Origin of the sequence: Tautonia rosea (assembly GCF_012958305.1) — a bacterium.
Taxonomy (GTDB): domain Bacteria; phylum Planctomycetota; class Planctomycetia; order Isosphaerales; family Isosphaeraceae; genus Tautonia; species Tautonia rosea.
This window is the reverse complement of sequence record NZ_JABBYO010000009.1, coordinates 230687-288357: the sequence shown is the minus strand read 5'-3', so window position 1 is coordinate 288357 and position 57671 is coordinate 230687. Positions and strand designations below refer to the sequence as shown.

41 protein-coding genes (1 of these 41 cut by a window edge) are annotated in these 57671 nt (G+C 63.6%); 16 read left to right on the top strand and 25 right to left on the bottom strand.

Annotated features, from left to right (window positions below; all coding sequences use genetic code 11):
- From HG800_RS17690 to HG800_RS17665, 6 genes are all read right to left on the bottom strand, one after another.
- On the bottom strand, positions 1 to 141 hold the 5' portion of the coding sequence (locus HG800_RS17690) for an acyltransferase family protein (protein WP_235963757.1). It extends 1245 nt beyond the left edge of the window; 141 of the gene's 1386 nt are visible here — the first part of the coding sequence; it begins with the start codon at positions 139 to 141; the stop codon falls past the left edge of the window.
- Positions 142 to 414: 273 nt separating this feature from the next.
- The gene (locus HG800_RS17685) at positions 415 to 771 is read right to left on the bottom strand and encodes a hypothetical protein (RefSeq protein WP_169977961.1); all 357 of its coding nucleotides are present in this window, start codon (positions 769 to 771) and stop codon (positions 415 to 417) included.
- Between the two features lie 132 nt (positions 772 to 903).
- Complete coding sequence (locus HG800_RS17680) at positions 904 to 1644, bottom strand: hypothetical protein (protein ID WP_169977960.1); 741 nt, start codon at positions 1642 to 1644, stop codon at positions 904 to 906.
- Between the two features lie 278 nt (positions 1645 to 1922).
- The gene (locus tag HG800_RS17675) at positions 1923 to 3323 is read right to left on the bottom strand and encodes an ABC transporter permease (RefSeq protein ID WP_169977959.1); all 1401 of its coding nucleotides are present in this window, start codon (positions 3321 to 3323) and stop codon (positions 1923 to 1925) included.
- Positions 3320 to 4396: an ABC transporter ATP-binding protein gene (locus HG800_RS17670; protein WP_169977958.1), complete on the bottom strand. Its 1077-nt coding sequence runs from the start codon at positions 4394 to 4396 to the stop codon at positions 3320 to 3322. The genes HG800_RS17675 and HG800_RS17670 overlap by 4 nt, the downstream gene beginning before the upstream one ends.
- Positions 4397 to 4536: 140 nt before the next feature.
- The gene (locus HG800_RS17665; protein ID WP_169977957.1) at positions 4537 to 5751 is read right to left on the bottom strand and encodes a hypothetical protein; all 1215 of its coding nucleotides are present in this window, start codon (positions 5749 to 5751) and stop codon (positions 4537 to 4539) included.
- Positions 5752 to 6183: 432 nt separating this feature from the next.
- Here HG800_RS17665 and HG800_RS17660 point away from each other — a divergent pair, with 432 nt between their 5' ends.
- Positions 6184 to 8541 (top strand): hypothetical protein, encoded by a 2358-nt coding sequence (locus HG800_RS17660; protein ID WP_169977956.1) that lies wholly within the window; start codon positions 6184 to 6186, stop codon positions 8539 to 8541.
- A complete protein-coding gene (locus tag HG800_RS17655; protein ID WP_169977955.1) occupies positions 8538 to 10052 on the top strand; it encodes a c-type cytochrome domain-containing protein in 1515 nt (504 codons plus the stop codon). The genes HG800_RS17660 and HG800_RS17655 overlap by 4 nt, the downstream gene beginning before the upstream one ends.
- 144 nt (positions 10053 to 10196) lie before the next feature.
- On the opposite strand, the gene HG800_RS17650 is transcribed toward HG800_RS17655, so the two are convergent.
- From HG800_RS17650 to HG800_RS17635, 4 genes are all read right to left on the bottom strand, one after another.
- The gene (locus HG800_RS17650; RefSeq protein ID WP_169977954.1) at positions 10197 to 11528 is read right to left on the bottom strand and encodes an FHA domain-containing protein; all 1332 of its coding nucleotides are present in this window, start codon (positions 11526 to 11528) and stop codon (positions 10197 to 10199) included.
- 276 nt (positions 11529 to 11804) lie between these two features.
- Positions 11805 to 12155: an ArsR/SmtB family transcription factor gene (locus HG800_RS17645; RefSeq protein WP_169977953.1), complete on the bottom strand. Its 351-nt coding sequence runs from the start codon at positions 12153 to 12155 to the stop codon at positions 11805 to 11807.
- Positions 12156 to 12814: 659 nt separating this feature from the next.
- Positions 12815 to 13780 (bottom strand): copper-binding protein, encoded by a 966-nt coding sequence (locus HG800_RS17640; RefSeq protein ID WP_169977952.1) that lies wholly within the window; start codon positions 13778 to 13780, stop codon positions 12815 to 12817.
- Positions 13781 to 14048: 268 nt separating this feature from the next.
- Positions 14049 to 14816 (bottom strand): creatininase family protein, encoded by a 768-nt coding sequence (locus HG800_RS17635; RefSeq protein ID WP_169977951.1) that lies wholly within the window; start codon positions 14814 to 14816, stop codon positions 14049 to 14051.
- A gap of 295 nt (positions 14817 to 15111) precedes the next feature.
- On the opposite strand from HG800_RS17635, the gene HG800_RS17630 reads away from it, so the two are divergent.
- Together HG800_RS17630 and HG800_RS17625 are read left to right on the top strand one after the other, a co-directional pair.
- Complete coding sequence (locus HG800_RS17630) at positions 15112 to 17139, top strand: ATP-dependent helicase (protein ID WP_169977950.1); 2028 nt, start codon at positions 15112 to 15114, stop codon at positions 17137 to 17139.
- Positions 17140 to 17178: 39 nt separating this feature from the next.
- A complete protein-coding gene (locus HG800_RS17625) occupies positions 17179 to 17787 on the top strand; it encodes a metallophosphoesterase family protein (RefSeq protein ID WP_169977949.1) in 609 nt (202 codons plus the stop codon).
- Positions 17788 to 17806: 19 nt separating this feature from the next.
- Here HG800_RS17625 and HG800_RS17620 read toward each other — a convergent pair whose 3' ends face one another.
- On the bottom strand, positions 17807 to 19066 hold the full coding sequence (locus tag HG800_RS17620) for a vWA domain-containing protein (RefSeq protein WP_169977948.1): 1260 nt from the start codon (positions 19064 to 19066) through the stop codon (positions 17807 to 17809).
- Positions 19067 to 19456: 390 nt separating this feature from the next.
- On the opposite strand from HG800_RS17620, the gene HG800_RS17615 reads away from it, so the two are divergent.
- Positions 19457 to 21088: a hypothetical protein gene (locus HG800_RS17615; RefSeq protein WP_169977947.1), complete on the top strand. Its 1632-nt coding sequence runs from the start codon at positions 19457 to 19459 to the stop codon at positions 21086 to 21088.
- Between the two features lie 32 nt (positions 21089 to 21120).
- On the opposite strand, the gene HG800_RS17610 is transcribed toward HG800_RS17615, so the two are convergent.
- Positions 21121 to 21633, bottom strand: a complete 513-nt coding sequence (locus HG800_RS17610; protein ID WP_169977946.1) for a dihydrofolate reductase — start codon at positions 21631 to 21633, stop codon at positions 21121 to 21123.
- Positions 21630 to 22466 carry a thymidylate synthase gene (locus tag HG800_RS17605; protein WP_169977945.1) on the bottom strand — a complete coding sequence of 279 codons (837 nt, stop codon included), beginning with the start codon at positions 22464 to 22466 and terminating at the stop codon, positions 21630 to 21632. The genes HG800_RS17610 and HG800_RS17605 overlap by 4 nt, the downstream gene beginning before the upstream one ends.
- 326 nt (positions 22467 to 22792) lie before the next feature.
- Here HG800_RS17605 and HG800_RS17600 point away from each other — a divergent pair, with 326 nt between their 5' ends.
- The 3 genes from HG800_RS17600 to HG800_RS17590 all read left to right on the top strand — a co-directional run bounded on the left by HG800_RS17600 (position 22793) and on the right by HG800_RS17590 (position 25642).
- Entirely contained in the window at positions 22793 to 23842 is a 1050-nt protein-coding gene (locus HG800_RS17600) for an NAD-dependent epimerase/dehydratase family protein (RefSeq protein ID WP_169977944.1), read from the top strand.
- A gap of 91 nt (positions 23843 to 23933) precedes the next feature.
- Positions 23934 to 25013: a dihydrodipicolinate synthase family protein gene (locus HG800_RS17595; RefSeq protein ID WP_169977943.1), complete on the top strand. Its 1080-nt coding sequence runs from the start codon at positions 23934 to 23936 to the stop codon at positions 25011 to 25013.
- 50 nt (positions 25014 to 25063) lie between these two features.
- Positions 25064 to 25642 (top strand): D-glycero-alpha-D-manno-heptose-1,7-bisphosphate 7-phosphatase, encoded by a 579-nt coding sequence (locus HG800_RS17590; RefSeq protein ID WP_169977942.1) that lies wholly within the window; start codon positions 25064 to 25066, stop codon positions 25640 to 25642.
- On the opposite strand, the gene HG800_RS17585 is transcribed toward HG800_RS17590, so the two are convergent.
- From HG800_RS17585 to HG800_RS17535, 11 genes are all read right to left on the bottom strand, one after another.
- Positions 25626 to 26657 (bottom strand): LIC_10091 family protein, encoded by a 1032-nt coding sequence (locus tag HG800_RS17585; protein WP_169977941.1) that lies wholly within the window; start codon positions 26655 to 26657, stop codon positions 25626 to 25628. The two genes, HG800_RS17590 and HG800_RS17585, sit on opposite strands and share 17 nt — an antisense overlap.
- On the bottom strand, positions 26654 to 27238 hold the full coding sequence (locus HG800_RS17580; RefSeq protein WP_169977940.1) for a hydrogenase maturation protease: 585 nt from the start codon (positions 27236 to 27238) through the stop codon (positions 26654 to 26656). The genes HG800_RS17585 and HG800_RS17580 overlap by 4 nt, the downstream gene beginning before the upstream one ends.
- Positions 27238 to 28662 (bottom strand): Ni/Fe hydrogenase subunit alpha, encoded by a 1425-nt coding sequence (locus HG800_RS17575; protein ID WP_169977939.1) that lies wholly within the window; start codon positions 28660 to 28662, stop codon positions 27238 to 27240. The genes HG800_RS17580 and HG800_RS17575 overlap by 1 nt, the downstream gene beginning before the upstream one ends.
- Before the next feature lie 18 nt (positions 28663 to 28680).
- Positions 28681 to 29289 (bottom strand): NADH-quinone oxidoreductase subunit B family protein, encoded by a 609-nt coding sequence (locus HG800_RS17570; protein WP_169977938.1) that lies wholly within the window; start codon positions 29287 to 29289, stop codon positions 28681 to 28683.
- A complete protein-coding gene (gene hoxU, locus HG800_RS17565; protein WP_169977937.1) occupies positions 29277 to 29987 on the bottom strand; it encodes a bidirectional hydrogenase complex protein HoxU in 711 nt (236 codons plus the stop codon). Before hoxU ends, HG800_RS17570 begins: the two co-directional genes overlap by 13 nt.
- Before the next feature lie 4 nt (positions 29988 to 29991).
- Complete coding sequence (nuoF, locus tag HG800_RS17560) at positions 29992 to 31653, bottom strand: NADH-quinone oxidoreductase subunit NuoF (protein WP_169977936.1); 1662 nt, start codon at positions 31651 to 31653, stop codon at positions 29992 to 29994.
- Complete coding sequence (gene hoxE / locus HG800_RS17555) at positions 31643 to 32173, bottom strand: bidirectional hydrogenase complex protein HoxE (RefSeq protein WP_169977935.1); 531 nt, start codon at positions 32171 to 32173, stop codon at positions 31643 to 31645. Before hoxE ends, nuoF begins: the two co-directional genes overlap by 11 nt.
- 84 nt (positions 32174 to 32257) lie before the next feature.
- The gene (locus tag HG800_RS17550) at positions 32258 to 33271 is read right to left on the bottom strand and encodes a dihydroorotate dehydrogenase-like protein (RefSeq protein WP_169977934.1); all 1014 of its coding nucleotides are present in this window, start codon (positions 33269 to 33271) and stop codon (positions 32258 to 32260) included.
- Complete coding sequence (nifJ, locus tag HG800_RS17545; RefSeq protein ID WP_169977933.1) at positions 33268 to 36843, bottom strand: pyruvate:ferredoxin (flavodoxin) oxidoreductase; 3576 nt, start codon at positions 36841 to 36843, stop codon at positions 33268 to 33270. Before nifJ ends, HG800_RS17550 begins: the two co-directional genes overlap by 4 nt.
- A 400-nt stretch (positions 36844 to 37243) precedes the next feature.
- Positions 37244 to 39682 carry a YbcC family protein gene (locus HG800_RS17540; RefSeq protein ID WP_169977932.1) on the bottom strand — a complete coding sequence of 813 codons (2439 nt, stop codon included), beginning with the start codon at positions 39680 to 39682 and terminating at the stop codon, positions 37244 to 37246.
- Positions 39675 to 41168 (bottom strand): proton-conducting transporter transmembrane domain-containing protein, encoded by a 1494-nt coding sequence (locus tag HG800_RS17535; RefSeq protein WP_169977931.1) that lies wholly within the window; start codon positions 41166 to 41168, stop codon positions 39675 to 39677. Before HG800_RS17535 ends, HG800_RS17540 begins: the two co-directional genes overlap by 8 nt.
- A 186-nt stretch (positions 41169 to 41354) precedes the next feature.
- Here HG800_RS17535 and HG800_RS17530 point away from each other — a divergent pair, with 186 nt between their 5' ends.
- The 4 genes from HG800_RS17530 (at position 41355) to HG800_RS17515 (ending at position 44910) form a co-directional block, all read left to right on the top strand.
- Positions 41355 to 41696, top strand: a complete 342-nt coding sequence (locus tag HG800_RS17530) for a helix-turn-helix transcriptional regulator (RefSeq protein ID WP_169977930.1) — start codon at positions 41355 to 41357, stop codon at positions 41694 to 41696.
- A gap of 106 nt (positions 41697 to 41802) precedes the next feature.
- Positions 41803 to 43050, top strand: coding sequence for an FAD-binding domain-containing protein (locus HG800_RS17525; protein ID WP_169977929.1), 1248 nt, complete (start codon positions 41803 to 41805; stop codon positions 43048 to 43050).
- A gap of 18 nt (positions 43051 to 43068) precedes the next feature.
- Positions 43069 to 44052, top strand: a complete 984-nt coding sequence (locus tag HG800_RS17520) for an NAD(P)/FAD-dependent oxidoreductase (RefSeq protein WP_169977928.1) — start codon at positions 43069 to 43071, stop codon at positions 44050 to 44052.
- A gap of 9 nt (positions 44053 to 44061) precedes the next feature.
- Complete coding sequence (locus HG800_RS17515) at positions 44062 to 44910, top strand: hypothetical protein (RefSeq protein ID WP_169977927.1); 849 nt, start codon at positions 44062 to 44064, stop codon at positions 44908 to 44910.
- A gap of 21 nt (positions 44911 to 44931) precedes the next feature.
- Here HG800_RS17515 and HG800_RS17510 read toward each other — a convergent pair whose 3' ends face one another.
- Positions 44932 to 46317 carry a cytochrome P450 gene (locus tag HG800_RS17510; RefSeq protein WP_169977926.1) on the bottom strand — a complete coding sequence of 462 codons (1386 nt, stop codon included), beginning with the start codon at positions 46315 to 46317 and terminating at the stop codon, positions 44932 to 44934.
- A 249-nt stretch (positions 46318 to 46566) separates the two neighbouring features.
- On the opposite strand from HG800_RS17510, the gene HG800_RS17505 reads away from it, so the two are divergent.
- The 4 genes from HG800_RS17505 to HG800_RS17490 all read left to right on the top strand — a co-directional run bounded on the left by HG800_RS17505 (position 46567) and on the right by HG800_RS17490 (position 57093).
- The gene (locus HG800_RS17505) at positions 46567 to 49155 is read left to right on the top strand and encodes an alkaline phosphatase D family protein (RefSeq protein WP_169977986.1); all 2589 of its coding nucleotides are present in this window, start codon (positions 46567 to 46569) and stop codon (positions 49153 to 49155) included.
- 77 nt (positions 49156 to 49232) lie between these two features.
- Positions 49233 to 50729 carry a sulfatase gene (locus tag HG800_RS17500; protein WP_169977925.1) on the top strand — a complete coding sequence of 499 codons (1497 nt, stop codon included), beginning with the start codon at positions 49233 to 49235 and terminating at the stop codon, positions 50727 to 50729.
- Positions 50730 to 51914: 1185 nt separating this feature from the next.
- Entirely contained in the window at positions 51915 to 56078 is a 4164-nt protein-coding gene (locus HG800_RS28035; RefSeq protein ID WP_169977924.1) for a trypsin-like serine protease, read from the top strand.
- A gap of 460 nt (positions 56079 to 56538) precedes the next feature.
- Positions 56539 to 57093 (top strand): dihydrofolate reductase family protein, encoded by a 555-nt coding sequence (locus HG800_RS17490; protein WP_169977985.1) that lies wholly within the window; start codon positions 56539 to 56541, stop codon positions 57091 to 57093.
- Positions 57094 to 57671 lie beyond the last annotated feature (578 nt).

Sequence of the window (57671 nt, the reverse complement as noted above, 5' to 3'; positions counted from 1 at the left end):
AACCAGAGCGATGGCCACGGCGCGCAAGCCGTCCAGCTCGGGAAAATAGACCCGACGGGCAGCCCAGCCGGCCTCGGACCCGGGAGGGGTGGCCTCCCGAGCCTGAGGCCCCGGGCGGTCGGGGCTCGTCGGCATCGCCATCGCGACTCCTTCCGGCCGGTCCTGGGCGGGGTGGGATCGATGTGCGAGCCTAGCGGATCTGAGGCGTTGGGGGAACGGTCTGTCGGGGGAGACTCCCGGCGACGGGGACGTGCGCGCGGCTCCCCGTCGCCCGATCGGGCCGATTCGCATCGCATCGCAATCGGATCGAAACCGCCCGAAGGTGGGCTGAGTGTGCCGACCGCGGGCCGGCACGTGAGTTCCCCTGGGAATCAGGGGGTGAGGATTGAACGGGATGTGAACATTGGCCAATCGTTACTGGTCGCTCAGCGGATCGGGCACATATCCTTCGGTTTCGGTGTTGGTCGCACCTTCCTTGATCTCAACCTCGCGCTGGATCTGGACCTCTTGTTCGACCGTCACATCGGTGGTGCTGACTTCCTCGCCCACAACCTCGCCGGTTTCGGCATCTCGGATGCGCTTGACTTCCTCGACGGTGTACGTCGTTTCGTCGACATCGGCGGTGCGGGTGGCCGTTCCTTCCTCGACGCCGGCGACATCTTCGACGGCGCGTTCCGCATCAGAACCGCCACAACCAGCGATTGCCAGCGGAATGAGTGCGGCGGTGAAGGCGGCCAGGGTCACGTATTTCGCGTTCGAACGAGTCAACATGCTTGCTCTCCTTGAGAGATGGTCTCGGGCCGCTCGCATCTCGCGGAGCGGCCCGAGCGGGCCAATCAATCGCTGGAGAGAGCAGATGTGCAATTGCTGTGCCGAGTGAGGTTCGGTTCGCGGGTGTCGTGCTCAGAACGGGCCGAGGCCGGAGGCCCCGCCGATGGGAGGGCCGGGGGGCCGGACGGCGCCGGGCTGGGGGGCGACCGGGTTGAGGGGAGACTGCATGCCGAGCAGCTCGGCCCGAGAAATCGGGCGGCCGACCCCCATCGCCGTCTGGACGACCAGGGCGTAATCGTTGGTCATGACCGGGACGGGACGGTTCGATCCGGAGGCCGTTTGGGCCAGGGCAGTCAATCCATCGGTAATGACCGTGATCGCCTCGTCTGAGGCACCGGCCGAGGCGAGCAGCCGGTTGGTGGCGAAGTTCATCGATGTGACCGTTTGCGGGTTGACCGAGCTTTGCGCAATCGCGTTGCGGAGCTGGTCGATGAACCCCTCGGCGATCGGTTCGGCAGGAGGGCTGAGCTGGCCGACGAGGCCGACCAGCTGGACCTGGATCGCGGTCACGGCCTCGGTGGGCAGGGCTCGGTTCGGGTCGAGCATTTGCAGGAACGCGGGAAGGCGTTCGATGCGTTGCAGACGCATCTGAATCACTTCTTCGCGTGCTTCCTGCATGGCCTGTTCCTGAGCCATTGCTTGCGCGGCGGCTCGGGCTCGAAGGCCCTGGGGGCGATTTGCGGCACCCTGGCTCGCCTCGGCGGTCGAGACGATCGGCGCGGCAGCGGCGTTGAGCCCCTCGACCGTGCTGAGCAACTGGCGGCGTTCCAGGCCCTCGGAACCGGGGACGAAGCGGCGTCGGCGGCGGTCCATCGCTCGGGCCTCCTTTGGGGGGCGAGTCGTCGGCAAAGGGCGATCGGGCGTGATCACCTTGGGCCGATTGCGTCGGGAATCGATTGCGACCGGCTCAGCCGCGTTCTCGAAGGGGAACGGCGGTGAGGCCAGAGCGGATCGAGGATCATCCGTCACATCAAATGTCGGCCGAAGGGCAGCCGACGAGCGTCAACAGCGAGATGAAGCAGGATTCCTACCAAAGTCTTTCCGATCCGACTAGGTCGAATTTCCCGTTCTCGACGGTGTGCTCCGAACGATCACGGCTCGTGCCATCGGAAGGCGAGCAGGGCCCATCCGGCAAACCCGAGGCCGAAGAAACCGAGCGCGGAGATCATCGGCATGGTTTCGGCGAACGAGAACCCGCGGGTGAAGACGCCGTCGAAGCCGTCGATCGCCCATCGGGTGGGGATGGCGGGGGTGAACGACTGGATCCACTCGGGGAACAGGAAGCTCGGAATCCAGCAGCCGCCGAGCATGACCATTACCAGCACGCCGAGCAGAGCGACCGATCGCGCCCCTTGAGGCGTTCGGCCGAGCGTGGCGACCGTCAGGCCGAAGGCCGAGGCCATGATCGCAAAGGAGACGGCCAGGCCGACGAAGCCGAGCAGGTCTCCCTCCAGCCGGTAGCCGAACAGAAAGGCTCCGGCGGTGAAGACGACCAGCGTGATGATGAGCGAGACGATGGCACAACTGAGCACCTTGCTCAGCATCAAGGTCGATCGGGAGATGGGGGCGGCCCGCAGGCGTTTCCACATGCCGCGCTGGCGTTCCTGGAGCAGGACGACGCCCCACTCGACAGCCGAAAAGAGAACGAACTGCACGACCATCCCTGCGAAGGCATGCGCGGCCAGGGCGGCCCGTTCGCCGGCGGCGCCGCGGGGGGCGATCGACGTTTCCTCGGTTTTGAAGGGGAGGGTCAGGCCCACTCGTTCCTCGACGACCGGCTCGAAGGCGATCGGCTCGGCGACCGGCTCGGCCTCGAACCAATCGGCCAGGGCGGGGAAGGCGTCGACCAGTTCGAGGCGGGCGGCCTCGGACTCGGGATCGGGCGATCGCCACCAGTCGTCCTGGCCGGGAAAGAGAGAGAGGAACTCGGCCCGTTCGATGGCCTCGTCGGTGGCCGGGGCGTTCGATTCGACGAGTTCGTCGTCCAGAAGGTCGAGCAGGTCGTCGTTGCCGCCGTCGGGCATGGCCTCGGCGGTGACGGCTTCGAGGATGACCCGCGTCAAGAGACCCCGAGCGAGACTGATCTCGGACTGACTCATCGGGTCGTGCAGGAAGATCAGGGCGGGGGGCTCGGCGTCTCCATAGAGGGCGTCGGCCGAGGCCTCGCCGAAGCCTTCGGGGATGACGATCGAGAGGACCGCGTCCCCCTTGCGGACGGCGTCTCGGGAGGCGTCGAGGGAGGCTTCGATCGCGTCGAGGGTCGTCTCTTCCTGGGCGCCCAGGACGATGCGGCGGGAGATGGGAGAGTCGTCCTCGTCGGTCAATCGGATCGAGATTTTGCTCGGTGGCGATGTCCCCACGCCGCCGAAGATCAGCGCCATGAAGCTGGCCAGGGCGATGGGGGCGACGAACGAGAGCGTGAGCGCGTATCGATCGGCCACGAAGACGCGGAGATCCTTCACCACCAGGGCCATGAGCGGTCGAGCGTTCATGAGTCGCGGAGCGCCCTCCCGGTCAGGTTCAGGAAGATGGTCGAGAGGTCGGCCCGATCGCTTTCCAGGTGTGTGACGGCCAGGCCGAGGTCGTCGAGCGCTTGCAGAATCGAGCTCGAAACCTTCAGGTCGTTCACGTCGAGAATCAACTCGTGGTCGACCAGACGAGCCTGAACGACTCCGGGCACGAGGGAGAGGTGATCGAGCCAGCCGCCCGAGCCGGGGTTGCTCAGCTCGATGCGGAGCCGGGCGTGGCGGTCGAGCAGGGCGGAGAGATCCTTGACGCGGCCGTCGGCGATCACCTGGCCGCGATCGACGATGACAATGCGGTCGCAGAGCCGCTCGGCCTCTTCCATGTAGTGCGTCGTGTAAATGAGCGCCTTGCCGAGGGCCTTGAGCCGTTCGAGTCCTTCGAAGATGGCGTTGCGGCTCTGGGGATCGACGCCGACCGTCGGCTCGTCGAGGAGGATGACCTGGGGATCGTGCAGCAGGGCGATGGCGAGATTGAGCCGGCGCTTCATGCCTCCGCTGTAGGTTCGCACGATCGAATCGGCCCGATCGGTCAGGCCGACCAGATCAAGCCCATCGGTCATCGCCTTGCGGAGCCGGGAACCGCCAAGCCCCTGTAATGCTCCGAAGAAGTGGAGGTTCTCCCGAGCCGAAAGTTCCTCGACCAGCGCCAACTCCTGGGGAACGAGGCCGAGGGTGCGTTTGATTGGGTCGGTTTCGCTGCGAATCGGCTGACCGTTGAAGCGGACGCAACCCTCGTCAGGCCGGAGCAGGCCGGAGATCATCGAGATGGTCGTGGTCTTCCCCGCGCCGTTCGGACCGAGCAGGGCCACCGCCTCGCCCTTGCCGACCTGAAAGGAGACGCCGTTGACGGCGGTGATCGCGCCGAATCGCTTGATCAACGCGCAGGCTTCGAGCACCGGCCGGGCCGCTCGGCGAGCGACGTCCGGAGTGCCGCGGTTGGTGTCGGTCGCGGACGGAACCGGCCGAGGCGATCGGTTCTCGGGCCGACGACGGAGGATGTCGCTCAGGTCGAGTGCGGGGCTGGCCGTCGATCCTGCCATCGTTGGGATTCCATTCCTTCTTCGGGCCTGGCCAGGGTTCGTTTCGAACCCCAAGGCACGAGGGCGAGGGACTCCGTTCCCTCGGACGAGGTCTGGTTGACCCCGCCACCCCTTCCGTCCACCGAGATCCGCTCCAGGGGCTACCGGGCCATCGCCCGTCGGGCCTGCGCGAGGTCGGATTGAATCGGGAACCGTGTCCGCAAGTGATTCAGGTAGGAGTCGATGTTCTGATCCAACCGTCCCTCCCGGCGCATCAATTCGCGGGCGAGTGCGCGGGTGGTGTAGGCGGATCGCAGATCATCGAGGCTCTGGCCGTCTTTCCTCAGACGGGCGTCGAAGGCGTCGGCACTGGCGAAGCCCTCGCGTTGAAGGATGCGGGGGAGCTCGGCATCGGACCACGAGCGGGCGATGGTGGCGCGGAGGTCCTCCAGTTCGCTCGGAGAATCGAGGATGACGCGGGCCTGTTGCAGGACGAGCGATTCGAGGATCCGAGCTTCCATCTCGGCCTGAACCATGCTGATGACCAGGCGGCGGGTCGGTCGCTGTCGGCCGGGGAGCCGGGCGATCCGATCCTTGATGGCCTGGGTCAGCTCGGGAAGGGTGATCGCCTGCGGGCCGACGGTGGCGATGACCGTCCCTTGCGGTGGGGCCGGCTCGACGGGTTGGACGAAGTTCCTCGGCGCTTCAGCCTGAGCGATCTGCTCCACCTCTCCGGCGATCTGATCGAACATGGCCAGCTCGCGAGGTTCGGCCGGCTCGACCGGGGTGGTCTGAGAGGCCAGAATCGTGGTCGGCGGCTGGGGAACGGGTTCGGTCGCCTCGGGAATGGACGGCGGTTCGATGGTGGGGGCCGGGGCAAGCGACGCAGCGTCAAGGGGTTCAACAGGGGCTGCAGGCTGGTCGGTCTCACGAGGCTCGACGGGGTCGGGGGGCGTCAGCGATTCGACCGGCTCCGGAACCTGGGGTGGTTCAACCGGCTCGGGAGTCGTGAGCGGTCGGGGCGTGGCGACCGGCCCGGAGGCATCCCTTGGAGCATTGGGTGTCGAAGGCTCGGGGATGCTGGGTGTGGTGGGGGTCGAAGGCTGGGGGACTCTGATTGGACTGAACGTTTGGGGAGGGGCGAGCGGCTCGACCGGTTCGGGGGGGGGCAGGGGCTGGTAAAGCTCGGGAGAGGCATCGATCGGGACGGGAGAATGAGGACGAGTTCCTGTCGGGTCCGAGGCGGCGGGTTCGATGGGAGAAGAGGAGTTCGCGGCAATCCAGGCCAGTTGTTCGTCGTCGAACCCGGACAGATCCAGCCCCGCGCAACCTGTTGCGGTCAGAGTCAGCGCGGCGATCAAGGGCCAAACACGCATGAGTTCGCTCCAGACCTTCGAACGACGCATGCCGCCACAGATTGGGGGCGACCGTGGCCCGGTTCCTCAACCTCGAACCGGTCGGGCTGCGGACGACCTCGGAACCGAGGCCGAGCGTCCCGGGGGCGGAAGACAGGGCACTCTAGCCTTGTTGGGAAAAAGCCACAACACGAGTTCTCGATGGGGCGAAGGACGGTTGCGCGGGTTCGCTCGGATCAAGGTGCGTCCTGCGTTTTCGAGGGTTCACCGGGATGCGTTGCCCAGGGCTCGGGCCGTCTGGACGCTTGACAAGGATTGAACACCGTGCGACGGTGGACAGTTCCAGCGGATCGATCGCCCAAGGCCGACGGAGGCGGCGATCGGGACGCTCCCGCCGATTTGACCCGCCTCTCCTGAACGACTCCCCGCGACGACCCCCCAAGGAGGCCCGCCATGATCCGCCCCTCGATGGCCCTCGTCCCGCCGATTCTGGCGACGCTTGCGATCGGGCTGGTGACATCCCCGGCCTCCGCCGATGCGCCGTCGATTACCGATATTGCTCCTGCGGGGTTGCAACGCGGGGTCGCCACCCTGGTGACGATCACGGGGGGGAACCTGCAAGGAAACCCCCAACTGGTTGCACCGTTCGAGACGGAGGTGGTGGCCGCTCCGGAGGGGCAGGCGTCTGACGCGGCCAACTGGCGGCTTCGGCTGACCGTGCCGGCCGACCTGGCGGTTGGAGCCTACCCGATCCGGGTTCGGACGGACGACGGCATCTCAAACCCGTTCTTGATTTCCGTCGGTCAATTGCCTCAGGTCGCGGAGCAAGAGCCGAACAACGCGGTTGATCAGGCGCAGGCGGTAGCCCTGCCGACGGTTGTGGACGGCAAGGCCGACGGGAACGACGTGGATATTTTCCGGTTCCCCGGTCGCAAGGGAGATCGGATTGTGGTCGACGCCCGCGCCGCCCGGATCGGATCGGGGCTCGACCCGACGGTTCGCTTGACGACCGCCTCGGGCCGCTATGTGGCCTCAGACGACGACTCGCCCGGCCTGCTGACCGATGCCCGCCTGGTGGTCGAACTGCCCGAGGATGGGGATTACCTCGTCGAGCTGTCTGACTCGCAGTACCGAGGGGCGAACCGGCCGTCGTATCGCCTGGTGATTGGCGCGGTGCCGGTGGCCGACGAGCTGTTCCCGCTCGGTGGTCGGCTGGGTGAGACGGTCGGCCTGGAGCTTCGCGGGGGGACCCTGTCGGAGCCCGTGATCACCGCGGTTTCGCTCGATCGGGCGGAAGGAGTCGAGCACTTCCGGCCCCGAATCTCGGCCACAACGGTTGGGCTCGACGGGCCGTTCGACGTCGAGCTGCCGGCCCCGCTGGTGGTCGGTCGCTTGCCCGAGCTGCGCGAGCCGAGCAATCCGGAGGCTGCTCCCATGCGAGTGGCCCCTCCCGTCGCAATCAACGGCCGGCTGGAGTTGGAGGGGGATGAAGACCGATACGTCGCCGTCGTTCGCCCGGGGACCAAGTACCGGGCCAGGGTCGAGGCGGCCTTGCTTGGGTCGGCCATTGACGGCGTGCTCCGAATCCTCGGGCCGGACGGGAATCAGATTGCCCAGGGAGACGACACCAAGATCGAGTTGACCGGCAAGGGGCAGCCGAACGCCCCCTCGATGAACTCGCCCGACCCCTCGGCCGAGTTCGACGTGCCGGAAGGAGTGACCGAGGTCACACTTGTCGTGCGAGACTTGAGCAGCCGAGGGGGAATTGGCCATCCGTATCGGTTGGTTGTCGAGCCGGTCGAGCCGAAGTTCGAGGTCGAGCTGCGCGTCGCCCAGGTGAGTGTTCCCCGAGGAGGAGCGGCCAACGTGCCGGTCAATGTCGTGCGGCAAGGATTCGACGGACCGGTGACGCTGGCGATCTCGAACGTCCCGGAAGGGTTGACCGTGCGATCGGGGACCGTGCCGGCCGGGCAGTCGAATGGAGTGATTTCGCTGTTGGCCGGTGCCGAAGCGGACATCCCGGCCGTTTCGCTGCGGGTGGTCGGCACGGCCGAAGGGCCGAACGGCCCGGTCGAGGTGCCGGCCGACTCGATGGTGACGTTCGCCTCGCTCGGAGGGTTCCCGACCAATGTCCAGCCGCAGCAAGGGCTGGCCGTCGCCCACGCCTTGCCGACGCCGATCACGATTGAATCTCCGACCGATCCGATCGAGATTGCCCGAGGCTTCGGGGCCGAGGTCCCCTTGACCCTCGCCCGCAACGAGGGAGCAAACGCGGCCCTGGAGGTCGAGGCTCTGCCCGGCCCGACCGGGATCACCGCGCCGAAGGCGACGCTGGCCGAGGGGGCGACCTCGGGAACCGTGGCCGTGACCGCCGCTCCTGACGCTCCGATCGGCCCGGCGATGATCACCTTCACCGCCAAGGGGAAGGTGGCCGACGTGGATCGGACCTTTGCCGTCCCGGCCGTGACCGTGACGGTGGTGCCCCCGGGAGACCTGAGCCTGGCCGCGCCGGCCGTCGAGATCAAGGCGGGAGAGTCGGTCGAGGTGACGGGGACCCTGACCCGCAAGGCCCCCTTCACCCAGGAGGTGACCCTCTCGCTGGCCGACCTGCCCGCCGGAGTGACCGCCGAGCCGGTGACCATTGCCGGCGACGCGACCGCGTTTACCCTGAAACTCTCGGCCGCCGCAGACGCGGCCGCCGGCATGGGGAACGCGCGGGCCTCGGCCGCCTTCAAAGTGGGAGACGCGGATGCTCCCCCGTTGACCGCTCCCCTGGCCGTGACCGTGGTGGCGGCGGGAGAGGGGGGGTGAGCATCCTGAGCCGTGGCCGTTTCCTTGCGAACCATTGGACCATCCGCCCGGAGGACGACGCCTTGATGATCCGAGTGTTTATGATCGGCGCACTGGCCCTCGCCTCGGCGATGGTCGGGCTTTCCCCGGCCCGAGCCCAGGACGAGGCCCAGGAGCCTGAGGCTCCCGCCGCCGAGGCGGCCGAGAGTCCCCGCGTCAGCTTCCTGAAGGACGTGGCTCCGATTCTGGTCGAGAGCTGCGTTGGTTGCCACAACCCGAAGAAGGCCGAAAGCCGGTACGATCTGACGACCTTCGCCTCGCTGGCCAAAGGCGGAGCGATGGGTGAAGGGATCATGCTCGAACCAGGGGACCCGGACCTGAGCTACTTCGTCGAGCTGATCCGCCCCGACGGCGTTCCCTTGATGCCGTGGGAAGGAGAGCCGATCGCCGAAGAAAAGCGGATGATCATCGAACGATGGGTCGCCGAAGGGGCCGAGTACGACGGCGAGGACCCGGAGGCCGACTGGGTTGCCCTGGTCAGCAAGGCCCGAGAGGTCGTCATTCCCGACGCCTACCCGTACCCGATGCCGATCACCGCCCTGACGTTCACCCCCGCGGGTGATGCCGTGATGACCTCCGGTTATCACGAACTGAATACCTATGCCATCGCCGATGCCTCGTTGTCCGAACGCAGTCGAGGCGTGGCCGAGCGAGTGTACGATGTCGCTTTCAGCCCCGACGGGAAACACCTGGCCGCTGCTTCGGGAAGCCCCGGGCAGGCGGGTCAGGCGACGCTCTGGACCGTGGGCGACGATGGCACGCTGAGCGATCCGAAGCGGCTGGTCGAGTCGGAGGATGCGGTCTTCTGCGTCGTCTTCAGCCCCGACGGCACACGGGTGGCCTTTGGCGGGGCCGACCGGGCCATCCGGGTCTTCAACGTGGAGTCGGGCGAGCGCCTGGCCGAGGTCGAGGATCATGCCGACTGGGTGCTCGACATCGCCTTCAGTCCCGACGGCAAACGTCTGGCCACCGCCAGCCGAGACAAGACAAGCAAGCTATTCGACGCGGAGGCCTTCGAGTCGCTCGTGACCTTCCCCGGACACGGAGAGCCGGTCTACACGGTAAGCTTCGCGGCGGATGGGAAGATGGTGATGAGCGGCGGTGGCGACAAGCGGATCCGAATGTGGAACCCTGACGAAGATGCCAAACAGGTCCGCGAGTTTGCCGGATTCGGCGGCCCGGTCTTCGACCTGGTTCTGTTTGCCGACGGGCAAAAGCTTGCGGCGTCAGGCTCCGATGCGGTCGTCCGCGTCTTTAACCCCGCGGACGGGGCGGTCTTGCAGACCTTGCAAGGGCACGAGGACTGGGTCTATCGCCTTGCCGTTTCACCCGATGGCGCCTCGCTTGCCTCGGGAAGCTGGGATGGTGAGGTGAAGGTCTGGAACACGGAGGATGGCAGTCTTCGGACGACCATCATCGCCGTTCCCGGCCAGCAAGCGGAGGCGGTCACCGCGCAGGCCGACGCCGACTGACCACCTTGGTCTTGATCTGCCTCACACCCTCGAAACGCCCCGAACTGGACTCGGCAATCGCCGATCGCTCCGGTTCGGGGTGTTGTTCGTTCCTCGGGGTGAGGCGAAAATTGCTCGACGGGGCAGTGTGCGATCAAGATTGACTTAGCGATCCTGCTCCACGCTGCCTGCTCCCAGCCGACCGAGCAGGCGTTGCCAGCGTCCCTGCCGCTCTTGCTGCAACGCGGTCATCCGGGCGATGATGCGGGCCTGAGCCTCCCGATAGTCTTCGGAAGGTCCCGGTGCCTCGGCAGGTCGTCCGGGGTCGATCGGTTTGGAATCGACGGTCTGCTTGATCCCGAGTTGAGCAGGGGTAGCCGTGGCCGCGGCCTTGCGTTGCTGGTCAAGTTCCCGACGCAAGGCGCGTACCTCGCGGGTCAGACGCCGGATCTTCCGCATCTCGCGATCGACGAGCCCTTGCTGTTCGTGATGAAGCCTGGCGAAGACGGCCATCATTTCCATCATGGACTGATGATATTGATCGAACAGATGCTGCTGCATCGCGTTGAACTGGTCGATCAAGGGAGCAATCATCGACTCGGCCAGGCGGGTCAGCTCGGCGTGCTCGGGGCGTTCGACGGAGACGGGAAGCGAGACGTTTGTCGGTACGGGCAGCGCAGGCCGCTCGATCAGAGCGGGAAGCTCGGCCAGAGGCTCAGGGGGATGCGACGGAGGGGACGATCCGTTGGATCGAGGAGGAGTGAACGGCAGGCAACTCGCCTCGGGGATCGGTCGTGAGTTTGAAGAGACGAGGCGAACGGTGAAGCGATCGCGGCCGATGCGGAGCAAGGATGCATCATCCAGCCGCGTCCAGGGGACGGGACGATCGTCGACTTCCACCCCCCCGCGGCCCAGGAGATCAACGACCCAAAGTTCGTGTCCGAGGCGGATCAGGAGACAGTGATAGCGAGAGACGCTCAAATCGCTCAGCCTGAGGTCGCACTCGGGGGCGCGCCCGACGAGGGTAAAGAGGCGATTGATCTCGTAATCGCGTTGTGCTGGCCTGCCCTGACCATTCGGTTCGAGCAGGACGCGCAGATCGGTTGCAAGAGCCGGGCTCGACGTGTCGGACGGGTTGTGAGTCGCGAAGGTGGGGGCGAGCGCGGGCAAGCCGATGCGGTAGGGGCCGATCTCGACGAACTGTCCCGGTTCGATCCATCCCGAACGGCGCGATCGGCCATTCCATGCAAGCGCGGAGCGGCTGCCCAGGTCGAGACAATACGCTCGACTGCCGATGACTTGCACAAAGGCATGTCTGCGACTGATCTGGGGATGATCGAGGATCAGATCGGCCGGGGACGTGCGGCCAATGAGGGCAAACGGGCGGGGCAGACAATGCTCGATCGGTCCGTGCCGGCTCCGATGCCAGACCAGGAGTCGAAGAGGAGGGGCCGAGCCGATTGCGTGCCAGAAGCGATCAAGACCTCGTTGCGTCACGGTGCAGCGCCTCGGATCAACGGACGACCGGAGGAAACCCACACCATTCTCTCATATCGGTCTGGTTTGCGTCTTGAGCAATGGCCCGAGAAACGACGGATTTTCCGAATTGTGAGGCGAAGGAAGGAACGTCGCCTCGATCGAGCAGATCGTGGGTCGAGATGAGATCGGCCGAGACAGGTCAGCAGAGAAGCGAGGAGGGGGCGGGGTCGACTCGAACAGGGTGTCCGGCTCGGAGGCCGCGAGGACCTCCGGCCGGACGAGATCGGAATCAGATCAGATCAGCCCTTTGACGACAGCGGCGAGGGATTCGCCGGTCTCGGTGAGGCTATAGAAGTTGTTCTTTCCCTGGCGACGCGGAGCAATGATGCCGCCGTGGCGAAGCAGGGCGAGGTGGTGGCTGACGGCGGGCTGACTCTGGCTGAGCTGCTCGCAGAGTGCACCGACGTGGCGCTCACCTTCGGAAAGGATCAGAATGACCTGAAGTCGGGTCGGATCGCTAACGTGCTTGAGCAGCACCGATGCGCGGCGGGCCTGCTGCGCCCGCAGATCGGCTTCCTTCTGGCTCTTCTTCGAAGCCGTTGCGGACCGGGATGCGGACCGGGTCGCCGTCTTTGTCGCGGCCATGGTGAGGATCCTCCAGGAGGGGTGGACTCTGCCGTTGCCGGAAAACGCATGCAGAGCCGAGTGATAGTGAAAGGAGAGGCGTTTCTCACGAACGAGGTACGTACATTGACGATTATATCACCGGTTCGTCAAGAAACAACATCAGATCACACTTCGAACAAGTTGTTGGTGATACCTGAAGTCCTGAGAGATGATTTTCTCAGGACTCGTGATGAAATCGGACTACGTCGAAAGTGTGAGAGCAGAGCGTTTTTGGCGGCCATCGCCATGCGCTTCTGGGAGGAGTATATCGACTCGTGCTTGTTTTGCAAGACGTTATCCAAAACGATTTAAGATTTGCGGGTTTGCGACCCCGTCGAGCATGCTCACAGGTCGGCGTCTTCGATTCTCGGGTTCGTCGAACGCTTTATATGTGTTGGGTAATGGAATCAGCGACCCTCAGCGCATTCTGTTCGTTTGTTCGTCAAGGGTACTTCGTCATGTTCCCATTCGCATCCCAAAATCACGAGAGGCCGCACGATGGCGATTCACGAATACTCAGGCAAGAAAAGGCGAGTGTTCGAGCGATTGACGCATGTCTGTTTCGTACCCGGTCGGGGTAGAACGGGTGCTCAGTGGCGTTGATCGGTTGGGAAGGCGACGATGGATGCCCGCCATGCTCACGGGCCGGTGGTGTCAAGCAGTTGTCGGACCTGGCCGTACAGCTCCTCGGGAGTCCAGGTGTTGCCGAGTTCGAGGCGGGCCAGGGTGCCGTCGGGAGCGATGACCGAGGTGCTGAGGCTATGCACGATCTGGTCGGTCATCGGGGCGTACGTCAGCCCAAGAGGCGCGGCCACCTCGCGAAGCGCCTCGTGATCAGCCACGGCGAAAGTCCAGAGAGGGGGTTGAGCACCGACCCGCTGGGCGTGTTCGGCCAGGACTTCGGGCGTATCGTATTCCGGGTCGAAGCTGACGGAAAGCAACCGAACCTGGTCGGCGCGATCGGGGGATCGGGCGATTCGTTTTGCCAGCTCGCCAAACTTGCGATCCATCAACGGGCAGTATTCCGGTTGAGGGCATCGTGTAAAAATAAACGTCAATACGACCACATGTCCCTGTAATTCCGAGAGCCGTAAGACTTCTCCATTTTGCGAGGTCATCACAAGGTCGGGCACAGCCTCACCGGGTTCGAGCGTGGGGGGGGGCGACGGCGTGGCGATGGGGTCGGCTCCGGGAGGCCGGGGGGGGGCGGGACGGGTGACGACCAGATCGACGAGTTCGAGCCGGGTGATCTGGCTCTGGTCGTCGTAATCGACTTCGAGCAGGCCGCTCACCTCGTCGTCAACGATCACATCCTCCAGGAGGGTCAGGTCTTCCAGGCGGAAGTCCATGAGCATCGGCGGCATCAGGTCGGGAATGTCTTCATGGGCGATGCTCACGACGCCCTTCTCGGTATCGACGGCTCGGACCACTCCATCAAGCTCAAACGTTTTTGTGCGGGGAGCGACTTCAGGAGCGCTTGTCCCACAGCCAACGGCCAAGAACAGGGAGTTGAGGATCAGCAGACTCGACGCTCGGCTGGGGAAGAGGAGACGGGGCATCATCAGGGCGAGGCTCGTCGAGGCGTGGATTCGCGTGGATTCCAAACGGACACATCCTTAGTGTAATCGCTCCGCGACCTGATGATCAAGATTCGAGAGGATCCTAAACTGTGTTCATCTCTCATGATTCAAACACGCGGGAGCGATGGCCAGGCGGGATCGCTCGCCGCGCAAACATCCATGCGTATGCCCCGTCGTGGACGTGGTGATCTCAACCGCTGGCACGGGCGGTTCCTTCAACCCTGATGGGCGTTCCGGGGAACCATTGGATGAGGCCGGTGCTGGGTTCGGAGACGGCGGCTGAGAACATCCATCAGTAGGGAAATTGCTCGGAGAGTGGCGTTGCCGAAAGCTCGGAGAGGAATCCGGCGAGGCGATCGACGACGATCTCGGTGATGGCCTTGCCTTTCTCGGCGGTGGCAGGGTGAGGATTGCCGGCGCCGGAGTTGGTGGTGAGCAGGTGCCAGGGGCGGGTGATGCCGACCCACCCTCGGTTGATGGCCTCGAAGCGGGTCGCGGCCGTCGCGCCGTCGTCGGCCTGGTCCATGTGGACGAGGTCGGGAAAGTGGGCCAGGCCCATGCTGGTTTCCAGTTCTCCGGCGTGATCGCCGGCATCTTCGAAGATCTGGCCGTAATGATCGGCGGCGACCTGATACCAGTTGCAAAGAAACAGGTGAACCGGCGATTTTCCGAACGATTCGCGCAAATACCACTTCAAGTCGTTGCCGCCGTGGCCGTTGAGCAAGACGCACTTGTGCACGCCATGCGTCGCCAGGGAGTCGACCAGATCACCCACAACTCGGGCCAGGGTTGACGGGTTGAGGTTCATAGCCATCGGGAAGCGCATCTGGTTGGTTTCGGTGCCGTAGGGCAGGGCGGGGAGCAGGACGACCCGCGCCCCTCGATCGGCAGCCCGCTGGCAGGCGAGGCGGCCGATGACCTCAACCTGAAACGTATCGGTGCCGTAGGGCAGGTGCAGGTTGTGCGGTTCGGTCGCGCCGAGCGGCAAGACGGCGACCTCAAACGGGGGCGAGTCCTTGATCTCGTTGTAATTCAGGTCGGCCAGGTTCCAGCGAGTCATGAGCGCGATGATCTCCTGAAGCGGGGGCAACGACCGATCGAGGGAAAGGTGATCGGCCTTGGGCAGGGTGCGACTGGCGACTCATTGTAAGTCGGTTTGGGTCCTGATGCAGGATGGCGGACTCAAGGGACGCGAAGGCGTAACGATCGTTCGGCGTGACTGTCCCAATTTCCGCGCCGAGTTTCTACAATCAGAGATCGTGACGACGAAACACGCTTCAGGAGACCGCTTGAAGCGATCCCGGGCCGTGGGGCACCGGAGCGCCAACGGAGTCGGTACCGATCGAGGTATTTTCATGACCCGAAAAATCCGCTTACAAAAGCCGGGAAGTGATCGTCTCCGGGCGAGCCTCGAACGGGAACTGAACGATCAGCAGCGGGCCGCGGCCACGGCTCCAGACGGTTATAACCTGATTCTGGCAGGGCCGGGATCGGGCAAGACGCGTGTGATTACGTATCGAGTGGCGTATTTAATCGCCCGGGGGGTTCCTGCGGAGTCGATTCTGCTCGTGACGTTTACGCGTCGGGCGGCCCGGGAGATGGTGGCTCGGCTGGAAGGCTTGATTGGTCCGAAAGCGGTGAAGGTCTGGGCGGGGACGTTTCATCACATCGGCAACCGCATTCTCAGAAAAGCGGCGCGGGTGGTCGGTTACGATCCGAACTTCACGATTCTCGACGGAGAGGATCAGCGCGATCTGATCAAGCTGGCGATGGAGGATGCCGGGCTGGTCGGCTCGGGCCGATACGCGCCGAAACCGGCATCGGTGCAGCACCTCATCAGCTTCGCCTTCAATACCCGACGCCCACTGGCCGATCTGGTGGCCGAGCGATTTCCCGACTGGTTCCAGCTCACCGAGCAGGTCGAGGCCGCCGCTCAGGCCTACGCGAGCCGGAAGCGGGCGACCAATTGCATGGATTATGACGATTTGCTCGGGCTCTGGGCGAGCTTGCTGAACGATCACGAGGAGCAGCGGGCTGCCCTGGGTCGAACCTTCCGTCACCTGCTGGTTGATGAGATGCAGGATACGAACCTCGTGCAGGTCGAGTTGGTCGAGGCGATCGCCCGGGCCGGGGCCGGGAACCTGACGGCCGTCGGAGACGATGCGCAGTCAATCTACAAGTTTCGGGGCGCTCACTACGACAACATCCTCAAGTTCGCCGATCGCAACCCCGAGGCCCGCGTCTTCCGCCTGGAGACGAATTACCGATCGACGCCCGAGATCGTCGCCTTCACCAATGCCTCGATCGCACAGAACCGCTCGGGCTTTCCGAAGACCCTCGTGTCGCATCGGCCGGGAGGGCCGAAACCGCTGGTCGTGGGTACGGCCGATGCCTACGAGGAGGCCGAGCTGATCTGTCAGCAGGTCCTCGAATGGCGGGAGCAGGGGATCGAGCTGTCTCGGATCGCGATCCTGTACCGGAACCATCACGACTCGATCCTGGTCCAGGGGGAACTGTCTCAGCGAGGGATTCCTTACACGGTGCGGAGTGGGGTCCGGTTCTTCGAGCAGGCACACATCAAGGACGTGCTAGCTTACCTGCGCGTCCAGGCGAACCCGAAGGATGAGCCGGCCTGGGCAAGGTTGCTGCCGCTCTTACCGGGGATCGGTCCGGCGAAGTCGGCGGCGATTCGGGCTCGCTTGATGGCGTCGGAGAATCCTCTGGCGGCGCTGGAGACTCCCGAGGCGATGGCCCTGGTGCCGACCAAGACGCGAGGGGAATTCGCGGCGTTCGTGGCCGACCTGCGGGCGATCCGCAAGGCCGAGCCCGAGGCGAACCCGTCGGCGGCGATCCTCGCGGTGCTCCAGGGGGGCTATCCGGCGGTGGCGAAGGCGCGGTACGAGAATCACGACCAGCGGCTGGCCGACGTCGAGCAGCTCTCGGTGCTGGCGGCGCGGTACGATCATCTGGATAAGTTCATCGCCGATATGTTGCTTGCAGGGGACGTCTACGGGATGGACTCACTGGGAGAGGACCACGACGACCCGAGCGAGCAACTGGTGCTCAGCACGATCCACCAGGCGAAGGGGCTGGAGTGGTCCCGGGTGATCGTCCCCCGGCTGGTCGAACACGGCTTCCCCGGCGACCGGAGCCTGGCCGAGTCGGGGGGCGAGGACGAGGAGCGCCGGGTCTTCTATGTCGCCGTGACCCGGGCGATGGACGAGCTCTGGCTGGTTTACCCGCTGATGGTTTCGAGGCCGGGGCAGGGGAGCATCATCACCACGCCGAGCCGCTTCATCACCGAGGTTGATCCCGATCTTTACGAGGTGGCCGACATCGAGAGTGAGAACGACCTGGCCTGGACTGAAGGCCCCCGGATGTAGGGTCGGAGCGTTCGGAACGAGCCAGGATGGGGGCAGCTCATGAAGCTGGGACTAATTGCGGACATTCACGAGGATGTGGATCGCTTGCGGCAGGCCCTCGACCGGCTCCGCGAGGCCGGAGCCGACCGCTTGGTCATGCTGGGCGACGTTGTCGAGATGGGGCATCGGCTTTCGGAGACCGTGACATTGCTCCGGGAGGCGAGGGTGCCCGGGGTCTGGGGCAATCACGATTATGGGCTGTGTGTCGACCCTGGCGAGGAGATGAGGACCCGCTATGGTCCCGAGGTCCTGGCGTACATGGCGACCTTGACACCGCGTTGGATCGAGGGCGAGGTGCTCGTCCAGCACGTCGAACCGCGCGGGAATCCGGAAGAAGTGTTCGACCTCTGGATGTTCGACGAGTGGCCGCCGACTGCGGAACAGCTTGCGGCCGACTTTGCCGGCTTTTCCCAGCGTCGAGCCTTCGCGGGTCATCGGCATTGCTGGAGGGCCGTGACTCCCGAAGGGCCGTTGCCGTGGGAGGGACACGAACCGCTTGCCTTGCCGGCCGATCGGCGATGCGTGGTGATTGTTCACGCTGTCGCCGATGGCTGGTGCGGGCTCTACGATGCGGGTGAGGACGTGATCATTCCCCTCCGGCTCGATTGAGGTCGAGCGCCCGGTTCATTCAGGAGGTTGGTGGCTCGGGAGGATCGGGGCGGCTCTGGCTCCGCTGATAGGATCGGTGCTTGGCGCGTTTCGTCATCCGAGCGTAATCGCGGGCCTCGAGTGCTTCGATCGTGCCTTTGAGATTCGCCATCTCCTCCTGGGTGAGCGGGGTGACCGGCGAGCTCGCGATCAACTGCTCGGTGCGCAGTAGGGCATATCTCGTGAAGCCGTAATCGCCCCGATCTGCCGCGGCCGCGGCCTCTTTCTGGGCTCGGGCGGACATGAGGAGCACTTCCTGCTCGACGACCGAGGCGTCTTCGGGCATCGCGCTCCACCATTCGATCGGCATGACCTCGGGGGCGGCGTAGTGCGTCTGAGACTCGCGCCGGGTCTCTCCTTCGGGAGACTCCCAGGAGAGCCGGAGCGAGCAAAGCGGCCCCGCCTCGGATCGGGGGGGGACGGAGAGCCGGAGGAAGACAAGGATCGGAATGCCGGCGATGAGGTTCGGCAAGGCCAGTTCGCCCTCGGGCAGGCGTTCCAGGTCGTTGAGCACGTCGGACAGCACCACCCCCTCGGCCGGCTCGACGGCGAGACGGACTCCTCGGCCGAGGGTGGCCATCAGGCCTTGCAGCTCCGTCTGGAACATCGCGGAGAGCTGCACCGGTGATTCGACATAAAAATAATTGCCGTCACCGAATCGGGCCATCGCCTCGAGCAGGTCCTCGTTGTAGTCATTCCCGAGTCCGAGCGTTGTGGTGCTCACGCCTCGCAGGCTGGCGCGTTTGGCCTCCAGGGCGATCGTGTTCGGGTCGGTCAGGCCCTGGTTCGCCAGTCCATCGGAGAGGAGCAGGACCCGATTCAGGCCCTCCTTGATCCGATTCGATTCGACCTGTGCCACCCCCTCGGCCCATCCGCCGTGCAGCGCCGTCGAGCCGCGGGGGACGATCTCGGCGATTGCCTGGAGGAGGGCCGGCTTGCGAGTCGCCGGGGCGTTTGGGGCGATGGTCACGACTTCATGGTCGAAGATGGTGATGCTGACGCGGTCTTCAGGCAAGAGCTGTTCGACCAGCAGATGGGCCGCCTGACGAGCGTAGTCGATCTTGCGAGCCTCTCCCATCGAGCCGGAGCGGTCGATCACCAGCCCGAGGTTGAGCGGGGGACGCCTGGGCGATCCTTCCGGTTTCGGGGGCGTGATCCGCACCAAGAGGTCGAGCGTCACGGTTGCATCGTGACAGACGGCAGGCCGGCGCGGGGTAAGCTCGATCTGGGGGGTGAGCATGGCGATCCTCCATCCTTGCAGAGGGTCCAGGGACCAAACATTCCGGACGACAGCGCATTGCGAGAGGTCGGGACGGACTCCGAGTCAGAGACGATGCTCGCATCGGAAATCGGGAAGAGATCGGGGAAAATCGCACGATGATGGGATTGATGCCGGGCTCGTGTGGCGAGGCATGATGCGGCCGCCGCAGCTCGGCTGATTCCATTGCAGTCGGGTTGACGTGTCGGCACAAGTGTCTGGGTGTTCCGTGTTGATCTCGGAGGACGAGCGAGGGGAGATCGGCTGCGATGGAAAGATGCGGTCTCGATCCGTAAAATAGCTGCCAAGTCATGAGCGGGTGCGCGATGTCGTTCGTGCGTTCGCGTTCGTTGACGGATGAGGAGCCACCAGATGCCCCCGTCTCCGATCGGCCCCGAATCCGTCGGCCCTGGATCATCGTCAGACGCCGATCGGTTGCTCGATCTCCTGGCCGGCCTGGCCAATGAAGTCAGCATCGAGGATCTGCTCGATCACCCGGCGCTCGACGCGGTGTCGGACGAGCAACTCGACCGGGCGGTGCGATTCGGAATTGCCAATCTGGCCAGCCCCCGGGGTGCGGCGGCCCTTCGGCTTGTTGAAGCGCTGGGCGACCCCGACCTGTACGATGCACTGGCCGATGCCTTGCTCGATCAGCCGGACCTGGCGGTCGATCACCTGTACCAAGCGATCGAGGTCCTGGAAGGGACCGGCCGGATCGAGGCCAGGCCCGAGCTCTTTACCCTGCGCGAAGAACTGATCGAGGCCCTCGACCACGACGATGCGAGCCTGGAAGGACTGATTGACCAGATCGAGGAGGAGCCCGAGGACGTCTGGTTCGCGTTGCAGGGGCTGGCTGAGATCGAGCCGGAGGTTCGGGCCGAGATCGTGACCGAGCTGGGCCACGGAGGCGCGATTGGTCCGGGCACGGCCGAGGTTTTGCGATTGCTCTCCTACGCCCATGATCCGAGCCTTCGGCGATCGGCGATCGAGGCGCTTGAAGCCTCCGGCCGTCTGGCCGAGGAATCGGACGGAGAGGACGTTCCGCATCAGCATATCTGGGTCGATCTGGCCGCGCACCATCCCGATCCGGAGGTCGCCGCGAGAGCCAGGCGATGGCTCGGCGGTCGGGGAAGCTCGGGACGCGGCCTGCCTGCGCTGCGGTCGAGGCCGACGATCGTGGCCAGCCTGGTTTCGGGGCTCGACGGCCGGGGTCGAGGCCAGATTGCTTTGGTGGCCGAGGAGCCGGATCGGGACCGTCGGGTGGGGGTTGCCTTCGCCTGCGACGTGATCGGCGGGGTTCGTGAGGTTGTGGGCCGGATCGCGACGATCGCCGACCCGGAACCGGCCGAGTCGCTGCTGGCCGATCTGCGTGCCCGGCCCGATTGCGACGTGGTGGAGGGGCATCACGAGCTGGCGCTTGGCTTGCTCGCCGGGGCCTTGCTGCTGTGCGGTCCCGAGACGACCCCGGCGCTGCGCTACTGGCTGGAGCGGACGATTGGGCCCGAGGTGCGTCCGAGGCCCTTCGCCGGACTGCCGATCGCCGAGGACGACCCGATCGTCGACGTGCCGCCGCCACCGTTTGAAGAAATGCCCGACCGCGTGGCCGAGGTCTTCAATGCCTGCCCGGGCTGGATCGACACCTCTGCGTTGACCTTCGAGCTGGCCGAGGAACTGTTGCTCCGCTGGGATGGAGCCCCGCCCGACCCCGATCGAGACGCCGGAGCCTATCGCTTTCTGTTCGAGCATCGCCTCCGAGAACAGCTCGAACTGTACCGGAGGATGCTCTTCTGGATGGCGTGGTTCTGGCGATCTGCCGGGGCGACCGAGCTGGCCCGATCAGCCCTGACCCTGGCCGATCAGCTTTCCGACCCGCAACATGTGGTGCCCGCCCACCCGTTCACGACGGCCCTGACCTCGCGAAGCCTTGCCGCCGCTCAGCAGGCACTTCGACTCGGGTTCGACCCTCGACCTTCTGCGACCCGAGCCCGGCTCGATCAGTCGTGATCCGAAGCAACCGCGAGGACGTTCCGGCGCGATCACTCGCCTGATGCCCGGACGCGCCGGAGCCGTTCGTAGCGATGAGGAAACGCGTGCCGCTCGTCGCTCGGCCAGGATTCGCGGTGTTCGACGATCCAATCGTCGGGGTGGATGGCCTCGATCGGGAACCGGGCATCGCCGTCGAAGGCCCCTTCGACAATGGTCAGATGCAGGACGTCGCAATCGGGGAGAAACGCTCGGTAAAGCTGTTCACCCCCAACGATCATGACCTCGTCGGCTCCCGATGCCCGAGCGATGGCCAACGCTTCGCCCGGAGATCGGGCCACGACGCAACCGTTGGCGAGCGGCCCGAGGGTTCGGGAAATGATGATGTTCAGTCGACCCGGCAGCGGCTGGCCGATTGATTCATGAGTGCGCCGACCCATGAGGATCGGATGGCCCCAGGTGATCGCCCGAAACCGCTTCAGGTCCATCGGCAGGTGCCAGGGAATCGAGCCATCACGGCCGATGATCCCCTCGGGGCTGGTGGCGACGACGAGAGCGCATCTCATACGGCCACCTCTCCCCGAAGCGTCGGATGGTGGCGGTAGTCGACCAGTGTGATCTGATCGCGCCGGAGGTCGTCGAGGCTCGTCACCGACGGGTCAATGGCGAGCTGAGGGGGCGGGAAGGGGGGCCGAGAGAGTTGCTCGTCCACCTGATCGAGATGGTTCGTGTAAATGTGAGCATCGCCGATCGTGTGGACAAATTCGCCTGGCTCGACGTGCGTGACATGGGCGACCAGGACGGTGAGCAGGGCATAGCTGGCGATGTTGAACGGGACGCCGAGGAACAGGTCGGCCGATCGCTGGTAGAGCTGGCAGGAGAGCCGCCCCTCGGTCAGCCAGAACTGAAAGAGGGTGTGGCAAGGGGGCAGAGCCATGTCGTCGATGTCGCTCGGGTTCCAGGCGGAGACGATCAGGCGGCGGCCGATGGAATCGGTGGGGTCGACTTTGAGGCGCTCGATCCCCTGCACGAGTCCGGCGATCTGGTCGATCGTGCGGCCGTCGGGGGCCTGCCACGAGCGCCACTGGCGGCCGTAGACCGGCCCAAGCTCGCCGTCGGCATCAGCCCACTCGTCCCAGATGGTGACGCCATGCTCCTTGAGATATGCGATGTTCGAGGACCCTTTGAGGAACCAGATCAGCTCGTGCACGACCGGCCCGAAGGCCAGCCGCTTGGTGGTGACGGCGGGGAAGCCCTCGCGGAGGTCGTACCGCGACTGCCGGCCGAAGACGCTCAGCGCGTCGATCTTCTGGCCGGTTGAGGGCAAGACCGCCCGGGTCGGTTTCCGAACGCCGTTGCGCCGAACGTCGCGGAGCAATTCCAGGTAGGCCTCTTCCATCGCCGACTCCGAGGGGCTCCGGGGACTCTGACCGATCGCGATGATCGAGATCTCCCCGTGATCCCCAATCGGCCGGATCGGCCGAGAGGTTTTGGCGGAATGACGTTCATCGGACTCCACGTCATTGTGATCGATAAGACCGGAGTGGATCGACACTGAAGTTGCAGATTCCGAGGACTTTGCGGATCTTCGCCGCGAGGCCCGGCACCCGTCTCTTGACGGATCGGGGCGAGGAAATCAGCCTAGGATCAGGTTTCGGGAAAATAGCCCCATCGAGAAACCCTTGGCCCCCTCTCCATCACCATCAAGACGCGGGACGGTCCATCGTGGCTCACTCCAACCTCAACCAACTCGACGCGGTTCGGGACGTCGATCACCTTGATGAGCTGCTTTCGGAGCCGACCCCGGCGGTGGTTGAGGCATTGGGGCGGCTGGAGGGAGACCTGATCGTCCTCGGTGCCTCGGGGAAAATGGGGCCGACCCTGACCTGGATGGCCCGGCGGGCCTCGGACGAGGCGGGGGTCAACCGTCGGGTCATCGGTGTGGCTCGCTTCTCCGACCCCTCGCGCGAGGCCTGGCTGAAGGACCGAGGAATCGAGACCATTCGCTGCGACCTGCTCGATCCCGACCAGCTCGAACGCCTGCCCGACGTGCCGAATGTGGTTCACATGCCTGCATTCAAATTCGGCGCGAGCGGTGATCAGGCGACGGCCTGGGCGGTCAACTGTTTCTTGCCAGGCCTGGTCTCCCGAAACTTCCGGGATAGTCGGATCGTGGCTTTCTCAACCGGCAACGTCTACCCGCTCGTGCCGGTCGAGAGCGGCGGATCGCTCGAATCGGACCCGCTCCGCCCGGTGGGGGACTACGGAATGAGTTGCGTCGGCCGAGAGCGGGTCATGGAGTATTTCAGCCGGACGAACACCATTCCGATGGCCCTGATCCGCCTGAACTACGCGGTCGAACCGCGCTACGGCGTCCTGGTCGATATCGGACGTAAGGTGCTCGCCGGAGAGCCAATTGATGTGTCGATGGGACACTTCAACACGATCTGGCAAGGCGACGCCAACGCCATGACGCTTGCGGCGTTTGGACGAGTGTCCACTCCCCCTTTCCTGTTGAACGTGACGGGGCTGGAAACGCTTCGCGTGCGCGACGTGGCCGAGCAGTTTGCCGCGCGGTTCGGTCGCTCGGCAACAATCACCGGCACCGAGGCGCCGGATGCCTTGTTGAGCAATGCCCAGTTGTCCGCCTCGTTGTTCGGCCCGCCTCGCATTTCCACCGATCACTTGATCTCGCTCATTGCCGACTGGCTGCTCCGCGGGAATCCGTTACTCGACAAGCCGACACGCTTCGAGGTTCGAGACGGTCGGTTCTGATCGGAAACCTCACTCATTGAAGAACCACGCGGATAACATGGATGTTTTTTATGGATGCGTTTAATCGAATCTCGACGTTCGGAGCGTGAACATGCCCCCCTCGCTTCCTCCTGAGGTTCGCGATCGCTTACGATCGGGGGCGGTGATCCCGGCCATGCCGCTCGCCCTGACGGCGGGTCGTCGACTCGATGAGCGTCGGCAACGGGCGCTGTGCCGCTATTATGCCGCGGCGGGTTCCGGCGGCCTGGCGGTTGGTGTTCATACCACCCAGTTTGCCATTCGGGAATCGAAGTACGGCCTGTTCCAACCTGTGCTGGCCCTGGCGGCGGAAGAAATGGATCGCGCCGATGCTCGGAGTCGGCAGCCCTTGATCCGCGTCGGTGGCGTGTGCGGGCCAACCAATCAGGCCGTGACCGAGGCGACAATCCTCCGCGACCTGGGCTATCATGCCGGTTTGCTCAGCCTTTCGGCCGTGGCCGGAGACGATGACCAGGCGAAACTGGCCCACTGCCGAGCCGTGGCCGAGGTGCTGCCACTGGTCGGGTTTTACCTCCAGCGAGCGGTGGGAGGGCCGGACCATTCATTTCACTTCTGGCGGTCGTTTGCCGAGATCGAGAACGTGGTGGCGATCAAGGTCGCACCGTTTGACCGCTACCGGACGCTTGACGTGGTCCGGGCCGTGGTCGAGTCGGGTCGAGACGATCTTGCGCTTTACACAGGGAACGACGATGCGATTGTGCACGATCTGATCTCGCCCTATCGCTTCCCGGTCGGCTCCGAATGGGTTGAGCGCCGGTTCGTGGGAGGCTTGCTCGGTCACTGGGCCGTCTGGACGAAGAAGGCCGTGGAGCTGCTCGAAGCCTGTCATGCCGCGACCTCGGGCGATCGGCCGTCGACCGACCTCACAATCGCATTGCTTCGCCAGTCGGCTCACGTGACCGACGCCAATGCCGCCTTCTTCGATGCCGCCAACGGCTTTGCCGGGTGCATTGCCGGGTTGCACGAGATTCTCCGCCGCCAGGGGTTGCTGGAAGGGATCTGGTGTCTCGACCCTGACGAAGGGCTCAGCCCCGGACAGCGTGAGGAAATCGATCGAGTGACGCGTAGCTATCCCGACCTGAATGACGACGCCTTCGTCGCCGAACACCGAGACGACTGGCTCAGTGGATGAGCAAGGACGCCCATATCCTTGGATCCGATCACGTTGGAAGCCGATACCGCATGAGCAAACGACGAGCCGTTTTCCTTGACAAGGACGGCACTGTCATTGAAAACGTTCCGTATAACGTTGATCCGTCATTGATCCGGCTTTGCGAGGGAGCGGCCGAGGGACTCCGGTTGCTTGCCAGGTCGGGCTATCTGCTGGTGGTCGTGTCCAACCAGTCAGGAGTGGCCCGAGGTTTTTTTCCCGAGTCCGCGATCGGCCCGGTTGAGGAGCGATTAAGGACGCTGCTGACGGAGCAGGGGGTGAGGCTCGACGGATTCCGTTACTGCCCTCATCACCCCGACGGACGCGTTGCGGCGTATGCGATCGCATGTGACTGCCGAAAACCGGCGCCGGGAATGTTGCGCGATGCTGCTCGATCAATGGACATTGATCTGTCTCGATCGTGGATGGTCGGCGACATTCCCGACGATGTCGAGGCCGGCCGACGCGCCGGATGCCGGACAGTCCTGATCACTGGGAATGGGCGTGACCTGTCGTCTTCTGCGCCCGATCTCATCGCCTCCGATCTGACCGAGGCGGCCCGACAGATCCTGCGAGTCGACGCGTCGCTCGACCTCACGCATCGGCGGTGAACAGGTCGTCGGGATGGGTGATGTGCCCGCTCTTTGCGGCGTCGAGGAAGGCGGGAAGCGACCGGAGGATGGTGGTTGCACTGTCCCTCAAGACACGATCGGGATGATCGATCTCGCGGGTGCTGGTCCGAATAATTAGCGAACCTTCATGCTTTGGCAGGCGGTCGAGATTGGCCACATAGGCGTCCAGTTTCCCGGCGCGAAGCAGGAAAAACTCGACATCGGAAACGTAAACCACCGAAACCTTCAGTCCTCGACGATCGAGCCAGTCGGCCAGGCGGGGCAGGGCACCAGAGCCGGCCAGATCGGCCACCAGGGGAACGACCCGATCGTTTCGCTGGGCGTCTCGGACGACGCGGTACGAGGATTCCTGTGCGAGCAGATGCGCAGGACGGCCCTTCCGGTCGGTCGTTTGGATGAGCTTGCCAAAGGTGGGATAGATGGGCATTGCCAGAAACCTGGCATTCATCCCCGGCCCGGCGAGCCGCGACTGAATACGTGAGAGGTCGTCCCAATCGGACTTATTCAAGATCCCAAATGCTCGGATCAGGCCGAAGACCTCGACGCGGGTCCGTTCCAGCAACCTGTCGTCGAACGGGGCCGCCGTAAATGCCTCGACGAGCTGGGTAGCAGTCGGATCGTCGGGCAAGTCTGCGGGTTGCCGGGCGGTCAGCCGGGTCAGGTAGGCAACCCGGGATTCCGAAAGCATAAACAAAGCTTTGTGAAGCAGATGCAGAATCAGGTTTCGTCTTCGGTAATCAAGCACGAAAGCATGCGATGGGGCGCATCGGGCAAGATACGAGAAGTTCTGATCGGGGCCAACGCCGAGGTAAACACCGTCTGGACGTGCCCGTTGCTCCAGAACACCAACGATGCGCGTAAAGGAGTCTTCATTCGTGATCAGATTGTCGGCGTGGGGGCCGGATTGAGGCTCCGAGAGCGATTGGATCAATGAGCGAAAGGACTCGTCTGGTTCCGAAGAACGGTTGGCTTGTTCGGCTTGGGAAAAGATCATCGAATGATCGCTCGCTCGCGGGTCTCCTCGGTCGAGGAGTTCGACGGGGGCAAGGCCATCTCGGATTGAGAAATGTTCTGAGGCGATTCAGGCAAGTCGGAGACGCCATATTCGCAAAGAAGTGTGCTGATGTGATCGAAAGCTTTATGAATTCCAGCTTCGGCAAGGGGAGAGAGGGAATCGCCCAAGTTTACGTCGGAGGCGGGAACTCGGATCAGGTAGGCTGGTGGACAGCGGCAGAAAACATCTCGAGCCAGTGCGAGCAGCTGCTCGGGGTCGCTCACGTGACCGAGCGGAGAGGCGGTCGCGCGAGGATGAAGTGGGATCGTGCTCACGGATTCGGACTCACTGTTGCTGGAACGAACCGCATCGACAAAGATCACCACGCGAGCTTTGTGGATCGGCTCGGCAAACTCAGGGACCAACTGGTGAGCCGCAAGGGCGACCACCCCGCACAGGTCCCAGCCGGCCACCGTTTCCGCAACACGAGGGCCAATGCCGTCATCTCCTCGAAGGACGTTTCCAAAACCGAGAATGAGAACCTTCCCACCACGGGTGGGGTCGATGAGGTGTTCTGCCATCACGATCGTCTCACCTCGTCGAGAACCGATCCATCCGGAGCAATCAACTGGACGAGAATCGGCATCTGACCGATTGCGTGGGTCGAGCAGCTCAAGCACGGGTCGAAGGCCCGGATTCCGGCCTCAAGGCGGTTCAACACGCCTTCGGGAATCTGCGGACCCTTGATCCAGTGACGCGCAATCTGAAGCACGGCGGCGTTCATGGCAAGGTTATTCTGCCCGGTGGCAATGATCAAATTCACCGATCGAATCAAGCCATTTTCATCCACCGTGTAATGATGAAACAGTGTCCCTCGGGGGGCTTCACTCACCCCAATACCTTCCTGGCTGTTGACGCCGGCCTGGGCTCGAAGGTGATTCGATCCGAGCGCCGGGTCGTCGATCAGTTCTTCGATCCGTTCAAGACACGCGAGAATTTCCACAAGTCTTGCATAATGATACCAGAAGGAAGAGGAAACGATTCTGCTTCCCCGCTGGCGGTATTCGATCAGTTCGTCATCAGCGAGGGGACTGCCCATGCGATCGCAAAGGTTCAGGCGAGCGAGGGGGCCAACCCGATACATTCCTTCGGCAAGTCCGAGGGGCCGGTAATAAGGTGACTTCAGATACGAATCCGACTGAACAGCTTCGCTGAGGAGGTCACGATAACCGCTGGCGTCTGGGGTCTCGGCCAGAATCGTACCCTCGGAACTCATGATGCGAAGTAAACCATCATAGTGCTCCCACGATCCATCGGGAGCGACCAGGCCGAGGTACAGAGTCGGGAAATTTCCAAACGCGGCTACCTCGTCCGGATAGCGGTCGAGCAAGCGTTTGATCAGGTCGAGCGCATATCGAGCCGTCTCGAAGGCTTCTGGGAGTCGATGTTTGAGGTGGTCTCGTGCAGAATCCGTGAGCAATCCCCGAACGCCCCCCGGAACGCACCAGTCCGGATGGATTTTTTTTCCGCCGAGCAGTTCGATGATCTCCTGACCGAATTGCCGCAAGCGGATACCGTGTCGAGCCGTCTCTCGATCGGCCTGGGCCAGCCCAAACACGTTGCGCTTGGTGGGATCGCTGTCAAAGCCAAGCAGCAAGTCAGGCCCGCTGAGGTGGAAGAAACTCAGCGCATGCGACTGGACAATCTGACCAAGATTCATAAGCCGCCGCAGTTTTTCCGCGGCAGGAGGGATGCGGACGCTCAGGATTGCGTCGCCTGCCTTGGCCGAAGCGATGAGATGGCTCACCGGACAGATCCCGCAAATCCGGGCGGTCAAGCCAGGCATTTCCCAGAGGGGACGGCCTTCGCAGAATCGCTCGAAGCCGCGAAACTCGGTGACGTGGAAGCGAGCATCGGCAACGGTATAGTCATCATTTAACTGAATGGTTATCTTGGCATGCCCTTCAATCCGGGTCACCGGATCAATCACAATGCGCTGTCCCATGATCTTCGACCCCTTCATTCACGAGGGTGCTGTTGAGGATGACGAAGCGGTCGAAGATCCCTCCGAGTTCCTCGGACGACCATAACCTCCAAATGAGAGGTGATGCTCCATCAGGTCGATCGTCTCCCCGGCGAGGACCTTCTCGAGGGCCGTGCGGATCATGGGACCTGAGGGCGGACAGCCCGGGAGAAACAGATCGACCTTGACCACCGCATGAACCGGCACAACTCGGTCAAGGAGTTGAGGAACAATGTCGTTCGGAGAGGGAATCATTCCGGCCGGGTCCGATCGTTCCTCGTACGAACATTTGAGCACCGGCAAGGCTCCACCAAGCACATTTCGGATGGCCGAGACATTACCGGTGACGGCGCAGTCTCCAAAGGAAATGAGCACGCGCGAGTTCGATCGGACGCGATGAATCATCTCCATGTGCTCGACGTTACAAATCGCTCCTTCCACCAGGACAACATCGACTCCTTCGGGATAGGTCTTGGAATCGACCAAAGGAGAGAACACGACATCGACGATTTCTGCGAGTTCAAGCAAATATTCATCCATGTCAAGAAATGACATGTGGCATCCTGAGCATCCCCCCAGCCAGACCGTCGCCAGCCTTAAACGAGCCATTGCTTTTCCTCCCGGGCGAGAATGAGCGCATGCAATGTCTCGCGATCGTGAACGTTCTCCGAAACCGACGCGCCGCGATGAAAAAGTGCCCCAGTCGGGCAGGCCATCACGCATTTTCCGCACGAGGTGCACGTGCTTGCGCTTCCCCAGGGTTGGTGCAGATCGGTAATGACACGGCAATTGGTTCCTCGTCCGGCCACGTCCCAGGTGTGGGCCCCTTCGATCTCATCACAGACACGAACACATCGGGTGCAGAGCACGCATCGATTATGGTCGAGACCGTATCGCTCGTGAGAAAGGTCGACCTCGCATTGAGGTTCCTGGGGAGCGTAGCGGAGATGATCCACTCCGAGTCGCATCGCCAGATCTTGAAGTTCGCAATTCCCGTTGGCGACACAAACCGAGCAGATGTGGTTTCGCTCTGCGAATAACAGTTCGACGATCTGTTTCCGATAGCGTTGCAGTCGCTCCGTCTGAGTCCAGACCTCCATCTCCTCGGCAACTCGGGTCAGGCACGAGGGCATCAAGCGACCGTTAACCTCGACCAGACAAAGCCGACAGGCCCCAACAGGGTCGAGGCCGTCGAGGTGGCAGAGCGTCGGGATGGAAACCCCCGATTCTCGGGCCGCTTCCAGCAGTGTCTGCCCGTCTCGGGCGCTGATGAGCTGACCGTCGAGGGAAAGCGTTTTGACGGCCATGAGTTCACCTCGCTTCAGAGGAAACGGAGGACGATCGTGGGCCGGTGGGTTCCACGAATCGCGACTCATATTCGTGTCGGAAGAATCGCAGGGTACTCAGGACCGGATTCGGAGCCGATTGTCCCAAACCGCAGAGGCTCGCGTGCTGCACCAGATCACAGAGTTCTTCCAGCAAGACGAGATCGTCGTTCGTCGCGTCTCCGCATTCAATCCGATCAAGCAAGCGATACATTTGAACGGTGCCGGCGCGACACGGAACGCACTTGCCGCACGACTCATCCATGCAAAACTTCATGAAATACCGTGCGACGCCCACCATATCGTCATCCTGATCCATGACGACCATACCGCCGGAACCCATGATTGATCCCAGTGCCTTGAGCGATTCGTAATCCACCGGAGTGTCGAGCAATTCCGCAGGGATGCAACCTCCGGACGGCCCACCCGTCTGAACAGCCTTGACGGTGGAACCCTCGGGAGGTCCCCCCCCGATTTGGTCGACGATGTCACGGAGGGGAACTCCCATGGGAACTTCGACAATCCCCGCGCGGCGGATCTTCCCGGCCAGGGCGAACACCTTTGTTCCTTTACTATGCTCGGTTCCGATTTGAGTGAACCAATCCGCTCCTTCACGAAGAATGACCGGGATATTGGCATAGGTCTCGACGTTATTGATCAGGGTCGGATGCCCCCAAAGTCCTGACTCGGCAGGATAAGGGGGCCGAGGTCTTGGCGTGCCGCGTAATCCCTCGATCGAGTGGATGAGCGCCGTCTCCTCGCCACAGACGAAGGCACCGGCCCCAATGCGGAGATCGACCCGGAAGTTAAAGGTCGAGTCGAAGATCGCACTCCCAAGCAAACCCAGTCGCTTGGACTGCCTTATGGCCGTATCAAGCCGTGAGATTGCGATGGGATATTCTCCCCGAACATAAATATAACCCTGATCGGCCCCAATCGCATGGGCGGCGATGGCCATTCCTTCCAGGACTCGGTGGGGGTCGCTCTCTAGAATGCTCCGGTCCATGAACGCGCCCGGATCACCTTCATCGGCGTTGCAGACCACGTATTTTTGGCCGGGAGGCATCTTGGCCACGGTGGCCCATTTCAAGCCGGTCGGGTAGCCGGCACCGCCTCGGCCTCGCAGACCGCTTCGCGTGACTAGCTCCACAACCTCGGCGGGATTCAGATCATGGAGTGCTCGATGAAGCGAGCGATAGGCTCCCAGCGCGATGGACGACTCGATGCGCTCCGGTTCGACGAGGCCACAGTGCTCGAGAACGACCGAGCGTTGACGGGAGAAAAAAGGACCATTCGAATCAATCGGTTGGAGCCCCTCCGTCGTTGCCTGTTTGTTGTCGATGACGTCGACCAGGACAGACGCTTGGCCCGCAGTGACCTTGCCATAAAGCGAAGGTTCCGGGGACGAAACGGTCTCCAAAACGTCCATCGCAACAAGGGGTCCCTCGCAGCAGAGTCGCATGCATCCGACCTCTCGCAGTCGCACGCGAGGGGTCAGCCCCCGATCCGCAAGGGCGCGTTCAAGTGCCGAGACCACCGGTCGAGAGCCCGAGGAGAGGCAACCTGCGGCCGTGCACACGCGAACCTCGATTTCTGCTCGGTCGCGCTGCTCTGCTTCGGCCAGGGCAATGAGATCCTCAAGATCCATGATCGAGCCATCCCTTCACGCGATCTACGATTTCCTCAGGGGTGATTTGGCCGACGACCTTGCCATCGAACACCACGATCGGGGCCAGTCCGCAGGCTCCCAGGCATCGGGCCGTTTCGAGCGAGATGCGGCCATCGGCGGTGGTTGTGCCCGGAGGCGTCCCCGTCAGTTGTTCGACCACGCCAAGCAAGGTATCAGCTCCCTTGACATAGCAGGCGGTTCCGGTGCAAACCGTGCAGGTATGTTCTCCTTTGGGATGAAAGGTAAAGAGATGGTAGAACGTGGCGACTCCATAAACGCGACTGGGAGGTAGTCGCAAGCCGCGGGCGACGTAACGGAGCAAATCCGGCTCCAGATAGCCGAACAATTCCTGAGCCGTGTGCAAGACTTCGATCAAGGCATCAGGTCGGTAGCGTTGCCGTTTCATCGCGGCATCAAGATACCGGAATCGATCATCGCCACTTGGGTGAGTGCCGGGGCTTGTGGGTCGGGGACGACCTTTTGTGACGGGATTGCCCATGGTGACGCGCTCCCAGGCGTTGAGTCTTCGGGACGAGGCGACTCAGGCTCCGTCCCGCAGCCGATCCGCTGGGCCAAGAACGGCTCAGCGCGTCGATTCGGAACTTGTGAAATCAACAAGCGTTCGGATGTAGTTTGCTCGTTCGAAGGCTTCCGGGTCAGGAGCATTGACCTGGCTGACGCTTCCCTTCATTTGTGCGACCGAAGTGTACTCGTGCTCTTCCAGCCAGGAGCGAACGCCGTCAACGAGCACGCGCAGATGGTCGATTCCTCTCGTGTAGAGTACGGATGCGACCATCGTCACATCAGCGCCGGCGAGCAAGAGTTTCAAGACGTCCTCCGGCGTATGCACCCCGGTCGTCGCGGCTAGAGAGGCCTTCACACGACCGGAGAGAATCGCGATCCATCGCATCGGCAAACGGACCTCATCACTGGTGCTCAGTACCAGTCGAGACACAACGCGGAGCGTTTCCAGATCAATATCCGGCTGGTAGAACCGATTGAACAGCACAAGCCCATCGGCCCCGGCATCGACCAGTCTGGTCGCCATGTGAGGCAAGGCGCTGAAGAAGGGTCCAAGCTTGATCGCGAGCGGAATAGAAACCGCCTTCCGGACCTCGGCCACCAGTTCGAGGTAGCGAGCCTCGGCGGCCTGGGCATCGAAGCCGGGGTCGGTGACGAGATGATAAATGTTTAATTCGAGCGCATCGGCCCCAGCGTCCTGAATCAGGTGAGCATAGCGTGTCCAACCGCCCGCAGAGGTACCGTTGAGGCTTCCAATGATGGGAATGGACAGGGACCGCTTGGCCTGCTCGACCAGCCGAAGGTAGGCTTCCGGGCCAGTGTTGTAGTCGTCCATCTCGGGGAAGAAGCTGAGCGCTTCGGGGAATTTCTCCGAGGTGAACTCGTAAAACTCATGCACGGCCATTTGATCATGCACAATCTGTTCTTCGAACAGCGAAGGCAAGACGATGGCCGACGCTCCGGCGTTTTCCATCCGTTTCAGGTTGGCCGGATCAAAGCCAAGTGAACAGGCCGATACCACGACCGGATGGGACAGCTCCAATCCAAGATACGAGGTTCGCAGGTCGACGCTCATGACACCACCCCTTTCACGCGATCCGGCACGGAGCGCTCGACCCCCGCCATCTGTTCGTAGAAATGCCAGCGCTCGTCGATGTCTCGCTGGGCCAGTTTCATCAACTCCGCGGCTCGGGTCGGATTGGTCCGTGCGAGCATGGCGTAGCGGGCTTCCTTCATGGCGAACTCCCGGAAGGGGAGCGTCGGCTTTCGGCTGTCAAGGTGGAACGGGGTCGCTCCTTCACCCGCCTGTCTCGGGTCGTGTCGGAAGAGGGGCCAGTAGCCGCTGGCGGTCGCTTCCTTCTGATGCGACATCGAGGTCGACATCTGAATGCCGTGCGCAATGCAGTGGCTGTAGGCCAGAATCAAAGACACGCCGGGGTACGATTCGGCCTCATGGAATGCCTTGAGCGTTTGCAAGGGGTTGGCCCCGATGGCCACCTGGGCGACATACACATTGCCGTAGTCCACGGCAATCATGCCGAGGTCCTTCTTGGCGATCCCTTTACCCTGGGCTGCGAACTTTGCAACAGCGGCGCGGGGGGTTGATTTCGATGCCTGTCCACCCGTGTTGGAATAAACCTCCGTATCGAGAACCAGGATGTTCACATCGCGACCAGAAGCCATCACATGGTCGAGCCCACCGAAGCCGATGTCGTAGGCCCAGCCGTCGCCTCCCACAATCCAGATGCTCCGGCGAACGAGCACCTCCGCGACATTGCGAAGCGAGGCCGCCTCAAGCGATTCAAGTGATTCAAGTCGTTGCAGCAGGGTCGAGACGCGCGAGCGTTGCTCGTGGATCGCATCTTCAGTCCGTTGATCGGCATCGAGAATCGCATGAACGAGTTCGTCTCCGATCGATCCGGCCATCCCTTTCAGCAGCGTCCTGGCGTATTCTTCGAGTTGATCCACGGCGAGGCGGAATCCCAGGCCGAACTCGGCATTGTCTTCGAACAGGGAGTTCGCCCAGGCGGGACCTCGGCCGTCGGCGTTCGTCGACCAGGGGGTCGTTGGCAGGTTCCCCCCATAGATCGAGGAGCAGCCGGTGGCGTTGGCGATCAGAGCACGATCACCGAACAGTTGGCTCATGAGCCGAAGGTACGGCGTCTCGCCGCATCCGGCACAGGCTCCCGAGAACTCGAAGAGCGGAAGCAAAACCTGCGATCCCTTGACCGTCTCGGATTTGACGGTTGCCCGGTCAGGTTCGGGCAGGCGTTCGAAGACATCGAGCCGGGCACGTTCCTGGAGGAGGACCTCGTCAGTCTTCTCCTCCATGTTAATCGCCTTATGCTTGGACACTTCCTTGCTGACGGCCGGGCAGACATCGACACAAACTCCGCATCCTGTACAGTCATCAGGATACACCTGAATCGTCATATGCTGGCCCGGAAACTCCTTTCCTTTCCAGGGACGATTGGGCAAGACCTCCGCGTCGCCGTTCAAGGACGCCGGATCGAAGACCTTCATCCGAATGGTCGCGTGCGGGCAGACGTAGGAACACAGGCCGCACTGAATGCAAAGCTCCGGATCCCAGATCGGAATTTCCTGGGCAATGCTTCGCTTCTCGAAGCGGGCGGTATCGGTCGGGAACGTACCGTCGACCGGCAGCGCGCTGACGGGAAGAAGGTCTCCCTTGCCGGCCATCATCAGGGCCGTGACCCGTTCCACGAAACTGGGTACCGTACCCGAAACCGCCGGCAATCGTCGTCGATTCCCCGCAACCGTTGTCGGGACTTCTACCCTGTGCAGGGCCACAAGAGAACCATCGACTGCCGCATTGTTCCGCTCCAGGACGACCTGGCCGCGCTTGCCATAAGTCTTCTTGATCGCGTCCTTGATATGGGCGATGGCCTCGTCGCGGGGTAAGATGTCGGCCAGCGCAAAAAAGCATGTCTGCATCACGGTATTGATGCGCTGGCCCAGCCCGGCATCGTCGGCAACGCGAAACGCATCAACCACGTAAAATCGAATCTTTTTCTCAAGAATCGTTTCCTGAATCTCGACCGGCAGTTTTTCCCAGACCTCCTCCGGGCTGTGCGGGCAGTTGAGCAGGAAGGTCGCTCCGGGCTCGGCCAGTTCCAGCACGTCCATGCGGTCGAGGAAATTGTACTGGTGACACGCAATAAAGTTCGCCCGGGTGATTAAATACGGCGAGTTGATCGGTCGAGGACCGAATCGCAGGTGAGAAACGGTAATCGCCCCTGACTTTTTCGAGTCGTAAACAAAGTAGCCCTGAGCATGAAGCGGTGTGTTCTCGCCAATAATCTTGACCGAGTTCTTGTTCGCGCCGACGGTCCCGTCGCTGCCGAGTCCGTAAAAGACGGCTCGGGTCACATCGTCCGGTTCGGTCGAAAACTCGGGGTCGTATTTCAGGCTCAGGTGGGTCACGTCATCGACGATGCCGATGGTGAATCGACGTTTCGTTTGCTCGGCGTTCAGTTCATCAAAGATCGCCTTGACCATGCTCGGCGTGAATTCTTTCGACGACAGTCCGTAGCGGCCCCCAATCACCTTCGGCATTGCGCCGTTGATGCCATCAGACTCGATCAACGCCGTGAGAACGTCCTGATACAAGGGTTCTCCAATGGCCCCGGGCTCCTTGGTCCGATCGAGCACGGCGATTGCTTGCGTACTGGCCGGAAGTGCCTGAGCAAACGCAGCGACCGAGAAGGGGCGGAACAGATGCACTTCGAGCATCCCAACCTTCTCACCGCGAGCGATCAGGGCCTCGACCGTCTCGGCCACCGTGGCGGCCCCCGATCCCATCACGATGATCACGCGATCTGCATCGGGAGCGCCCGAGTATTCAAACAATCGGTACGGTCGCCCTGTCAGTGCGGCGAATCGGTCCATAGCTCGCTGGACGATCCCCGGCATCTCCGCATAAAAAGGATTACACGCTTCTCGGGCCTGGAAGAACACGTCGGGGTTCTGAGCCGATCCGCGCAGCACCGGCCGATCGGGCGAGAGGGCCCGATCGCGGTGCGCCTGGATCAGCTTCGGGTCGATCAGCGATCGGACGTCGTCGGGCGAGAGCTGTTCGATCTTGTTGACTTCGTGCGAGGTCCGAAACCCATCAAAGAAGTGCAACACGGGAATACGGCCTTCCAGCGTGGCCATCTGGCCGATCATGGCCAGGTCTTGCGCTTGCTGGACCGAGCTGGAAGCCAGCATGGCCCAGCCGGTCGATCGGCAAGCCATCACGTCGCTGTGATCGCCGAAGATCGACAGGGCGTGCGTGGCCAGCGATCGGGCCGCAATGTGGAAGACGGTCGGCGTCAGCTCGCCGGCAATCTTGAACATGTTGGGGATCATCAGCAGCAAGCCCTGCGAGGCCGTGAAGGTCGTCGTCAGGGCTCCGGCTTGCAAGGCGCCGTGAACGGCACCGGCGGCGCCGGCCTCGCTCTGCATTTCGATGACGTCGGGCACCACGCCGAAGATATTTTCCTGGCCTGCTGCTGACCAGGCATCGGCCAGCTCTCCCATGGGAGAGGCGGGCGTGATGGGATAAATCGCGACCACCTCATTCGTGAGATGAGCGACGTAGGCAGCAGCCTCATTCCCGTCGACCGTCACCGATCTTCTGTCCACGTTCGGACCTCCTCCGTGCGAGCGGCAAGAAATCGGTGTTGCCTCAATCCTTGCGGGGGCGACGGTGCCACCGGCGGCCCCACCGTCGATGGTGAGGGGAACGGTTTCACATGGCAACAAAAAAGCCCCGATCGGGCGCAAAAGAGCGCTCGTCGGGGCTATCTTAGCCGATTTCAGGCCGCCTCTCGCAAGCGGCTTCGATACAAATCGTAGTCTAACTGCTCCTCTGGATGGAGGCAAGCGAAGCCTCCGATTCCAGGTCGAAACTCCGCTCCGTTCTTCAAGTCGAGCTGGCTGCCCCCTTTGGGCAGTACGAGACGGCGTGGTGCAGCTCCTTTCCCCGACCCTCGGTTCGCCCGATCCTCTGGCGGCCAAGGCCAGCAGGACCGGGCGCGTCCGCTCAAACCGAGGCGAGCATTGCCTTCTTCTTGCGATCGCCGATTTGCATTTCCGGATCGTGGACCGTTTCCCAGACTCCCTCGGGGAGTCGTTGCGCGATCTCCGAGCCGGCAGGATCGAGGGCGAACAGACGCACCCAGCCGTTTTCGACCAACGATCGCACGGTCGGTTGCTGGTCAAGCACCGTGTCGATCCGATCCTTCGGAGCCTCGACCACAACCTGAAGCCGCAGCGGTTCGTGGAACCAGTGGCCGTTCCGGTCGTGGACCGATTGAATCGCCAGGCCGGTGCGAAGGTCGCCGCCGTTGCCCAGAACCACCCCGAGCGATCCGACCCGGTTGTGCAAGGTCTTCGTCCCGCAGCCGAAGACGTTGTTGTCGACCGTCGAGGCGAAGTATTGCAGGTTGATCCACGAGGCCACAACCATCGGTGCGGAAAGGATCAGGGTGAGAATCGATCCATCCTCGTCGAGATCCGAGTCATAATCGTGCAGGAAGGTCCTGCCTTCGAGATTTACACCCCGGGTTCGGGTCCGTCGCGCGGCGATGAAGGCGGCGTTGCGGGCCAGGCCCCACTCGGGACGGACCTCCGACCAGTCCCGCGCCCGTCGCCGAAGCCATCGAGCCAGCAGGCCAGGAGGCCGTTCCGGCATGCCGAGCGCCCCGGCCCGTTCGGCCCGGGTAAGGGTTCCAGCCTGGTCGAGCCAGCCGCGAAGTTGGTCCAGATCCCCCTGGTGCGAGGACGGCACACGATCGAGGTCGAGCAACGTGACCTCATCGACCGACGTGTCGTGCACACCCGGCAGGAAGTGGGTGTCACTTGGCAATTCCCAGCCGAGGCCCGCCAGCGCCTTCCGAACGGCCGGATCATTCAGCAACGCCGCGGCCACCCGGGCGTTGATCGCCCCGCCGTGACCCCCACATGCGCCGCAGTCCAGTCCGGCGGCGTGTGGGTTATTGCTGCTATGGCTCTCGTGGCCGCACAAGAGAATGAGTCGGGCGAACCGATCGCGTAGGCCCATGTTCTTGAGAATGCCCGCCGCCAACTCGACCCGCGCCGGAGGGGCGATGCCAACCCCCTCGGTGTCGGCATCGAGTCCGAACGGGGCCTTCCCTTCGGTCGAGTGCTTCGGCGATCGCATGGCCATCGCGTCGACGGCCAGGCCGAGGCTATAGGCAGGCCCCAGAATCTCCACGAATTCGAAGGCGGAGGCCGGCGCCCCAATCAGGTGCTTGGCGGTTCCGTTGACCACCGCGGACTTCGGCGCCGTGTCGCTGGCAACCGTCACGGCCGGCTTCAGCAAGACCGGGCACCGGGCACTTGCGCCCGATCCGTCCCCCTTCCAGGCCAGCGGGACGCCGAAGAATCCGGCAAAGCCTTTCGTCTCGATCGCCTCAGATTGCGCCTCCAGGTGTCTTCGCAAGACCTCCGATCGCACGTCGATGCAGAAGACCGCCTGCACTGACGGTCGATCGCTGACGGCTTGCTCGCTCGGAGCGTGGAAGCGCGCGAACAATCGCCGAGCGTAGCCGTTCTCCAGGGCATCCTGGAAGACGGCCCGGATCGATTCGTCCTCGGGATTGAGGGTGCGATCGACGGATCGTGGCGATTCGGCCGATTCGGATGCTCCCAGAATCGACGCGACCGCCCAGTCGGCGCTACAGCGAATGGCGAGCAACTCTGCCACGGTCGCCGGGTATTCGTCTCCCCGTTCCCAACTCTCGCGACGGAAGAAGCCGGCCCAGCCGAAGACCCCGCCGAGCAATCGAGCGAGATACGCGTCTCGCGATTCCTCTGCGATGCCCAGCCGATCCAGCACGGTTGCAATCGCCGCCGTGGCATCTTCCGGAAGCGAGGCGATCTGTGCTCTCCACCCCTTCAGGCCGAGCACTTCCAGGCTTCGGTCGTAGCGGGCGGCCTCGCGCCACGAGGCAAAGAGCCCAAGCGGGTTGCCCGGCAATCGCCAGTACGTCCCCCCTCCCGAGGCATGCACCGCACACCAACGGGTGATCTGCCGAACGACGGCATCGTCCCAGGTGGTTCCTCGCTCTCGGTCAAGCCGTTCGGTGAAGGTCTGGACCGAGCTGGCGGGTCGGGTGGGAATCGGATCGTTCCCGCGCAGGATCGCCGTGAGGGAATCGGCCGCATGCCCCGATCGGCGAGCGGCCGACTCCAGGTCGCCCCGGTTGAAGGCCCCAGACGCGAATCGCTCTCGGTAAGCGGAAAGCTCGGGCAGGACGCGAGCACCGAGGGCATCACGCACCGATCGGGCGGCGTCGTCGATCGGCCGCTCAATGAACCCGAGGAAGGGGTTCACCGCCACGTAATTTTCCAGATCCCAGAGCGGAGGAATGCGTCGGCAGACCCGATCGACGATGCCTCGAACCGAGGCAATCTGTTGGCCGTCAATCTCTTCCGTCGTGATCAAGGTCTCAGGCACCTTCAACCCCCCTCCGCGATCGAGCGAGGCGGCTCCAGACCCGGTCAACCAGACCGTCGGCAATCGCCCCGAAATAGAAACCGTTCAAGGCATGGACGTAAAACGCTCGGCCGATCGATCGGTTGACGAGCACCGGCATGAGGCTCTGCGAGACGATCAAGGCCACCATCGCCGCTACCGGAAGCGCGGCCGAGACCCAGGCGATCGGCCCCGTCGGCAGCACCAACGGCCCCAGCACCGGAGCCAGGAAGAGACCGGCCAGGTGGTACAACTCGAACGAGAGCAGGGCCACCGCAATCGTTCCTCCGATCGCTCCCACCACTCGCCCCGGCGTGACGCCGGGATTCCTCAGCAGTGCGACCCAAAGTTGACCGATCGCCAGCGCGACGATCGCCGCCAGGGCCAGTTCCCCGGGAGAGTGCATCGGATCGAAGGTCGTCACCGCATTCGCCAGCATCAAGGCCGGAATCGCCGCGAGCGTTCCCAGCGTGGCCAGGATCAGGACCCGACCCGGAGAGGAGGAGCCCATCGGGCGCATTGGTCCGGGAAGTTCGCCCGATCGCAAAAAGCTCCACGCCTTGTACAACCCGTGCCCGAGAATGTGAAGCCAGGCCGCCGGAAACGCCGCCAAGCCGCACTGCACCATCATGAAGCCCATCTGAGCCACCGTGGACCAGGCCAGCGTTCGCTTGATCTTCACCTGCGACCACATCGCCAAGAGCCCCAGCACGACGGTCAGAGTCCCCACCCCGGTTAGCATTACCAGGGCCGCCGGCGCCTGAACGATCACCGGGGCAAACCGCAAGAGCAGGGCCCCCCCCGCGTTGATGATCCCTGCGTGCATCAAAGCCGAGACAGGCGTGGGGGCCTCCATCGTCTCGGGCAGCCAGCTATGAAACGGAAACTGGGCGGATTTGGTCAGGGCCGCGACCGCCACCAGAATCGCCACCACCCCGACCGCCAGATCGTTCCCGCCGCTCGACGCCCGTTCCAGGAAGGTCGACAGCTCCAGAGTGCCCCAGACCAGGCCGATCACCCCCATCGCCCCAATCAGAGCCACGTCGCCGAGCCGGCTAATGAGGAATTTCTTGCGGGCCGGTCGAAGCGCCTCGGCTCGCCCTCGCTCGTGGGTCAACAAGGCGTGCAGTCCCAGGCTCGTGCACGTCCAGGCTCCCACCAGCACGACCAGATGATCTGCCAGCATCAAGAGATATGCCGCCACAACCGTCGCCGCCAGACGAATCAGGAATGCCCGACGCCCCGGATCACCGTCCAGGTATCGCTGCGAGAACCGAAAGGTAATCGCCCCGACCGACGCCACGAGCAAGCTCAACGAGGCGCTGAGGCGGTCAATCACCAGCCCAGCCCCTCGCATCGGAATCGGCGAGACCCCCTGGGCCACCACCAGAGCCGCTGAAAGGGCTGTCAGTCCCCCAATCGCCCCGAGGAGCACAAATTCCCATCGCTCGGACCTGCGGTCGATCACATCGGACCCCCTTCTCCTGAAGAAAAAGAACCTCGAAGCCACGCGCCGAGGAAACGCCTCATCGGCAAAGGCCCTTGCGACGGGTTACACTGGGGCAACCCTTCGGACGGGGTCCGACGTACGCTCTTTGAAACGCGACACTGATTTCGCGTATTATCTATCGCATATTCCATCGGGAGTCAAGCGATGGGAGATGAGCCAATTTCGAAAACCACCGGAGGGAGCGACTGGACATTCCTCAGTAACCATGCCCACGTCTTGCTTTGCATCGCGCGAGAGCCGGAAAGTCTTTTACGCGAGGTGGCCGAACGGGTCGGCATTACCGAGCGAGCGGTGCAGCGGATCGTGGCCGATCTGGAGCAGGGGGGGTATCTCTCTCGGGTGCGGGAAGGGCGTCGCAATCGGTACGAGGTCCACGCCGAACTGCCGTTGCGCCATCCGGTCGAGGCCCATCGCGAGGTCCGCGTGCTTCTGGATCTCATCCTTGGCCCTGGGGGCCGAACGGAGTCGCCAACCTCCGACCGCTGATCGTTGGGCATCCTCCGTCGGCTGGACGCTTTTCGACAGGGTGCCTAGGGTATCGGGAGACATCTCCCGCCCGGGACCCGATGCCGCTGTTGTTGAGAAATCGTCGATGGCCGACGCCTCTGCTTCGTCCCCCTGGACCCCGACCCGCGCCGAGGGCCTCCGCCGCCTCAACGCCTTTCTGCCCCGCGCCGGCAGGGCGTATGCCGATTCCCGCAATTTCGACGAAGGCCCGGGCAAGCATTCTCACGTTTCCACCCTCTCCCCGTACCTCCGTCATCGCCTCGTTCGGGAAGAGGAAGTCATCGGCGAGGTGCTGGAGCGGTATTCTCTCGCTCAGGCCGAGAAATTCGTCCAGGAGGTCTGCTGGCGGACCTACTGGAAAGGTTGGCTCGAACTCCGGCCGGGAGTCTGGCGATCCTACCGGTCCGACGTCGTTGACCTTCTCGCGGAGCTGGAGCGCGACCGCCGCCTCCGCGATCGCTGGGAGGCCGCCATCTCCGGCCGATCCGGCATCGAATGCCTCGATCACTGGGCCGACGAATTGATCTCGACCGGCTATCTGCACAACCATGCCCGCATGTGGTTCGCGAGCCTCTGGATCTTCACCCTGCGTCTTCCCTGGGCCCTTGGGGCCGACTTCTTCCTCCGCCACCTCCTCGACGGCGACCCGGCCTCGAACACCCTCTCCTGGCGATGGGTGGCCGGGCTTCAGACGCAGGGGAAAACCTATCTGGCCAGCGCCGGGAATATTGCCCGCTTCACGTCCGGTCGGTTCCGTCCCACCGAGCGATTTACGACGACCGCCGAGCCGATCCCCGGCCCTCCTCCCCCTCGCCCCCGACCGTTGCCTCCGGCCGATCGCCCCGGCCAGGGCCCGGTCGGTCTGCTCGTGACCGAGGACGACCTCGATCCCACCACCCTCGGCCTCGACCCCGATCAGGTCGTGGCCCTTGCCGGAATCGTCAACCTCGACGACCGCTCGCCGATGCCCGTCGGCCCCTTGCCGCGTGCCTTTACCCACGGAGCGATGGACGACGCCCTCGATCGCGCCGCTCGGGTCTTCGACGCCCCGACCGATCGCCTCGACCCGATCGGCGACTGGCTCGAACCGGTCCTCAACTGGGCGAAGCGGCACGGCATCGACCGGATCGTCACCGCCGAGTCTCCCCAGGGGCCCGCCCGAGAGCGGGTCGATGCACTCCGCGAGCCGCTTCGAGAGGCTGGCATCACGCTCGCCGTGCTCCGCAAGGAGTGGGATGACGCCTTCTGGCCCTTTGCCACCGCCGGCTTCTTCCGCTTCAAGTCCGAGATTCCAGAGGTCCTCGACCGCCTCGGATTGATGACGCTCCGTTGATCCGAGAGAAATCGACTCATGCCCAAGCGTTTCGGGATCATCGGGGCTGGGATTGCCGGGCTGACCGCCGCCCGTCGGTTGCGTGAGTGCGGGCACTCCGTCGTCGTTCTCGACAAAGGGCGGCGCCCCGGAGGCCGCGCCTCGACCCGGTCGATGGACGGGCTCTCCTTTGATCACGGCCCCCCCTGGTTTTCGATCACCGACCCCACCTTCCAGACGTTTCTGGAAGCTTCGGGCGCATCGTCCTGCCTTGATGTCTGGCAAGGCCGCTTCGCTCGCTTCGAATCGGGCCTTTTGATCCCGGAGCTTCCCGAATCTCCCCGGTTCGTCGGCGTCCCCGGCATGGGGACGATCGGCCAGAGGCTGGCCGAAGGGATCGACGTCCGGATGAGCGTTCATGTCGATCGAATCGAACAATCGGCGGACTCCTGGACGATCATCGCTCGTGACGGCTCCTCATTCGGGACGTTCGACGCAGTCATCGTGACGGCTCCCCCCGCGCAGGCCGCCGCCTTGCTTCGCGAGCATTCGTCACTGGCAGCGACCCTCGAATCGATTCCGATGGCTGTCTGCTTCGCCTGGATGACCACCCCCGAGGACGGAACCGTCTTGCCGTTCGACGGCATCCGATGCGATCATCCCGTCCTGCGGTGGGCGTCAAACGAGCAGAGCAAGCCGGGCCGACCGGAGTCGCCCGCCCTGGTTCTCCAGGCGAATCACGCCTGGTCCGAGGCCCACCGCGATCGCGATCCCTCGGAGGTCGCCCGGTTTCTGCGAGCCGCCGCCGAGGAGACCTTTGCGATCCTCCTCGGCCCGCCTCGCGTCGAGTCGCTCCACCGATGGCTCTTTGCCCAGCCGGTTGACCCCCTGGGAACACCTTGCCTGATCGACCCCGAAGCCCACCTGGCCGCCTGTGGCGATTGGGCCTTGCTCGGGTCGATCGAGGGGGCCTTTCAGAGCGGATTCGCCTGTGCTCAGGCGTTGATCGAATCCTTCCCGTGACGAATGTCGATGCTCCACGATCCTCGCCAGCGACAGGCCGGGTTCAACACCTCAACCCGCAGTCAGTGGGACACCTTCGCCGATCACCGTCGCCAGGTCTCGACCCTGCTCACCTCGGCTCCGGGAGGACGGCTCTGTATCCTCGGTGCGGGAAATACCAACGACCTCGACCTACCGACCCTTCTGGAAGGCTACCGCGAGGTCCATCTCGTCGACCTCGACCCGACGGCCCTCGGCGAAGGGGTCGCCCGACAAGGGGTGGCCGACCATCCGGGAATCCACCTCCACGGCGGGCTTGACCTGACCGCGATGGTCGAGACGATTGCCTCCTGGTCCCCCCGCGCCGAGGTCCGCCCGGCCGACCTCGACGCCCTGGCGAACTGGCCCGGCAACCGGGTTCCGCTGGTCCTACCGGGGCCGTTCGACCACGTCGCCTCCACCTGCCTGCTGAGCCAGTTGACCGACACCACCGCCCACGCCCTCGGCGACCACCATCCGCGAGGAACAGCCGTGATGGAGGCGATCCGCCGGGGCCATCTCCGCCTGCTCGCCCGCCTGGCCGGTCCGGTCGGCCGGGCGACCCTCATCACCGACATCGCCTCCTCGAAGTGCTTCCCGAGTTTGCCGGACACCCCCGATGAGCGGCTGGCCGATCTCCTCCCCTGGCTTCTCCGCTCCGGCTCCCACTACCACGGATTGCACCCGAACCAGATCCTCGCCGCCTTGCGGCACGACCCGAGCATCGCCCCCCACCTGACCGGGCTCCAGACCTCCTCCCCCTGGCGCTGGCGACTCCACTCGCGGGTCTTCCTGGTCTGGGCCGTCTCGATGCACATGGGAATCGTTCAATGGAACTAGAAATGATTAAGTGTTCGGATTTCAATCATTTGAAGCAGGCCGACGCTCCTCAAGCTGCACCGGAAGCCCTCCTTCGGGCCGCAGGGTCATGGTCGGAATGGGCCGGGGAGTGAATCCTTCGGGAACGATCAGACGGAATCGCCGGGCGATCGTCGCCAGCAGCAAGACGGCCTCCATCTGAGCGAAGTGATTGCCGATGCAAATCCTCGGCCCGCCTCCGAACGGAAAATACGCATAGCGGGGCAATCGGCGGGCCAGGCCATCGGCCCAGCGATCGGGGAGGAAGGTTTCCGGCTCGTCGAACCATCGCGGGTCCCGATGGATCACCCATTGGCTCATCCACATGGTTGTGCCAGTGGGTGCTTTATATCCCCCGATCTCAACCTCCTCGGTCGCCTCGCGGCCCAGGAGCCAAACGGTCGGCAAGACCCGGAGCGTCTCGGTGATGACCATGTCGGTGTAACGGAGCCTCGGCAGGTCGGCGACCGTTGGCGGCCGGCCGTCGTCGAGTACCTCGTCCAGCTCGTCGTGTAAGCGCGCTTCGATCTCCGGATGCTTCGCCAGCAAGAGCCAGGCCCACGCCAGGGTGTTGGCCGTCGTCTCGTGACCGGCCATGAACAGGGTGACGACCTCATCGCGAAGCTGCCGGTCAGACATCCCCGAGCCGTCCCCCTCGGGATCGCTCGCCAGCAGGAGCATCGAGAGCAGGTCGCCCCGATCGCGCTCCTCGCGCCGACGGCCGGAGATGATGGCGTCGAGCGTCTGGTTGACCACGCCCATCGCCCTCCAGAACCGGAAGTTCTCCGGCACCGGCAGCCAGCCCGGCAAGGGGACGAGTCGGTTCACCTTGCGGGTGAAGTTGACCATGAGGACTTCCATCGCCTCGGCGATATCGGCCGCCCCCTTCACGATATCGGCATCAAAGAGTGTTTTGGCGACGATCTCCAGGGTCAACTGCATCATGTCGGCCTGAGCGTCTCTCTGCTGGCCGTCGGCCCACGATCGGAGCATCCGATCGGTGTACGCGACCATCACGTCGCCGTAGCCGGCGATCCGGTCGCGGTGAAATGCCGGTTGCGAGAGCCTTCGCTGGCGGCGCCAGAACTCCCCTTCGCTGGTCAAAAGGCCCTCGCCGAGGGTCGGCTTGGCGGCCCTGAGGGCGAAGTGTTTCGTGAAGATGCGATTGTGGCGGACGAGCACGTCCTCGACCAGATCCGGGTGATTCAGGGCCCAGATCCTCCTCGGGCCGAGCCGCAGGGCGACCACGTCTCCGAATCGCTGGGCACAGTCGGTCAGGAACGCGAGCCGGTCGTTCCGGAAGGGCTGGATGTTCCCGGAAAGCCATCGCCCGGTCGGGCCGGGAGGACGCTGGCCCCGGATCAGTTCGCTAGTGGGGGAGGGACTCATGGCGAAGGGTTCCGACAGATCGAGACATGCTGGGCCCCTGACTCGGGTCAATCCTCGATCAGGATGGTTCCGGATCAAGGGCCATTCCGGCATCGACCTTACCGCGAGAACCGTTTCGGCGTCGAGCGGGCAATCCGATGGGTTCCCCCGGCCCTTCGGACGCATTACCATGACCAAGGTCTCGGGGGAACGTCCCCGACCACCGTTGGCCGGCCACCTCGCCCTGATCCGTACCGAGCCTCTCCCATCATGACTAAGCCTTCCGTTTCTCGCCGGTCGTTCCTCGTCGACTCCGCCGCGGCGACTGCGGCCCTCTCGGCCCTGCCGCGATCCGGACGCGCCGAGGACGCCCCGACATCCGAGTTCCGGAGCCGTTGGGACCTCGTCCCTGATCGCGTCTGGCCCGGCGCCGCCTTCTGGTCCAACCCGCTTCAGGACTGGCGCATTCGGGGTGGCCGGCTGGAATGCTTTCGGCCCGCCACCGGCCGATCGCTGCATCTCTTGACGCATGACCTGGCCAATCGCTCGGGAACGCTTCGGATGAGCGTCCAGCTCGGCTCGATCGACGGCGGCCCGCTGGCCGAGGCGAGCGGATCGGCCGGCTTCGAAGTTGGCGTCCGGGGGCCGCTGGGAGACTACCGCAACAACCTCGTGCACGGTTCGGGATTCCCGGCCGGTCTGCGAACCAACGGCCGGCTGTTCCTCGGTGACGGCCCCGAGGCCGTCTCGGCACCGGTCGACCTGAATGCCGAAGCGGTCGAACTTCGCCTCGCGATCGACCCTGAGGGGAACGGATTCCACCTGACGCTCTCCGCCCTCGATCCGACCGACGGTCGAGTGCTGGGCTCCGTCGAGCGTTCGGGAGTGCCGGGAGCATCGCTGGTCGGCAACCTCGCCCTCATGAGCAATTTCGGCCCTCCTCGTCCCGCGGCGCAGCAGGCAAACAACGCGAACCTTCCCCCGGCCGGAACCTGGTGGTTTGCCGACTGGACCGTCTCCGGCTCGAAGGTCGACGCCCACGACGACCGTCGCTTCGGCCCGATCCTCTTTAACCAGTACACTCTGCACGGCGGTACGATGAAGATGTCGGTGCAGATGCCCCCCCTTGGCCCGGAGGATGAGCATTCGATCCGCCTGCTCGTCGATCGAGACGGCTCCTGGACGCAGGTCGCCGAGGCGACCATCGACCCCCGGTCGTTCCTTGCCACCTTCAGGGTTGAGGGTTGGGATGATCAGATCAATATTCCTTACAGAATCTCGTATGTTGAGAAATTCACAGACGGTTCGGGCCGAGAGGATACCTTCGAGGGCCTCATCCGCCGTGACCCGGTCGAGGCGGATGTCCTGACCGTGGCCGACATCTCCTGTAACGCCCACTACGCCTTCCCGAACGAGGCGTGCGTGGCGAGTGTGGCGAAGCTCGACCCCGACCTGATCGTCTTCACCGGCGACCAGTTCTACGAGTCGACCGGCGGCTTTGGTGTCGAGCGGAACGACGTGGACATCGCCCTGCTCGACCTGATGCGCAAGTGGTATCAGCATGGCTGGACCTGGCGCGACGTGACCCGAGACCGCCCGAGCATTGCCATCCCCGACGATCACGACGTCTACCATGGCAACCTCTGGGGCGAAGGCGGCAAGAAGGCCCCCGGCAACACCTCCGAGGCTGAGTCCAAGGGGGGGTACAAGCAGATGGCCGAGTTCGTCAACGTGGTGCATGCGATCGAGACGGCCCACCATCCTGATTCCCCTGCCGAGCCGGGCCTTCAGGGGATCACCGGCTATTACGGCCCGCTGACCTACGGCGGCATTGGCTTCGCCATCCTGGCCGATCGCCAGTACAAGAGCGGCCCGGACGGCAAGGTGCCCCCCACCACCAGCGGCCGAGCCGACCACGTGGTCGACCCCGACTTCGACCCGGAGACCGCCGACCGTCCCGGCCTGGAATTGCTGGGCGATCCGCAACTCCGGTTCCTCGAAGCCTGGGCCGACGACTGGCAGGGGGTTGAGATGAAGGCCGCCATCTCCCAGACGATCTTTACGGCGATGGCCACGCATCATGGTCAGCCGGACAACCGCCTCATCGCCGACTACGATACCAACGCCTGGCCGCAGACCCCCCGCGATGAGGCCGTCCGGGCCTTGCGGCGTGCCTTTGCCTTCCACCTGGCCGGCGACCAGCACCTGCCGGCCGTCGTCCATTATGGAATCGACGAGCACCGAGACGCCGGGGTCGCCTTTGCCAGCCCGGCGGTGAACAACCTGTATCCTCGGTGGTTCTGGCCCGAGTCGCCGGGGGAGAACCGCCCGAGCGGCGCTCCCAAGGAGCTGGGCGACTTCCGGGACAGCTTCGACCATCCCTTGACCGTCCTGGCCTGTGCCAATCCGAAGCCGGACCGCAGGCCAGGCGTCGGCGTGCTGGAGGCCGAGACGGACAAGTCGGCCGGCTTCGGCGTCGTCCGGTTTCACAAGGCCGACCGGACAATCACGGTCGAATGCTGGCCCCTCTTGGCCGACCCGACCGAGCCGGGCACCCAGTTCCCCGGCTGGCCGGTCACGGTATCGCAGCTCGACAACGGCGGGGCCCGAGTGGCTCAGGCCGACTTGCCCGAGGTCGTCGTCCGAGGGGTTGATCGACCCGTCGTGCGTGTGATCGACGAATCCATAAATGAGCCAGTCTATGGAATTCGCCTGACCGGATCGCGCTGGCGGCCCTTCACGTTTGCCGAAGGGGTGTACACGATTCGGGTCGTTGATCCCGAGTCGGGCCGATCGGCCGAGCAGCGCGGTGTAGAGGCCCGGAAGGGGAACGACGCCACGATCGAGATCACGCTTTGAGTCGTTTCGGTTTCGGTTTCGCCCTGGGTTCGTGATGGTCGCATCGAGTCGAACACCGTTTGAGGAAAGGGTCAGTCATGTCTTATGGGTTCGCCTTGCGGTTGGGTGTGCTGGTGGGGGTGATCGCCCTGGTCCCGTTCCCCTCGGCTGGTGCGGCTGATCGGCCGAACGTCCTGTTTCTCATCTCCGATGACCTGAACAATGCGTTGAACACGTATGGTCATCCGCAGATGAAAACACCCAATCTCGACCGCCTCGCCGCGAGAGGGGTGCGGTTCGACCGGGCCTATTGCCAGTTCCCGCTCTGCGGGCCGAGCCGGAACTCGATGCTCACGGGGCTTTATCCCAACAGTACCGGCATTCATGCGAATGCCCAGATCTTCCGGCAGTCGATTCCGTCGCAGGTCAGCCTGCCGCAGGCGTTCCGGCTCGACGGCTACTTCGCCGCGAGGATTGGGAAGCTGTATCACTACGGGGTGCCTCGGTCGGTGGGAACGAACGGGCATGATGACCCGGGTTCCTGGGAGCTGGAACTGAACCCGGCCGGGGTCGATCGGCTGGAGGAGGAGCCGAAGATCTTCACCCTCACCCCCGGCCAGTTCGGCGGCACGTTGAGCTGGTATGCCTCTCCCAAGAGCGACGAGTACCACACCGACGGCATCATGGCGAGTGATGCCGAGTGGGTCCTTGAACGGTGCGCCCGGCAAGCCGATCGGCCCTTCTTCCTGGCGGTGGGGTTCTACCGGCCTCATACGCCGTATGTGGCGCCGGAGGGATACTTCAAGCAGTATCCCGTGGATCAAATCCCTCTGGTGGAAGGAGTGGAGGAGGATCAGAAGGACATCCCGCCCCCCGGCCTGATGAGCTACAAACGCGAGCAGGACAAGCTGACCGACGCACTGCGCCGCGAGGCGATTCAGGCGTACTACGCCAGCATCAGCTTCATGGATGCCCAGGTGGGCCGGGTGCTCGATGCGCTTGACCGGCTCGGCCTGGCCGAGAATACGATCGTCGTCATGACCAGTGACCACGGCTATCACCTGGGCGAGCATGGCCTCTGGCAGAAGATGAGCCTGTTCGAGGAGAGTGCCCGGGTCCCTTTGATCATCGCGGCTCCGGGAGTCTCGAAGGGGGGGACGGTCGCTCCCGCCCCGGTTGGGCTGATCGACCTGTACCCGACGCTGGCCGAACTGTGCGGGGTCGAGGCGCCGGAGAACTTGCAGGGTCAGAGCCTCGTCCCGATCCTGAAGGACCCCAACGAGCCCGGCCGCGGCTGGTCGCTCAGCCAGGTGACCCGGGGCGGCGGCGGGCAGGGGAGGTTCTTCGGCTACTCGATCCGGACCCCCCGATGGCGCTACACCGAGTGGGACGAGGGGAACCGCGGGATCGAACTCTACGACCACGAGGCCGACCCCCGCGAGCAGACCAACCTGGCCGACTGCCCGAACCATGTGGAGACGATCACCGAGCTTTCCCGGTTGCTCCGTGAGGCGGTTCAATCGACCTATCCCCCCTCGGGAGAAATTCCGGAAGTCCAGGGGACCCTCTGGATGCCGAACCTGACCAACCCCTGATTCTGGTCCTCGTTCGGGGCTTGTCCCGGCGGCTCGATCCCGATCCCCTTGGCTCGGGGGCGCCGCCGGGTGCGGCTCTCAGTGCGCCGTTGGGCGCGCCTTCCGGCGAGGCGAGCGAGACGGGCCGGTGTGCCCTGGTTTCGGGCTTGGTACGCCGCGGTGCGCGGTTTGGTGCGCTTCGGTGCCGTGCTGGAAGTCATTTGCTGGACGAATTTTGGGCGGATTAAAGACTTTCGTTTCGTCACGAGGCTCTGGGAACAACGGGTGCGTTTCGCACGAGTTGGAGCCGGAACGATCGGGTTTGTTTCGCCGCAGTTGGTGAGGGAGCTACCGGTTCGTTTCGAGAACGACGGCGGAGGCGATGGGTTCGTTGCGCGCGGGCAGAGTGAACGCAACTGGGTTCGTTGCGCGCGGGGAGGACTGGCATCGTGGGCCGGATGCCCTGGGAGGCGTTTCGGGCGCCGAGGCGTTGGGGTCTTCCGGAAGGAAGGTGGTTGCGTGATTGAGGTGGACGCGGTGCGGATTGTCAAAGAGCCTCGGTGACACGACGGACCGAGCCAGGTAGCGAGGGTCAATCGTGCGGTGATCGGGTGAGCCCGGTGAATGCCCCACGCTGATAGGATCGTGGAATTGGGCAGAGACAGTCACAAAATCCCCTGAGAAGGGAAGCAATCCGCTCGCACGGCCGGCAGAAAGGAATTCGAGGAGTGAGAAAACTCAATGTCCCGAATGCGAGCCAGGTGGCTTCGGGGCAAGACGGCCTCGTCCTATGACCGCTATGCAGAATGGCCCTGTTTCCGTGTTTGGCCCTGTTTTCGTGTTTTGGCCCAGTCGGGCTTGTGATTGAGGTCGCTGAGGCCGGGTTCGGCAATGAAGATTACTTAACCTGCAAAAAACCTGTACAAAGCCCAGGCAATTTAAAATTCTCAGATTTTCTATTTTGCCTTTACTGCCCACTTGGGATAGTTTGAACTTGGCTCTAAAATCTCCAGATGCTCGGCGCTCTTTCCGTGTTGGCTTATGACTGAATTTTCATCGTGAAAATGTCAACACGTTATTTTATTTCATTGGTGTTCTGATCGTTCAGGGCACAAACCTCATCTCGCCATTGGTGAAGCTTGAGTCTGTGGTGAGGTGGTGGAGACCTGCGAGATGAATTCCAACTCTCCAGGGGAGAACTCACCGATGAGCGGTCAGCGGGGCAGCGAACGAGTGAGACGAGCGGGGCTGCGCGGGTCGGCTCGCCGACGTCCGGCGGAGGAGGGGCGAAGAAAGCGGTTCTTCACAAGCCTGGAGCGGCTTGAAGACCGAGTGACCCCGGTCATCGGCGCGATCGGTGTGCCACCGCAGGTCCTGCCTGGGTCGGGGTTCGACGGAATTGCCAATCTGGGCGGTTGCACGGGATCATTGCTGCCGACGGGCCGCCACATCTTAACGGCTGCGCATTGTGTCGATGACGACGGCGACGGCGTGGCTGATAGCACGAACTACACGGTTACCTTCAACATGCCGGGTGATCGCGTCATTCGGATGAACGTTCCGCAGGCGAACGTGATTGTTCATCCCATGTGGGGAGGCGGCGACAACATCTCCGATGGCTTCGACGTCGCCGTGATGATTCTGCCCAACTATGCGCCCGTGGGTGCCGAGCGATTCTCGATCGCCGATCCCAAGGATGGCACCGTAGGGGCTAATCCCGCGGCAAACTCGTTCGTTGACAGCAGTGGAATGATCACCGCCAACGATGTCCGGAACACGAACGACATTCTCATTCGATTTCTTGACGGGCCCAACGCGGGCCTCGCCCGGACGGTCAGCAATCTTGACGACACGACCCAGGTGATCACCGTCAATAGTGCCTTCCCCAACGTGCCGAACGTGGGTGACACCTTCGAGTACATCTTCCGAGGCTCGCAGCTCATCGGTTATGGCAACACGGGCACGGGGACCGAGGGGCAGCAAACCGGCACCGCGGGCATTAAGCGCGTCGGGTATAACCAGCTTGAATCCACGGACGATCTGAGTGGCGGTGACGGCGGCTCGATGTTCCAGAACGGCATCATCGGTGCACTGTTCCAGGAGCCGCCGGACGGTTTTGATACGTCGGAAGCGGCACTGGGGCAGGGTGACTCGGGGGGCCCGCTGCTGGTGGGCCGGTCGATCATCGGCATCGCGTCGTACGGGCGAGGCGGGGCCGACTTCGATTCCTCTGACTTCTGGGCGTATGCACCGCAGTTCACAACGGGCTTCATTGACCCGATCCTGACACAGGCCGGCCCGTTGACCCTGGATATGGACGACCAGGACGACGGCCAGAACGGTGTGCCCGACCTAATTAGCGTGGTTGTCGACAATACGGATAATGATATCACGATCTTCGTGAATGGTCGATCTCTGGGTTCGGTCGACCTTGCCGAGGTCACCGAGCTCAGGCTGATCGGTTCCAATGATGATGATGCCTTCATCATTGAGGGTGACCTCGATCTGCCGGTGTTCGTCGACGGACGCCGCGGCAATGACGAACTCCGAATCCGAAGGAGCGGTCGGGACGATGATCTGGTTTATCGCCCTGGATCCAACACGGGCGATGGTGAGATCGACGTCGACACTGGATCGATTGTCAGCACGATCACGTTTGAGGACCTTGAGCCACTGCTGGTCAGCAATGTGGCCTCGTTCATGCTGAAGACGACAGATCGAACCGTGTTGACCGTCTCACACGCGGGTCCCGACCGGAACATCGTCACGGGGACGCATGACGGGGGGGTGGCGTTTGAATCGGTGACGTTCTTCGATGTGGACGAGTTCATCATCGAAACCGATGACGTTTTCTCCGAGAATGACGAGTTCACCGTCCTGACTCCGCTGGTGGCCGAAGACCTGGACACCTTCACGATTCGATCCTTCGGTGGGAACGACACGCTGACCATCGGCACCAATTTTCGCCTGCCGTTCTCGGGCGGTTCGTTCACGTTCGACGCTGGAACGGGGTCGGGAGACCTGATCAAGGCGACCGGCGATTCGGATCTGATTCTTTCCGACACATCGTTGGTCAGTGTTGACTCAGCGACGGGTGACTCGCAGGGAACGCTCCTGCTGAGCGGTGTCGAAGAGGCGATTCTCACGGGTGGGATGCTGGCGAACGTGATCAACGCCGCGGGCTTCAGCGGCTCGCTCGTGCTCAACGGTGGCGACGGCAATGATGTGCTGACTGGCGGTTCTGGCCAGAACTCGGTTTACGGCAATGCCGGATCGGACACGCTGATCAGCGTCAGCGGCAGCGGTCTGTACGAGGGGGGCGAGGGGAACGACCATCTGGACTTCTTCGGCTCCGCGGTCATCGGGAACAATCTCGCCGTTCTCGCGAACGGAGTCGGGGTTGTGATCACCTCGTCGGTGGGGTCGAGGAATCTGGGGATTCATACGGTCGAGTCAATCTTCCTTGGCGCGTCGACAAGTTCCGACGACATTCAGATCGGCAATCTCCGCGATACGGACGTGCGACTCGTCACGCTTGATCTGGGCCTCGATGCCGTTCGCGATACGGTCTCGATTGAGAATCCGAACATCGCCGACGAGGTCAGCATTACGACCCCGGGCCTGGGCATGGTCAATGTGGAGCAGACGCAGAACGCCAACGTCATGATCCTCAACGCGATGGCGAGCTGCCCGGTCGGGCCAAACGACGATGTGCTGACCCTGAACACGAATGCCGGCAACGACACGGTGATGGCCTCTCCCGAGGCGTCGGAGGAGATCGGCCTGATCATCAATGCCGGTGACGGCAACGACTTCGTCATGGCCAACGGCACGATCAATGGCGGCCGTGGAAATGATAACCTGTCCGGCGCGGGCGGGTTGTGCCCGCTCACTATCGACGGTGGCGATGGCGATGACCAGATCTGCGGCAACGACGGCAACGATCTGCTCAACGGTGGTGCCGGCAACGACTCGATCTACGGGGCCGGTGGCGACGACACCATCAACGGCGGCGATGGCAACGACCTCCTCGCTGGGAACGACGGCAACGACACCATCAATGGCGACGCGGGGAACGACACCATCGGCGGTGGTGCGGGGGTCGACACCATCGCGGGGGGCCTCGGTGATGATCTGATTTATGGCGATTCCGACGCCGATTGCGGCGAATCGAGCCTGCAGCCGATCGCCAGCGGTCAAGGCAATGACACTCTCAACGGGAATGCGGGCAACGACACCATCTTTGGCGAAGGAGGGGAGGACGCGATCTTCGGCGATGAAGGTGACGACACCATCCACGGCGGCGATGGCAACGACGAAATTCAGGGAAACCTGGGCGATGACGTTCTCTTCGGCGACGAAGGAGACGACCTCATTTACGGTGGCCTGGGTGCCGACACCATTCACGGCGGCGACGGCCGCGATCGCCTCTGCGGCGGCCTCGCCCCCGGCGAAGCCGGCAACCCCGACCTTGACGGCAACGACATGATCAGCGGTGGCAATGACGACGATGCCATCGTCGGCGACGCCGGCGACGACACCCTCCACGGCGACGCCGGGAACGACCAGATCTGGGGTTCCGCCGGGAACGATGCCCTCGACGGCGGCGCCGGTGACGACGCCATGGTCGGCGGCGCCGGCGACGACTTCCTGTACGGCAACGACGGCAACGATCTGATGTTCGGTCTCACCGGGAACGACACCCTCTGGGGCGGCAACGGCGACGATTCGATGTACGGCGGTGATGGCGACGACGTCATGCTCGGCGGCCCCCCCGAGACCGCCAACACCGTCCACGGCCCGCGGAACGCAAGCCTGCCCAGCGACGGCAACGACGTCATGCTCGGTGGCCTCGGGTTCGATCACGTCGATGGCGGGAACGGCGACAACATTCTCGACGCCGGCGATGATGGTCTGGTTGAGACCGTCCTGGCGGGTGTCGGCAATGACATCGGATTCTCGCACCGGATTCGCGGCCATCAATCAAGCGATCGCATGGCGCTCGATGGCGGGCACAACCAGGACCGCCATCGCGGCGGCCTTGTCGAACCGGCCATCCCTGACGAGGTCTGCGACTTCGTGGTCTTCGCCCAGCCGGCACCGATCGAGACGCCAGCTCCCAGTCCGGTTCATGTTCCCGTGCACAACGGCTCCTTGCGTCCTCGCCCCTGGGCCCCACGGACCAAGCCTTCCTTGGTTGTGAGGCCGACCCCGGCGAAACGAAGGTTGCCGCTTGTCTCCACGCAACAACCGATCCACCAGCCGACCCCGGCGAGGCACTGGAGCCTTCGCTCCGCTCCGCAATCGACCCCGGCCGGTCTGGGGCCGATGGCCCGCTTGCTCGCCCGACGAGGCGGCAGGTCGGTCTGATCGAAGCGTGCCCTCGGGCGAGTCCCCAGGGTTTTGCGACATCGTGATGCATTGCGAACAGGGCGGCCGACCCTCGTTTGGGGGAAGCGGCCGCCCTGCGTTGCCGCACGGGTCACTCGTCGGGGCTTCCCGAGTTCCCTCGTACCATTCCCATCCAAGGGAGGTCGGCGCGATGTCGAGCGGCGGGTGGCTGGGTCGTGTCGCCCCCGGTTCAGCTGATCGGTCTCTGGGGTCGGCCCTGATCGGAGGCCGGCACATCGGACCCTTCGAGGCTTGATTCCGTGGAACAAGGAGGAGAGGCGGAGGTGGCGGTGTGGCTGAGGATCACGGGTGGCACACACGTGACCAGGGGCACCCGGTGCGGAGGTCTCCTGGTATGCTTGGCTTTCTCCCGAGGGGCTGGGCCGCTGGGGTCGGGCGGGAGGTGGCGCAACTCACGCGGGGGCCTTGGCTAATTTCCATGAAGACCCAGTACTACACGGCCGCGAGCCTGGACGGGTTCATCGCGACGGAAGATGACTCGCTCGACTGGCTGTTTTCGCTCGGTCATGCCGACGAGGCGGGATACCCCGCGTTCATCGCCGAGGTCGGTGCATTGGCGATGGGATCGGCGACCTATGAATGGCTGCTGCGCCATGCGCGGGAGGTCGAAGCGGAGACCGGCTCTGCCTGGCCGTATACCCAACCGACATGTGTCTTCTCGACGAGGAGTCTGCCGGCCGTCGCGGGAGCGAACCTGTCATTCGTGAGAGGCGACGTGCGGCCAATCCACTCGGCCATGCGTGCGGCCGCCGGGGAGAAGAACGTCTGGATCGTCGGCGGGGGGGATCTGGCCGGTCAATTCTACGACGCCGGACTCCTGGACGAGGTCATCGTTTCTGTGAGCGCTGTGACCCTCGGCACGGGAAAGCCGCTTTTTCCTCGTCGGGTCATCAATCCGCCATTGAGCCTGGTTTCGGTCAGGCAGGTCGGCAACGCCTTCGCGGAACTGCGCTATCAGGTCCGCAGGAGTTGAGTTGCAGGGTTCGGCTCTGACTCACGCTGCCACATGCGTCTCTTCGTGCGCCCTCAGGTGCGCCTCTCGGTGCGCCTTCCGGCGAGGCGAGGGTTTCGGGCGGGTGCGCCTTGTCTGCGGGTGAGGTGCGCGGTCCGGTGCGCTTCGGTGCGCGCTGTGGTGCGCTACGGGGTTGGGCTGAAAGTCCTTCGTTGGTTGGAGGTTGAAGCGATGGTTGCGGTTCGTTTCGTGACGAGGCTCCTGGAACAACGGGTTCGTTTCGCACGAGTAGGAGCCGGAACGATCGGGTTCGTTTCGCCACTTTTGGTGAGGCGACAACATGTTCGTTTCGAGAACGACGGCAGAGGCGATGGGTTCGTTTCGCGCGTGCGGAGTGAGTGCAACTGGGTTCGTTGCGGGCGGGACGGAGTGGCATCTTAGGCCGGATTCCCTGGGAGCGTTTCCGAGCGCCGAGGCGTTGAGGTCTTCCGGAAGGATGGCGTCGCGTGGTTGTGGTGGACGCGGTGCGGATTGTCAAAGAGCCTCGGTGACACGACGGACCGAGCAAAGGAATTGGGGGGCGCTCGCGCCCTAATCGG

Coding starts and splice junctions, on each gene's coding strand:
- HG800_RS17685 (WP_169977961.1), bottom strand. CDS start 771: ATGTTGACTCGTTCGAACGCGAAATACGTGACCCTGGCCGCCTTCACC.
- HG800_RS17680 (WP_169977960.1), bottom strand. CDS start 1,644: ATGGACCGCCGCCGACGCCGCTTCGTCCCCGGTTCCGAGGGCCTGGAA.
- HG800_RS17675 (WP_169977959.1), bottom strand. CDS start 3,323: ATGAACGCTCGACCGCTCATGGCCCTGGTGGTGAAGGATCTCCGCGTC.
- HG800_RS17670 (WP_169977958.1), bottom strand. CDS start 4,396: ATGGCAGGATCGACGGCCAGCCCCGCACTCGACCTGAGCGACATCCTC.
- HG800_RS17665 (WP_169977957.1), bottom strand. CDS start 5,751: ATGCGTGTTTGGCCCTTGATCGCCGCGCTGACTCTGACCGCAACAGGT.
- HG800_RS17660 (WP_169977956.1), top strand. CDS start 6,184: ATGATCCGCCCCTCGATGGCCCTCGTCCCGCCGATTCTGGCGACGCTT.
- HG800_RS17645 (WP_169977953.1), bottom strand. CDS start 12,155: ATGGCCGCGACAAAGACGGCGACCCGGTCCGCATCCCGGTCCGCAACG.
- HG800_RS17635 (WP_169977951.1), bottom strand. CDS start 14,816: ATGACTCGCTGGAACCTGGCCGACCTGAATTACAACGAGATCAAGGAC.
- HG800_RS17630 (WP_169977950.1), top strand. CDS start 15,112: ATGACCCGAAAAATCCGCTTACAAAAGCCGGGAAGTGATCGTCTCCGG.
- HG800_RS17625 (WP_169977949.1), top strand. CDS start 17,179: ATGAAGCTGGGACTAATTGCGGACATTCACGAGGATGTGGATCGCTTG.
- HG800_RS17620 (WP_169977948.1), bottom strand. CDS start 19,066: ATGCTCACCCCCCAGATCGAGCTTACCCCGCGCCGGCCTGCCGTCTGT.
- HG800_RS17615 (WP_169977947.1), top strand. CDS start 19,457: ATGCCCCCGTCTCCGATCGGCCCCGAATCCGTCGGCCCTGGATCATCG.
- HG800_RS17610 (WP_169977946.1), bottom strand. CDS start 21,633: ATGAGATGCGCTCTCGTCGTCGCCACCAGCCCCGAGGGGATCATCGGC.
- HG800_RS17605 (WP_169977945.1), bottom strand. CDS start 22,466: ATGGAAGAGGCCTACCTGGAATTGCTCCGCGACGTTCGGCGCAACGGC.
- HG800_RS17595 (WP_169977943.1), top strand. CDS start 23,934: ATGCCCCCCTCGCTTCCTCCTGAGGTTCGCGATCGCTTACGATCGGGG.
- HG800_RS17590 (WP_169977942.1), top strand. CDS start 25,064: ATGAGCAAACGACGAGCCGTTTTCCTTGACAAGGACGGCACTGTCATT.
- HG800_RS17585 (WP_169977941.1), bottom strand. CDS start 26,657: ATGATCTTTTCCCAAGCCGAACAAGCCAACCGTTCTTCGGAACCAGAC.
- HG800_RS17580 (WP_169977940.1), bottom strand. CDS start 27,238: ATGGCAGAACACCTCATCGACCCCACCCGTGGTGGGAAGGTTCTCATT.
- HG800_RS17575 (WP_169977939.1), bottom strand. CDS start 28,662: ATGGGACAGCGCATTGTGATTGATCCGGTGACCCGGATTGAAGGGCAT.
- HG800_RS17570 (WP_169977938.1), bottom strand. CDS start 29,289: ATGGCTCGTTTAAGGCTGGCGACGGTCTGGCTGGGGGGATGCTCAGGA.
- hoxU (WP_169977937.1), bottom strand. CDS start 29,987: ATGGCCGTCAAAACGCTTTCCCTCGACGGTCAGCTCATCAGCGCCCGA.
- nuoF (WP_169977936.1), bottom strand. CDS start 31,653: ATGGATCTTGAGGATCTCATTGCCCTGGCCGAAGCAGAGCAGCGCGAC.
- hoxE (WP_169977935.1), bottom strand. CDS start 32,173: ATGGGCAATCCCGTCACAAAAGGTCGTCCCCGACCCACAAGCCCCGGC.
- HG800_RS17550 (WP_169977934.1), bottom strand. CDS start 33,271: ATGAGCGTCGACCTGCGAACCTCGTATCTTGGATTGGAGCTGTCCCAT.
- HG800_RS17530 (WP_169977930.1), top strand. CDS start 41,355: ATGGGAGATGAGCCAATTTCGAAAACCACCGGAGGGAGCGACTGGACA.
- HG800_RS17525 (WP_169977929.1), top strand. CDS start 41,803: ATGGCCGACGCCTCTGCTTCGTCCCCCTGGACCCCGACCCGCGCCGAG.
- HG800_RS17520 (WP_169977928.1), top strand. CDS start 43,069: ATGCCCAAGCGTTTCGGGATCATCGGGGCTGGGATTGCCGGGCTGACC.
- HG800_RS17515 (WP_169977927.1), top strand. CDS start 44,062: ATGCTCCACGATCCTCGCCAGCGACAGGCCGGGTTCAACACCTCAACC.
- HG800_RS17510 (WP_169977926.1), bottom strand. CDS start 46,317: ATGAGTCCCTCCCCCACTAGCGAACTGATCCGGGGCCAGCGTCCTCCC.
- HG800_RS17505 (WP_169977986.1), top strand. CDS start 46,567: ATGACTAAGCCTTCCGTTTCTCGCCGGTCGTTCCTCGTCGACTCCGCC.
- HG800_RS17500 (WP_169977925.1), top strand. CDS start 49,233: ATGTCTTATGGGTTCGCCTTGCGGTTGGGTGTGCTGGTGGGGGTGATC.
- HG800_RS28035 (WP_169977924.1), top strand. CDS start 51,915: ATGAGCGGTCAGCGGGGCAGCGAACGAGTGAGACGAGCGGGGCTGCGC.
- HG800_RS17490 (WP_169977985.1), top strand. CDS start 56,539: ATGAAGACCCAGTACTACACGGCCGCGAGCCTGGACGGGTTCATCGCG.